Below are 57671 nucleotides of genomic sequence, written 5' to 3' on the forward strand. Positions count from 1 at the left end.
AAAAATTATGTGTCGCTGAACTTGAATCATTCCTCAATTGCTATCGTGATTTTTCTTAACTTATTCAGCAAGCCCTAGATAAAAGACTGTGTAAAGATAGGTTTCTTTTTCGCGGTCTTTTGGGTCTAGTTCAACATCTTTGATTTGAAAGTTCAGCTTTCTTCCCTGCTGGTCAACTGCGTTAAACTGTGCGCCTTTTAAGTCTTTGCCTTTAATAATTTCTGTCTTCTGGGCAGTTGCGCTGGTGTCAGGTTCGGTTTTATAACTGCTTTTTTGATTCTTTGCAAACACTCCACAGCTAACAAGCAACACCGGAAAAACAAGAAGAAAACTGTATATAAATGTCTTTTTCATAGTTTCAATTTCTGCCAGGGGTTCAGATACCCGGCTTCTTTGAGAAGTCGGGTATCTGGCTTTCAGTGATCTTTAGCCCACATTCCGCACCCCCAACTGGCACATAGGCGGATTGAGGGGTTAAAAGTGAATTATCCGAGACCGAGCGTGAGTAAAAACACCCAAAAATCTGTGCAATGATCGCATCACCCAGTTAGGAATCCCTAAAAATTGACGTGAGGACATGAATTAAATCTTCTTAACCCATAAAACGTTAAAACTTAGACCATTAATAACTATTAATTCACAGCATATATCGCCAGCATTATGATATTAATACATCACTGCTCTATCTACAATCACTTAAATGTAAGTCTGTTTTACCAACCAATAATCGACTTTATTTCACAATAAGAAATAATAAGACCGACAGGTGACTGGAAACAAATTTAATATGGACAACCGTTCGGCTGTCAAATTAGAAACTTGCTGAATTCCTTGAATACAAACGGCATGAATCGATTGAAAACTTTGGAATATCCAGCGTAAAGTAGGTCGATTAGTTCCTTTGCCCAACTGATTTTTTACTGTCGAATTTGTGAGTTGCAAGTTTTGCCGCAGTAACCTTTGACCCAAAGTATAAACCAACAAACATAAACCCATTACCAAAGTTAAAGCCTCGATTCTTTCCGGCGACTTCAGAAACACGCTATCCGTAAAAAAGAGCGGGTCTTTCAGGAACCCAAACCCTCTCTCTGCCGACTGCTGTTCCTTATATTTGACAATCATTTCATCAGGATTTAATTGTGATGCATCCAGCACATTAGTAGCTAAGATAAATCTGCCACTAGCTTTCTTTTCTTTAGCAATCACACTAGCATCTAATTCCAGTTTTGCTTGAACTTTAAATATCAAGCTAGAGCTAGATTTGTTATGAGAAATGGTCGAATTAGTAGTTGGTTTTGCTGTCGCTTGTCTGCTAGTAACTTGGGTTAAATTATGATATTTTAGTTGTTTGGATAAACGACTTGCTGCTGCGGAAGCATCGGCGTCACAAGCAAATTCAATATTTGATAACTCTCGCAACTTTTTTTGACCCTCAACTTCAGCTTTTTTGAGGTTTTTTTCTAACTTACGTTGGTCAGCATCACGGCGCAAACTGCTCTCTACTACTAACCATCTTTGTTCAATTCCACCATAATTACTTTTGTGTTCTGACCAACTATATCCCGTCACTGAACTTTGATGAAATTCCGATTCCTGCAAGCTGAGATACCAGTTGCTGCGCTTGTTTGAGGCTCAGCGGTACACGAGTCAACCATCTTAAATTGGTTAACATTTCGCTCGTTGGGAGCACTATATAATGCACTGTCAGCTACCATTAAACTGTCGAGATTTAATTGTTTTTTAAAGTCTTGACAAATTGAGGCGAATATGGAACTATCTGATTCGTTTCCTGAAGCTACTCGTAAAAATAGTGGTACATCTCCATCTCCACTACAAATTAGGTTTAAAATGAATTGTTTCAAGTCGGGACGATGGTCGCGAGAGTAGCCGTAGGTAATCTGAATTGGTATTGGGGATGTTTGATGGTTGATTGATGAATTATCTAACTGATTGCTATCTGTTTCTATGCTAGAACAAGATACTGATGGCAATTCTTGTTCATATTTGCCATGTAGATGAAATGAACTTGAGTCCAGGTGAGATGTGTCGGTATTTATCTCGAATTTTTGAGCTGCTTCTAGGGCAATGGTTGTGAATATTTCCGTAATTCCTGCTAAATATAATTTATCTAATACTCTTCCTAAACGGTCATCATTTAAATGTGATGCTTCAATTCCTGAGCCAAGTAAATGTTCTATTGCTTTCCCTTCAAAAAATTTAGAGAATAAGTATAGTGGGGCGGAAACCATCCCTAATCCATTGATAATCATGGCTTTGACTACCAAGCCGGGACTGACTATTTCGCCCGGTTGTTCGCCTATTAACTCATTGATTTTTTGGACAATTCCTATTTCATCAATTAGATCGGCTATCAAGCCCAGATGATCTAGGTTTTCTACTTTCATCTCAGATGCTTTCTGCATGGGCTGCTGAATCCTGATTTGAGCGTTCATCGCGAGCGTAAGTGTACACTATTTTTGGTGATGATTGGTTACTGCTGGCGATCGCAATTAACGCATTTTAGAGGCTGCGATCGGGTTACTATGAGGTCATAAACTTGGTTTATTAGCGATCGCAATTTTAACTGGTATCAGATTCTAGGTGATGGGAGCATGACCGAAATTATTGAGTATTTTTACTCAGGCTCGGTCTCGGATAATTCACTTTTATCCCCTCAAGCAGCGTATGTGCCAGTTGGGGGTGCGGAATGTGGGTTGAATACTTGGGTCTAATAGCACAAAGCCGTTAGACGTTGATTCACCCATCTTGCCACCGATCGCAGCAACCCACATGGGATAGTTGGTAGCAGCATCCTCAAGCTTCTTCCATATTTTGGGTTTAACACTAACGGACACTACCCGACCGTCACAGTCAAAGTGCGAAGCTGTGGCACTGAGTTGTGCCAAGAATTACTTGAGTCAGTTTCCCGCAGGCAGAATCTGAATCTAAAACTCACTAATCTAACACAACGACCTCAAAAGTTTTTTTTGAAGTCGTTGTGTTAGATTTCGAGATTAAAAGCTTGATTTCTTCAAGTTACTGGCGGTTCAAATACAAGGATGCTTGTATTGGAGAGGTTATCGGGAGAACCCACAATTGTGGCAAACAGACCACCCCCTGTCCCAAAGCCTGCCATATTATTGTTCGCGTTGTAGAACAAATTACCAGTCACACGGTTGTAAACAATCTCATCCGAGCTGGTTGCTGCGGCGATTTGTTCTGCTAGGGCAGGAGTATTGATTACCGCAAAGTCTGTAGCTAGTAAAAGATTAGGCGAAGTAAAAGAACCCCCAGCCGTTTCGAGTTCACCGAAGCTATACTTCTGTTCCAAGATTATTTTGTCCCTTCCAACCACAAAGTCAGTGATTTTATCCACACCAGCCCCAGCAGGAAGAACCTGACCGAAGAAGAAGCGGTCATTACCACCTCCGCCAGTAAGAGTGTCATTACCATCAAGGCCGGAGATGTTATTGTTCGCACTGTTACCTGTGATTTGGTTGTTAAGGGTGTTACCCCTACCATCAATATCGGTAACGCCGGTGAGGACTAGGTTTTCCACGTTATCATCTAGGGTATAGCCGACAAGAGACCGGACAGCATCGATACCCTGATTGGGACCTTCAAACACACTGTCAGTAGAGCGGGTGACCAGGTAAAGGTCGTTACCAAATCCACCGAAGAGCTGGTCATTACCTTCTTCAGTTGCATTAAGGGTGTCGTCGCCTTCCCCACCATACATGAAGTCTAGACCTGAGCCACCAATTAGCGAGTCATTTCCCGAATCGCCATAGATATTGTCGTTACCACCCCTTCCATTGAGCGTGTCATTTCCACCAGCGCCAAAGATAGTGTCCGCTGCTCCACTTCCAATAAAGTTGGTAGCACCGTTGCCTCCGTATAAAACTGCCATGATAAATACCCCTAAAAAAACTCAGTACATAAAACGAGAATTGCCGAGTCACCATAGGCTGTGATTAAGTTGACTTCCAAGGCCAACGGAAACTCGCGAGCCAGTATGGAAATTCTCATCTCTACAAATCAATCAAAACACCCATCTGACTGAGATCGAGACTGAGAACGTACTGACTTGTGACCGACTTTCGAGTAACTTGCTAAAATCTGCACAACTTTCGAGGAAATAGGGTATGTCACGATCGCTCAAAGTTCGCAGTGACTGCATTCAGATCGCCAAATTAGCCCTCAAGCGCAATGGCTTTCCCAGCCAAAGAGCCCTTGCTGAAGAATTAGGACTTGCTTTATCCACTCTCAGCAGGTTCCTCACAGGAAAAACCGTTGATTATGCGACTTTTGTGGAAATTTGTGGAAAATTGGCGCTCGATTGGCGATCGATCTCTGACGTGGGCGATCGGGTTCTATCCCAGTCTGTAGACGTGAAATCCTCTCCAGCAATTGCCAACAGACACCAAGATTGGGGCGAGGCACCGGATGTCTCGGTTTTCTATGGTCGCAGTAGCGAATTGACAACTCTAGAACAATGGATTGTGCAGGATAATTGCCGTTTAGTAGTGTTGCTGGGGATGGGAGGGATTGGTAAAACAGCTTTGGCTGCCAAGCTTGCCCAACAACTACACTCAGGATTTGAATTTGTGATTTGGCGAAGTCTCCGCAATGCCCCTCCCGTAGAAGAGATACTGGCAGAACTGATTCAATTTCTCTCCAACCAAGACCCCCCCTTAGTAAGGGGGGGCGAAGGGGGGGTCTTGCCAACTAACAAAGACGGCAGAATTTTGCGGTTGATCAATTATTTACGCTCATCGCGCTGTCTGCTAGTTTTGGATAATGCTGAATCGGTTTTGCAAGCAGGCGATGAAGTGCGGCATAGCTTTGCTTCACGCACGGGACACTATCGAGAAGGATATGAAGGTTACGGTGAGTTACTCAAATGTGTTGGGGAAACAAATCACCACAGCAGCTTGATACTAGCCAGTCGCGAGAAACCACAAGGATTAGCCGCCTTAGAGGGCGAAACACTACCCGTTCGCTGCTTGCAAGTGACAGGTTTACCCTCCGTTCAAGGACGAAAAATTTTCTCTGCGAAGGGGTCTTTTACTGGGTCAGAAGATGAATGGACAAGCCTGATTTCACGCTATGGCGGGAATCCCTTAGCTTTAAAGATAGTAGCTTCAGGGGTAACAGAGTTTTTTGATAGCAGTATTTCTCGCTTTTTAGAGTTTTTAAACCAATGTTCGTTTATTTTTGATGATATCCGCGATTTGTTAGAGCGGCAGTTTCAGCGACTGAGCGATATAGAACAAGAGATTATGTACTGGTTAGCCCTCAATCGCGAACCAGTGTTGTTAGAGGAATTGCAAGAGGATTTTGTCTCCCCCATATCAGCTAGCGAACTCCTACAGGCGATCGTTTCTTTGCAACGCCGCTCATTGATTGAAAAAATCGCCGATGGTTTTACACAACAACCTGTCGTTATGGAGTACGTGACAGAACGAATAATCGAGCAGGTATGTGAGGAAGTTTCTACTGAAGACGTTAAATTATTGATGAGCCATGCTCTCATTAAAGCTACTGCCAAGGATTATATCAGAGAAAGTCAGATTCGCGTTATTTTAGAGCCGATTTCCGAGAGATTGTCCCTCATCTTTAGTTCTAAGGAAGATGTGGAAAATAAATTTAATCAAATCCTCTTAAAAATTCAGAAAAACCAGATTTCTACTGCCTATGGTGGTGGAAATCTGATTAACTTATTGAATCACCTCCAGATTAATTTATCTAACTATAACTTTTCTCATCTGACTATTTGGCAAGCCGACTTACGGCGAGTGAATTTGCATCATGTCAATTTTCAGAACGCTGACCTAGCTAAGTCCGTTTTTGCGGAACTTTTGGGTAGTGTTTATTCTGTAGCAATTAGTTCGGATGGCAAACTTTTGGCTACGGGTGATGTTGATGGTAATATTCGCCTGTGGCAAATGCAAACAGGTCAACAGCTTCTTACCTTGAGAGGACACAATGCTTGGGTACGGTCAGTCGCTTTCACTCCTCAAGGCGATATTCTTGCCAGTGGCGGTGCCGACCATCTGGTGAAACTCTGGAATGTTAGTGACAGTAAGTGCTTCAGAACTTACACCGGACATACTAATGGGGTCTACTCAGTCACCTTTAGTCCTGATGGTCAAACCGTAGCAAGTGGTAGTCAAGATGGCACTATCAAGCTGTGGGATATTGATACGGGTGAGTCTCTCAAAACGTTGCAGGGACACACCAACTGGGTCTTGTCAGTAGCCTTTAGTCCCCAAGGTAAGACCCTGGTCAGCGGCAGTGCCGACCAAACTGTGAGGCTATGGGATTGTCGCACGGGCAGGTCGTTAAGAACGTTGCACGGACATACTGATGGGGTATCTTCGGTCGCCTTGACTCCGGATGGTAAAACCTTAGCTAGTGGTAGTGCCGACCAAACGGTAAGGTTTTGGGATGTCAGTAGCGGCTGCGAGTTAAAAACTTGCATTGGACACAGTAAGGGGGTATTGTCAGTCGCTTTTAGTCCGGATGGTCAAACTTTAGCCAGTAGCAGTGCCGACCAAACTATCAGGCTATGGGATGTCCTTGATGGTAAATGCTTGAAAACTTTAGCCAAACATACCAATCATGTCAGTTCAGTTGCCTTGACGCCGGATGGTCAAACTTTAGTCAGCGGCAGTTTTGACCAAACGGTACGCTGTTGGGATGTTAGCATCGGCAACTGCTTAAGAACGTTGCACGGACATGGTAGTTCGATATCGTCAGTCGCCTTCACGCCAGATGGTCAAACTCTTGCAAGTAGTTGCATCGATCGCACGGTGAGATTATGGGATATTAGCATCGGCAAAGAATTCAGAACGTTGCACGGACATAGTAGTTGGGTATTCTCAGTCGCCTTCACGCCGGATGGTCAGACTCTAGTCAGTGGCAGTTTTGACCACACAGTACGCTGCTGGGATGTTAGCACTGGCAACTGCCTAAAAACCTTGCACGGACATACTCATCGAGTCTTATCAGTCGCCTTGACGCCGGATGGTAAGACCTTGGCTAGTGGCAGTTTAGACCAAACGGTACGCTGTTGGGATATTGGTGAGGGTAAGTGCTTAAAAACTTGCACCGGACATAGCAAAGGAGTCTGTTCGGTGACCTTTAGTCCGGATGGTCAAATCTTGGCAAGTGGCAGTTTAGACCAAACGGTAAAGCTGTGGGATGTCTGCACTGGTAACTGCCTCAGAACGTTCGCCGGACATACGAATGAAGTCTGTTCGGTTGCCTTTAGTCCCGATGGTCAAACTCTAGTCAGTGCCAGTACCGACCAAACGCTAAGGCTGTGGAATGTCAATACTGGCAACTGTATAAGAACTTTCACTGGACATACCAATTGGGTATGGTCAGTCACCTTCAGTCCTGACGGAAAAACCTTGGTTAGCGGTAGTTACGATCGCACCGTGAAGCTGTGGGATATCAGCACTGGCAGATGCGTCAGAACGTTCGCCGGACATAGCCGTGAGGTCTATTCAGTTGCTTTCAGTCCGGATGGTCAAACTCTGGCAAGTAGCAGTGCCGACGAAACTGTGAGGCTGTGGGATGTCAAGACAGGTGAGTGCCTAAAAATGCTGAAACCTGCCAAACTCTACGAAGGCATGAACATCACTGGGGTTACAGGTTTAACTGAAGCACAGAAAGCGACGCTGATAGCTCTCGGCGCGATCGATCATGGGGAATGAATGGGGTCGATCGCTCGATTTGAAAGATGCTGCTTCTGGCGCTCAAATCTGGGGCGATTTGTGGCTGTTGCTGGCGGTTCAAGGTTTGCCCGTGCCGATTGTATTGTGCTATTTGCTGTTTGGTTCGCTGCCACCACTTGCTGTATTTGGGCAATTTTGGCTGTGGGGATTGAATGTATTTTTGGTTGCAGTGCGATCGGCTTTATGTTTTGCGATCGCTCCTTCTTACGATCGAACTCAGGCATCGGGTAAATGGCTATTTTGGCTTTCTCCTTTGGCCGATCCTTTGGCGTTTTTGCGGATTCTAATTTCTGCTTTTAATCAGCCGACTCAGTGGCGCGGCCGCAAGTATAATATCTAGTCCGGTGAATTACCCATAATAAAAAGTTATATGACCGGACATGATATAGAACCCATTTGAGATCTTCAGGACTTACGCAGGCACACGATACGATCAAACTATCTTGACATCACAGTCGATCGCCTCACAGCAGTATATCCTCGTCTATAAGACCAGTAAAGCCATATCCTCCTAAATATAAGAATACAAATATCAGAGTTATAGTACCGGATAATAAGAGAGAGAATCTAAAGTAGGTAGTTTGCGAGTGCATTTTGCGATCTCCTTGATAGTTTACAGTTGAGATAACTTGACAAAAAAACAGTTGGATTTTCCCGATCGCTCTTCGAGGAATAGCCTCTGGATATCGGTTCCCCGGCAGAGCCTGGGAACCAGTTCTCCGAGAGATAGAATTAGAGGAATGACAGGGTTAAATCTGCAACCATTGTGTCTGCTACTACGGCAATCATGTCATCTTTATAAAAGATTTTTGTGTCTTGAATCAACTTATTGCCATAACCGTCACCTGACACAAATTCGTAATCTTGTTTTTTGCCCACCGGCAAAATTGCATCTCCGTCTGCTTTCTTAAAGTCCCGAATAATCGCATAGGATTGCTCGCCTAACCCATCTAAGTAAGGAATTTCAAACTCTGGGCCTTTCTCGAAAATTGCGAATGTATCTGCTCCTAAACCGCCAATAAGGGTGTCAATTTCGTCAGGGTAGCCCCCCGGCCCGCCATTTTTATTACCATTAAGGTAATCATTGCCACTGCCGCCTTCGAGCAAGTCATAACCACCGTTGCCATATAGCACGTTATTGTTAGTGCCGCCAATCAAATAATCGTCTTTGTCAACATTTCTGTCGCGGTCAATCAAATCGACAGTTCCAGAATCATCGCTGTTGTCGTCAATCAAATCGACAGTTCCAGAATCATCGCTGTTGTCGTCAATCAAATCGACAGTTTTCGCACTCAAATTAGAGTGAAGCCTTAACATCGTTATCAACAAATTGAAACACCGAACTATTTAGGTTTAAACCAACTATATTCTGCACGATACCAATCAAATCATTGGTGCCGTTAGCCCCCTTCTTGAGAATTCCCGTACCCTGAACATTTCCTCCCAATTCAGGAACAAATGCAGCTTGATTCTGCACCACGTAATCGCTTGATTTGCCGTTAAGCACGATCGTATCTAGTGCTTTTAAATCGGTAATTAACGTGAGTTCGACGGCCGGAGCGCGAGATCGGAAACCCGGTTTCTTGAAGAAACCGGGCTTCTATTTCACTGCTCTATAACTACTGCGGGACAATCACTGTAACAAGGAAGTCTGTACGTGAGACGGTATCGGGAGAACCCACAATTGTGGCAAACTTACCACCACCTACCCCAAAGCCTGCCGTAGCATTGTTCGCGTTGTAGAACAAACTGCCAGTCTGACGGTTGTAAACAATCTCATTTGGGTTGTTTTGTGCTGTGGAGACTTCTGATCCGGCAGCCACATTGATTGACGCAAAGTCTGAAGCCAGCAAAATAGCACCAGCTTCCGTTCCGATAGTTTCGAGAGCTAAGAAAACTGTCGATTTGTTCAGGACAATTTTGTCGCTGCCAACAATCAGGTCATTGATTGTATCTACACCAGCCGCAGGAAGAGCGTTATCGAACAGGAATCGGTCTACATTAGCACCGCCATTAAGGATGTCATTGCCCTCGTCACCATTAAGGGTGTCATTGCCACCTAAACCACTAAGGATGTCATCGCCACCTGAACCACCGAGGTAATTGTTGCCACTGTTACCCGTGATTTGGTTGGTGAGGTTGTTACCAAAACCGTTGATATTGGTAACTCCCGTGAGGACTAGGTTTTCCACGTTAGGATCTAGGGTATAGCTGGCGGAAGACTGGACAATATCAATGCCCTGATTGAGACCCTCAACCAGATTGTCGGTGATCCTGTTGACGATGTAAACGTCGCTACCAATTCCACCGAAGAGGTCGTCATTACCCGCTCCAGTTGCATTAAGGGTGTCATCGCCGTCCCCACCGTACAGAAAGTCCAGACCTGCGCCAGCAATTAGCGAGTCATTTCCAGACTCGCCAAAGATTTTGTCGTTACCACCAGCCCCATTGAGGATGTCATTTCCACCAGCGCCAAAGATATCGTCCGCTGCTGCACCTCCAACAAGGTTGTTAGCAAGATCGTCTCCGAATATAGCCATGATAGTTTCCTCTGAAAAAATTTGTACACACGTTTCTTACGTTCGATCGACAACCCGCATCGGACTTCTCATCTCTACTAAATCCATCAAAACACGCAGATGACCGAGATCGAGACTGAGAAGGTACTGACTTATTACCGACTTTCGAGTAACTTGCTAAAATCTGCATAACTTTCGAGGAAATAGGGTATGTCACGATCGCTCAAAGTTCGCAGTGACTGCATTCAGATCGCCAAATTAGCCCTCAAGCGCAATGGCTTTCCCAGCCAAAGAGCCTTTGCTGAAGAATTAGGACTCGCTTTATCCACTCTCAGCAGGTTCCTCACAGGAAAAACCGTTGATTATGCGACTTTTGTGGAAATTTGTGGAAAATTGGCGCTCGATTGGCGATCGATCTCTGACTTGGGCGATCGGGTTCTATCCGAGTCTGTAGACGTGGAATCCTCCCTCTTGATTGCCAACAGACACCAAGATTGGGGCGAGGCACCGGATGTCTCGGCTTTCTACGGTCGTAGTGACGAACTGACGACTTTAGAGCAATGGATTGTGCAGGACAATTGCCGTTTGGTGGTGCTGCTGGGGATGGGAGGGATTGGCAAAACCGCTTTGGCTGCCAAGCTTGCCCAAATGCTGCAATCAGGATTTGAGTATGTCATTTGGCGAAGTCTTCGCAATGCCCCCCCTGTAGAAGAGATATTGGCAGAACTGATCCAATTTCTCTCTAACCAACAAGAAACAAATCTGCCAACTAACCTGGACGGCAGAATCTTGCGGTCGATCGATTATTTACGCTCCTCGCGCTGTCTGCTAGTTTTGGATAATGCTGAATCGGTTTTGCAAGCAGGCGATGAAGTGCGGCATAGCTTTGCTTCACGCACGGGACGCTTTCGAGAAGGATATGAAGGTTACGGTGAGTTACTCAAATGTGTTGGGGAAACACACCACAACAGCAGCTTGATACTAACCAGTCGCGAGAAACCACAAGGAATAACCGCTTTAGAGGGCGGAACCCTACCCGTTCGCTGCTTGCAACTAACAGGTTTACCCTCCGTTCAAGGACGAAAAATTTTCTCTGCGAAGGGGTCTTTTACTGGGTCAGAAGATGAATGGACAAGCCTGATTTCACGCTATGGCGGGAATCCCTTAGCTTTAAAGATAGTAGCTTCAGGGGTAACAGAGTTTTTTGATAGCAGTATTTCTCGCTTTTTAGAATTTTTAAAGCAAGGTTTGTTTATTTTTGATGATATCCGCGATTTGTTAGAGCGGCAGTTTCAGCGACTGAGCGATATAGAACAAGAGATTATGTACTGGTTAGCCATCAATCGCGAACCAGTGTTGTTAGAGGAATTGCAAGAGGATTTTGTCTCCCCGATATTAACTAGCGAACTTCTACAGGCACTAGGCTCATTGCAACATCGGTCATTGATTGAAAAAAACAACGCTCGATTTACCCAACAACCTGTAGTCATGGAGTACGTGATTACTCGATTAATTGAGCAGATTTGTAAAGAAATTATTGGGTTAAAAGTTGAAGGTTATCAGGTTGGAATTTCTAATAAACTTGCTAACTTTAAACCTGATAACCTTCAACTCTTTAGAAGTTACGCTCTGGTTAAAGCTCAAGCAAAAGAATATGTAATTGAGACTCAAATCCGCCTCATTCTTCAACCAGTGATTGATGGATTAATTACGAGTTTTAGCGACTCAAAAACTCTAGAAAATTCTCTAGCTCAAATTCTTGAGATGCTACGAGGGAAACCGCCCCTAAAGACCGGATATGTAAGTGGAAATATTATCAATCTACTTCGCCAATTACAGGTATATCTAAGCGGTTATGACTTTTCAAATCTAACGGTTTGGCAAGCTAACCTCCAGGCGATAAACTTGCACAATGTCAATTTCGCCAATTCTGACCTGTGTCAATCGGTTTTTTCTGACATATTCGGTAATATTACGTCACTAGCACTGACACCAGATGGCAAATGTGTGGCGACGGCCGGTCTAGATAATAATATTCACCTGTGGGACGTGCAAAAAGGCAAACAACTTTTGACCTTTCAGGGACACACCTACTGGGTAAAATCAGTGGCTTGGAGTCCAGATAGTCAAACCCTAGCGAGTAGTAGTTATGACCACACGGTGAAGCTTTGGGATGTTCGTACTGGCATCTGTCTAAAAACTTATACCGGACATAGTAATATAGTCTACTCAGTCGCCTTCAGTCCGGATGGTCAAATTTTAGCGAGTGCTAGTGCCGATCGCACAGTAAATTTGTGGAATGTCACGACTGATAGTTGCGTTATAACGTTCACCGGACATACGAATGAAATCTATTCAGTCGCCTTTAGTCGGGATGGTCAAATTTTAGCGAGTGCTAGTACCGACAACACAGTCAAGCTTTGGGATGTTCGCAAAGGCAAGTGCTTTAAGACGTTGTACGAACATACGAATTCGGTCTATGCCGTCGCCTTCAGTCCGGATGGTCAAACCCTAGCGAGTGGCAGTGCTGACTGCACAGTCAGGCTTTGGGATATCCGTGATGGTAAGTGCGTTAAAATTTGCACGGGACATAGCAGTGTAGTCACATCAGTCGCTTTTAGTCCCGATGGTCAAACCGTAGTGAGTGGTAGTTATGACAAAACGGTGAAGTTGTGGGATGTTAGCACGGGTAGCTGTGCAAGAACCTTCATCGGACATAGCGATCGCGTAGAGTCCGTTACCTATGCGCTACGCGCAGGCTACGCCAACAGTCCAGATGGTCAAATAGTAGTGAGTGGTAGTTTTGACCGTACAATTCGGTTTTGGGATTGTCAAACAGGCAAATGTTTCAAAACTCACACCGGATATAACAGTTGTGTATTAGCAGTTCCTTTTAGTCCCTGCGGTAAGCTCTTAGCTAGTGGCAACGTTGACACTACACTGAGGCTGTGGGATGTCAATACTGGCAGTTGCGTGAGAACGTTCACGGGACATACTAAATCAGTCATAGGAGTCGCTTTTAGTCCCGATGGTAAAACAATCGCTAGTGGGGGTGCTGACAAAACGCTGAAGTTATGGAATGTCAATACGGGCAAGTGCATAAAAACGTTCGCGGGACATACTGATTGGGTATATGGAGTTGCCTTTAGTCCAGATGGCAAAACTTTAGCCAGTAGCGGTTTTGACCAGAGCATCAGGTTCTGGGATTGTCAAACGGGTCAATGTTTCCGAACTTGTACCGAACCTAGCAATTCCATATTTTTCCTCTCCACATTTTTCGTCACTTTCAGTCCCAGCAGTAAAACCCTAGCCAGTAGCAGTTTTGACTGTGTAAAACTATGGGATGTCAGCACTGGCAGTTGCTTAAAAACCTTCACTGGACATACAAATCAAGTATGTTGGGTTGCCTTTAGTCCGGATGGTCAAATCGTAGCTAGTGCTAGTGCCGATCGAACGTTGAAGTTGTGGGATGTCAATACGGGTAACTGCATCAAAACATTGACTGGGCATACCAATTGGGTATGGTCAGTTGCCTTTAGCCCAGACGGAAAAACCTTGGTTAGTGGTAGTTGCGATGGAACGGTGAGGCTATGGGATGTCAGCACTGGAAGATGTATCAGAACTCTCACCGGACATACCCGTGAAATCTACGCAGTCAGTTTTAGTCCGAATGGTCAAACTGTAGCAAGTGGCTGTGCTGATGAAACGGCAAGGCTGTGGGATGTCAATACGGGTGAGTGCCTAAAAATACTGAAACCACCCCGACTCTACGAAGGCATGAATATCACTGGGGTTACAGGTTTAACTGAAGCACAGAAAGCGACGCTAAAAGCTCTCGGCGCGATCGCTCATGGGGAATGAATGGGCGCGATCGCTCGATTTGAAAGATGCTGCTTCAAGCGGTCAAATTTGGGGCGATTTGTTGCTGTTGCTGGCGGTTCAAGGTTTGCCGATGCCGATTGTGTTGTGCTATTTGCTGTTTGGTTCGCTGCCGCCGATTGGTGTATTTGGGCACTTTTGGCTGTTGGGATTGAATGTATTTTTGGTTGCGGTGCGATCGGCTTTGTGTTTGGCGATCGCACCTTCCTACGATACAACTGGGGCATGGGGTAAATGGCTGTTTTGGCTGTCACCTTTGGCCGATCCGCTGGCGTTTTTGCGAATTCTAATTTCTGCGTTGAATCAGCCTACTCAGTGGCGCGGCAGGAAGTATGAATAATCATTAATACTAAGTTACCCGACTTTTTTAATAAGTCGCGTATCAGAGGGCGCCAGCAAGAGCCTTTGATGTTTCTTTCGTGGGATGGGCAGGAAGCCCACCCCCGATACAGCCATGAATTTTACTCAACAATCGCCCCATTTAACGAAGTTTTTCTTAAGTCTACTCTAGCTAAATTTACACCTCTTAAATCAGTACCTGTTAAACAAGTATTGCTTAAATCTGCATAACTAAGATCGGCACCTCTGAGATTAGCCTCAGATAAATTTGCTCCTGATAAGTTCGCCCTCACAAGTTGCGATCCACTCAAATTGCTGCGACTCAAATTTGCCGATTGCATTTGGGCTGCCATTAAGTTGGCTTTGCTTAAGTTAGTGTCGCTGAGGTTAGCCCAATTTAATTTAGCATAACTCAAATCAATGTTTTCTAAGCAAAGTTCGCTCAATTGCACGCATCGCAAGTTAGCATTAATAAAAAACCTGTCTCCAATCGCATAACGGCGCAAAAATTCATCAACTTCCAGCCGAATTAAAACGGGTTCGCAAGTATTTTGGTAGCACCACGATGTCTCCAGCAAACGGGCGGCTGCTTCAATTGCTACCTTGTCGCATTTAGGGAGCACCAAACTATTGCACCCATCCCACTCACCGTTGAGCATGAATGCCATCTCAGAAGCTGCTGCACTTGAGTCGCATAACAAAACAGTTTCTGGTTTGGGTTGCAGCCAGTTCATTAAACCGATCGAGCTGTTGTTTTTCATTGTAGATTCAGGATTTGTGCGTCTTTCTTAATTATAGGTAAAAATATTGAAAACAGTATGCACAAATTCGCTGCGGCTTCAGAGAATGAATTAATTGTGTTTGGTGCAGCCAGACCAGGATACCGCAATGCAGAAATTGCTGGGTGGATTGAATTTATGCAGGGGCATAATATCAAGCAAGTTTGCTGCTTGCTTGCTCAGACGCAACTCATCCGCTACACTGATTTACTGGGAACATATCGGAAAATATTTGGGTGCGATCGAGTTTGCTGGGCGCCGATTGCAGACTTTGAATTGGTCGATCGCGATATTTTAATCGATCGAATATTGCCGTTCTTGGAATCGGCAAATAGCAAAGGCGAACGGGTGGTAGTTCACTGTTCTGGGGGGATCGGACGTACAGGACAGGTTTTGGCTGCTTGGTTGGTCAGCGGGCGGGGATTGTCTAACAAACAGGCGATCGCAGCGGTAAAAAAAACTGGCAGAAATCCCTATGAAGCAGCGATCGTAGCTTGTTTGAAAGGTCGAAACCCCTGGGTAGTCGTTGAAGAACTTAATGCTCTCTTAGATGATTGTCGCCTTGCTGCGAGAAATGATACATAGCACTATACCAACTGTATATATAGCAATCCTCGCATCATTTGTGAATTTCTTACTCCCTCCCCTTGGTAAGGGGAGGGTTGGGGTGGGGTAAAAAGTTTACGACTCCTGCAAGGATTGCTATATGTGCCAATTGCGTAAGTTTTAAAACATTTAAAAGACTCGGCTTGCTGCGAGCGAACTCAGGTATCCAATAAATGGCTGTTTTGGCTGTCACCGTGAGCCGATACGCTGGCGTTTTTGCGAATATTACAGAACAAATAACGCACTTACAGCAGCGCAATATCCTTTAAGCAACGGCGCGTTAACTCAATTCTTGCAGGTGCGTCATTGTTGTTGCGGATGTCAATGTTTGTAGCAAAAAAGTAAACATTTTTATTCTTTTCTAAATAACCTACATACCAGCCAATTTGAGGCTTTGTTTGTTCTCCAAAGTTTGCCCAGCCTGTTTTTGCCCTAATTGTGTAATCGGGAGTTTGTTCAACAATTATGATGTCTTTAACCAGAGACAGCGAGCGCTCAGAAAAGGGTAAGTCATTTTTGTATAGACGGCGGAGAAATTGAATTTGCTCGTTGGGTGTGATTCGCAGTTCTCCCTCTAACCAGAATTTGTCAATATCGTCTTTGTTACCGATTTTTTGGTTGCCATAACCGACTTTAGCTACCCATTTTTGCATTTGCTCGTGTCCGACTCGGCGGGCGAGAACTTGGTAAAACCAAACGGCGGAAAGTTTCATGGCTTCTCTCATATTCAAGTCTCGATTCCATGCGGGAATTTGCCTTTGAGTTCCATCCCAAGTTAGAATGGCAATCTCATCTGAAATCACTTTTGTTTCTAAGGAAATCAGAGAGTTGAGAATCTTAAATGTAGATGCAGGTAAAAAAGCTGTGGCGTTACGTTGCGGGTTGTGTTGATAAAGCCGATCGCTATTTAAATCGTAAATCGCGATCGATCCTTCAACTCCTAGCTCTTGAAAGTGCCGTCCAAAATTAATTGTCTGAGCAACATCTCCTCCGCGTCGTGGAGATTCTTGCACAGGAGGTGGCACGGTTAAGGCTGATTGCGGTGGCTGAACTAAAACAGAAGTAATGCAGCCTAATACAATTAAAATAACAGCGATCGCACGAGATATTCTGTTCATAAACTTCAATAAATTACCCAAATCACAGGCACTAATGTCACATCGACTTGTAAGGTGCGTCTGACTTACGCTGTATACGAAACAATTAGGATTTGCCCCTGACGCACCCTACTATATATAACTGTCAATTGCGTAATTACTTAACTAGAAAACTGCCATAATAGTTAAGGCGACCAAACAGCTTAACTGAATTACTAAGCTGAACAACCGAAACTTTGGATCGAGGCCAGCGATGTGAATCGCTGAATGTACAAGCCGAAATAGGATGTACACAACAATCAGCAAATCTACTGCTGTTCCTGAAACACGCCTAACTGTTAGAAGAAAAACAACTCCCAAATACAAAGGCAGGTTTTCTATCAAGTTGGATTGTACTCGAAATAGTCGCCAAAGCAAGCTGTCGTCGTTTTGTGTGCCGAAATCTTTTACTGATCCGCCCGCAGATAGATGTCGAATTCTGACTGCTAGTAACAAGATAACGACTGCGATCGTCCACAAAATGAAAATTGTTAAACCCCAGAGAGGGAAAGTCATATTTGTCGGTTCAATTTGCATCATCTTTCTACCTTGCGAAACTGCGGCTAAGACTTTAGAAAAGTTAGCTCAAATCCGTTAGCATCGTTCTGGTCAAATCTCACCCACAGTCAACAATCACCGACGATGCAACCGGAATTGATCTAATTCATCGGCGTTAATCTGTGTTAATCTGTCCTCATCTGCGGTTAAAAAAAGAGAATGTATTAACCGCAGATGACAATGGATTGACGCTGATTCACGCAGATGAAGATCGGAGAGATATGAATAATTCGGATATTCTGAGTGTTTTCCGAAATGGATTGATCGCCCACCAAGCTCAAAGCAGCATCTAACCCACAAGCTGACGCTAACTAGAGTGCGATCGCATCTCCTGAGTGTCAATTCCAGCCGCTAGCAACCGAGCCTTTACAGATGGTTTTCGGCTTGACGATCGCACCATTGTATCGAGCAAGTGTTCGATCGCACCCGGTAGATTCTGGCAAAAACCAGTGTGTACCCGCGATGTCTGAACGATCGTGCTGCGGGGTGCTACAAGCCAGTGAAAGCGCTCTCTGTGGGGAAGTTGACCGATCGCCCCAGATTCCTTGCCGCCTGCACAAATGATGGGAATGACTGCTAGGTGATTGCGAATCATTTCCAGATCCAACGTTGAGTCGATCGCCATCAAGCGCTGTTCATCAATTTCGATACGGGCTTCGAGGAATTTTTTCATACCGCAGGAAACGATCGCCCCGACGTTGATAAACTCCTCGCGCTCGACTTTGGGAACGACGCGGATAATGGCGTAATCATACAGAAATCGATCGGGCACTAATCGCCTCCTCCAAAAAAATATGTGGTGATTCTAGCCGATTTAGCAGGTACTCGATATAAGCATCCCGATGTTGGTTGCTATCGCTGAAAGGAGAATCTCCCACCAGCCAAGTATCAGGAATTAGTTTAACGATGTTGCGAATGATTTCCGGCGTTAGCCTTTGAGTCATCTTTGAATTTGCCGCTTCCAGCGTACTGGCAAAACGCAGCAGAACGTGGTCTTTGATTGGCGGAAAACGATCGCGGCTGCGCGAGAGATAATCTTTCCAGGTGTGGTGGAAGTAGAGGGCTGCACCGTGATCGATCAGCCAAAGTCGGCGGTGCCATACCAGCATATTTGCATTGCGCGACGTGCGATCGATGTTGGTCACAAAAGCATCGAACCAGACGATTTCTGAGGCCAAATCCGCATCGGACTTCCCCGCTATCGGGTCAAATGTGATCGAGCCGGGGAGATAGTCGAGGGCGAGGTTGAGGCCAGCACTTGCTCGGATCAAATCTTGAATTTCCGGGTCAGGCTCAGTCCGAGCCAGTTCGGGATCTAGTTCAACAAAGACGAGTTCGGGGATTGGGAGCCCGGAGGCGCGAGCAATCTCTCCCGCCACTAGCTCGGCGATCAGAGATTTGGCTCCCTGGCCCGCACCGCGAAATTTGAGCACGTACATACCATCATCATCTGCTTCGACGATCGCGGGTAGCGACCCGCCCTCGCGTAAGGGAGTGACATATCTGGTAGCAGTGACTGTTCGCAAGCTGATACTCATGCTATTTTCGATTTGAGATTTGAGATTTTAGATAAAAAATCACTGATTTTATGAGGGTTGGGAGTACGGGCTTACAGACAGTTGGATTCTTTCTTTTAACTGGGACTGATGTTAAGTAGTCTGTTTACTAAACTGATGACTAAAAGGACACAACAATGTTGTGTCCCTACGGAATTTTGCCAAATCTTGCTTTGAGACAGTCATTAGTCATCAGTTATTAATCAACTAATAACTCATGACTAACCACTAATCAGTTGTACTAACGTGGTCGATTCTCTCTAATTGCCAGAGAATTTGGTTGCCTTCGCGCCGCACCCGCGAAACTACCCAATTCCGCCAAACCCAGTTGTCTCCCCGGCTGGTGACAGCGCTGGCATTTACATCCATCAAATCAGCCAGTTCAGAACTGGTAATCAAGTAGCCTTTCGTAGCAACCTCGTCGGCGATGTGCAACGTTTCGATCAGATTGCGGAGGTCTTGAACCCTCACCTCGCGGGGCAAGTTCTCCAGGGTATCGGCAGTTGAGTCCATCATGGTAGAGTTGGAGATCGGAAGGTCAGAAGTTATGACATAGGATTCTATCGTTTTGTTACCAGTTGTGTCCGTTCCTTCCGAAACAATTGTGTTTTCCGAACCTAGAGGCGGTGCGGCCGCGCTGACCAAAGTTCCCGCCTGAGTCTCACCTGCAGTTGGTTTCTGCTGTTGCAGTTCCGGAGTGAGATTGTGGGAGAAGCTGCGGGCGATTTCATCGCATCTGTCGTTGTAGAAGTCGCCGGAGTGGCCGCGGACGTGTTCCCACTTGATTTGCCGGGAATTGAGCTTGTCTAGCCGGTGCCAGAGGTCTTGGTTGACAACATCTTTACCGGTTGAGGTTTTCCAGCCTTTATTTTTCCAGCCTTGAATCCATTTAGTGATGCCGTTCTTAACGTATTCGCTGTCGGTGTAAACAGTGACGGGTTCGGTTTGACCGGAATTGGCAAAAAATTCCAGCGCAGCGACTGCAGCCTGCATTTCCATGCGGTTGTTAGTAGTTTGGGGGTCTCCACCCCCGAGCTCGTGACAGTTGCCGTCGGCGAAGCAAACTACTGCACCCCAGCCACCTGGGCCTGGGTTGCCGGAACAAGCGCCGTCTGTGTAGAGGCTTTTGATTTTGGGAGTTGTCATGAGCGAATTAATTTGTTATTTAGAGGTAACTTGTTTGCAAGTGCGATAATTAAGGCAATTGAGATAGTTTTACTTGCTGCTATGAAAAATGCCAGCTTAAAGATTAAAAAGGTCGGGCTATTTATTTGTCCCTTTTCTTTGTTAATTTTTAATACTTTCGCGCAAGCACAGCCCATAGTGCCTGCGGCTGACGGTACGGGTACTGTTGTCACCCCCAGCGGCAACCGCTATGATATCAACGGTGGCAGTTTGTCGGGAGACGGCGCGAATCTTTTTCACAGTTTTGGGCAGTTTGGCTTGAATGAAGGTCAAATTGCTAATTTTCTGACTAATTCGGCTATTCAGAATATATTAGCTCGAATTGCGGGCGGGGACGCTTCGCTAATTAACGGTTTAATTACTGTCACGGGCGGCAATTCTAATCTTTTTCTAATTAATCCTGCGGGGATTGTTTTTGGCCCGAACGCGAGTTTGAATGTGCCGGCGGCTTTTACTGCAACTACTGCGAATGGTGTCGGTTTTGGTTCAAATTGGTTTAATGCTGCGGGTACAAATAATTTTAGCGCCTTGGTGGGTACGCCAAATGCTTTTTATTTTGGTGCGGGTGTACCGGGAAGTATTGTTAATGCTGGCAATTTAGCGGTGACTCCGGGGCAAAATTTGGCTTTGGTTGGCGGTACGGTTGTTAGTACCGGGCAGTTGTCGGCCCCGGGCGGACAAATTACTGTTGCTGCTGTTGGGGGCGGAAATGTTCTCCGCATTAGTCAACCGGGGCATTTGTTGAGTTTGGAAATAGCAACGGGCGGAAATGTTGGTAATTCTCCACAGACTTTGAATCCTGTTTCTTTGCCGCAGTTGCTGACAGGTACTGGGCAAAATCAGGCGGCGGGTGTTGCGGTTGCGGATGACGGTTCTGTGCGGCTTGTGGGTTCTGGTTTGCAGGTGAATTCTGGGGATGTGGCGATTGCTGCTAATGTGTCTGGGCTGCCGCAGTTGAATGCGGGAAGTGCGAATTTATGGGCTGCGGAAAATCTCACGTTAGCAGGCGCTAGGCTGCAAACTACGGGGGATTTGAGTTTGCTGGGTGGGGATGCGGTGCGGGTCAGGGACAGCGCCCAGAATCCTTTTTTGGCGCAGGCTGGGGGGAATTTATACATTCAGGGATCTCGCACTATTGATATTCTCACTCAAAATGCGATCGGCGGCTTATCTCTTCCCCCGCAATTCCAAAGCGGCGGCAATTTGAGTTTGGTTAGCAACGGCATTATTTCGGGGGATTCCCACTTTGTTTCTGGTGGCAATTTTTCGATTCGCAATTTGTCGGGAATGTCGGGAAATTTCGTGAGTTTATTTGACCCGATTATCAGTTCGGAAGGAGATGTTTTCTTTGGAGATTATACTGGTGTTTCGCTGAAAGTCGAGGCGAAGGGGAGCATTGTTGCCGAGGATATTACAATTACCGGCCCCGATAGTGCATTGGGTAGGGAAAATGGGAATCCCGACGATCCAGATGTTGCTATTTTAACCAGCAGTCCGGCCTTGATTCTGCGGGCGGGAGTGCAAAATCTGGCAAATTTTCCTAATGTTCCTAATTCTCCTACGGATACTCCGGGTGATAATGAACAACCTAATCCTTTAGGTGACGATGCAATATTTACTCCTGCGTCTATTTTGTCGAATAATTTGATTTATGTTGAAAATATTTCGGCGGGCGGGCCGGTGATTTTGTCAGCGCAGGGAAGTATCGCAACTAGAGATATTAATGGCGGTCAAATTAATCTGGAAAGCAGGGAATCCGCAGTGATTGTTGGGGGCAGATTAACGTCTAGTTCGACAATTAATATTCGAGCTAATGACAATATTATCTTGACAAGTGACATTTCTCGTGCTGATATCAACGGCAGTATTAGTCTGAATACGGTTCGGGGTAATATCGTCACAGGAGCGATCGATACTGGGACTTCCGGGGCGATCGAACTCAGAGCTTTTGGCAATGTGAATTTTGGAACTTTGCAGGGTTCTCAAGTTAATATTACCAGTAACTCCGGGGGTCTGGGAGTTTTGACTGATGCCAATACCATTGTTCCTAATACAACACCAGTCAATATTACAGCAACTGAGAATATCAATTTGACAGCTTTTAGGGACTTAACGGTAGGCAATCTCACCGCTGCGACTGTCAATGCTAGCAGCAGCAATGGGAGTGTTAATACGGGGGCGATCGCTACTTCTGGAGATGTCAGAATTATAGCGGGACAGGAAATCAACACAGGGGCAATAACTGTTAATCCTGTGACCACAAATCCAGTTAATCCCCTCATTTCTACAGTAAATTTGGATGCACAAACTAATATGAATGTTGCATCGATTAACGCTGGCACTGCCACGATTAATTTGAGATCGTCCAGCGATTTAAATGCAGGGAGTTTGCAAGGTGGAGACGTTGAAGTCAATAGCGGTCAGGGAAATATTGCGATCGGTAATACTACATCTATTGGGAATATTAATATAATAGGTTCGGGAAATGTAAATTCCGGGGATGTGCGGGGAGTTGGAGTTAATATAAATAGCAATACCGGAAGTATTAATATTGACACCGCTACAGCAACAGAAAATACTGTCAATTTAACAGCGCTGCTAAATGTAAATTCCCGCGATGTGCGGGGAGTTGGAGTTAATGCAAACAGCAATGCGGGAAGTATTAATATTGGCAATATCGACGCCACAACAGGAAATGTCAATTTGACAAGTTCTGGCAATGTAAATTCCGGGAATTTGCGGGGAGTTGGAGTTAATGTAACTAGCAATACGGGAAGTATTAATATTGGCAATACGGACGCTACAACAGGAAATGTGAATTTAACCGCGCCGCTTGATGTAAATTCACGAGACTTGCAGGGAGTTGCAGTTGATGTCACTAGCAGCAGGGGAACAGTCAGCACTGGCAATATAAGTGCTGCCGAAAGTGTCGGAATTTTAGCGGGGAACGAAATCGCAAGTGGGCGAATAAATGTTAATCCTGTTGTTAGTGCCGAGCGCACTTCTACAGTAAATCTTAACGCTCAAAATGATATCAGTGTTGCATCGATCAATGCTCCGGGCGGTAATGTTGAGCTCACAACTCCGGGTTTAGTTCGAGTGACGGGTACTTTTGACCAAAACGGCACTCCTGTTAGCATCTCGACTCTTGGCGACACTCAACCCGGTACAGTTACGATCCGCCACGGCGGCGGCAATGTCAATCCGCCGACGCCTTTTGCGGTGGGAGATGCGACGACTAACGGTACTGCTGGGGCGATCGCCAGCAATGCTGTGGGTACGATTACTCAGGGGCGATCTTTTATCAATTCTTACACTCAAGGCAATAGTGCGATCGTCACTACCAATCAACCAACTAATCCCGACATTCCAACTAATCCCGACATTCCAACTGATCCCGACATTCCAACTAATCCCGACATTCCAACTAATCCCGACATTCCAACTAATCCCGACATTCCAACTAATCCCAATAGCCCTAATAATCCCAATAATCCCAATAGCCCTAATAATCCCAATAATCCCAATAACCCCAATTCGCCCCCCATATCACCAAGGGATAGATTGCCATTTGATAGAGGGCGATCGCTTTTCCCCGAGCCGAACCAACCCTTTAGTCGGGAACAGCTGCAGAACCAAAACAGAATATCGCGAGATATAGGAAAACCGGGAGAAAGGATGCCGCCCGAAAGAATGCAATCTCCCAGAGGACTGAGAAATTTCATCAATTCAAATATCAGAGATTCAGTTATTCAGTCAGCATTTCGCGGCGATATCGGCAGGAATTTGGAAATCGGCAATATATCGGCCGCTTTGTCTCTACTAGACCAATCTTTCACCCAAGAATTCCGGGAATATTTGGGCATCAACATCAGCGACGAGTTGGTATCCCCAGAGGAAACCCAAAAAAAGTTAGCATCCCTGGGCGCAGAAACGGGCACGAAACCCAGCTTAATTTATCTGTTCTCGCAGCCCGAAGAGTTAAATTTAATGCTAATAAATTCTTGCGGTGAAGTGGTTCACAAAAGTGTGCCGGCTGCGAACCGGGCAGAACTGCTGAAAGTTGTAACTCAGTTCAGGGATGAGATTACCAAACCGGGAGTGCGGACTACTACGAGTTATCTACCATCTTCCCAACAGCTTTATAAGTGGATGATTGCGCCTTTAGAGGACAGTTTGAAAAAGTGCGAAACCGATACTATTTCCTTTGTGGTCGATCGGGGTTTGAGAGGTATGCCCTTTGCTGCTTTGCACGACGGAAAGCAATTTTTGGTGGAAAAGTACAATCTCAGCCTGATGCCCAGCATTAATTTAACAGATACTCGCTACGTCGATCTCAGAAATTCTCAAGTTTTAGCAATGGGTGCCTCAGAATTTTCAGAGTTGAATCCTTTGCCTGCAGTTCCTGCTGAAATAGCGGCTATTTCCCGAGAGTGGCCGGGAGTTAGTTTTCTGAATGAGGGTTTCACTTTGGAGAATTTGAAGCGACAGCATCAAAGCCGACCTTTTGGGGTTATTCACTTAGCTACTCACGGCGAATTTCGACCTGGAGTACCGAATAATTCTTTTATTCAGTTTTGGAATAGTCGGCTGCGACTGGATCAATTGCGGGATTTGAGATTGAATGATCCGCAGGTGAATATGTTAGTTTTAAGTGCTTGTCGGACTGCGGTGGGAGATGCACAGGCGGAGTTGGGTTTCGGGGGTTTGGCGCTGCAAGCGGGGGTGCAAACGGCTTTGGGAAGTTTGTGGTACGTGAGTGATGAAGGTACTTTGGGATTGATGAGTGAGTTTTACCAGCAGTTGAAGACGGCGCGAATTAAGGGGGCCGCCCTGCGACAAGCGCAAATTGCTATGTTGCGGGGAGATGTGCGTTTGGAGGGTGGCCGATTGCGGGGTTTGAGTCGGGGTGAGGGGGTGGAGTTGCCGGCTTCGCTGCAAGGGTTTGCGGATTTAAAGTTGTCGCATCCTTATTATTGGTCGGCTTTTGTGATGATTGGGAGTCCTTGGTGATGGGTGATTAGTGATTAGTGATTTGCTATTGGTTGGATATCAATGATTTTTCGGGAAAAGTCTATCGCCCGCAAGCAAGGAAGTTCCCAGTGCGATCGCCTTTTCTATGAGTTAATAAACCTGTGAATAATCCCCTATCTTTTTCGTAGTTCAGCAGCCTTAATGCTCTTATAATCAAAGTTTCAGAGGCATTCTCACCCCCTCAGTGCGTTTCGTAAAGCTGAGTTTTGCTAAGATGTAATAAATAAGCTAAAAAGCAAGCAGGTAGCCATGACAGCCACCCTGATTCAAACCCCACAACCGGGAGTTGTGCTGAAAAATATTAGTTGGCAGACTTACGAATCTTTGGTAAACGAGTTAGCCCAACAGCGGGGAATTCGTTTAACTTACGATCGAGGTACTTTAGAAATTATGACTCCATCAGCACCCCATGAGGGGAACAAACAAATCTTAGGACGCTTTGTAGAAACAGTAACAGAAGAGTTAAATGTAGAAATTCGCAGCTTAGGTTCTCTGACTTGCAGGCGCCAGGATTTAGAACGCGGATTAGAACCGGATCAGTGCTACTACATCGAGAATGAGGAAATTGTCCGCAGCCTCAATCAAATCAATTTGAATCAAGAGCCGCCACCGGATTTAGTAATCGAGATTGACATCACTAGCAGTTCTATTAACCGGATGGAATTGTATGCGAGTTTCGGCGTGCCAGAGGTTTGGTGTTATGACGGTTTGCGTTTAATATTCTATCAGTTAGAAGGTCAGGAATATGTAGAACGGGACGTTTCTCCTCACTTCGCTTTTTTGTCGCCATCTCAGATTATGGGATTTTTGGAAACGCAAAAAGATGTGGGGAAAACGTCGATGATTCGAGGGTTTAGGCAGTGGGTGAGGAGTCAAATTCAGTGAGATCCCAAGCTTCCCGTTCTTCAAGTTCTTCTTGCCAAGCTTCTGGGCTATCGCGTAAGGCAAGATAAGCTTGGTTGGCTGCTGCTAAAAACTGTTGTCTTCGGTATTGTTCTATTGCTTGTTCGAGAACTGTTTCGATTGGTTTTCCTGAGAGTGCAGAGATTTCTGCGAGGGTTTGATAAGATGTATTACTAATTGTAACTGTAGAAGTTTGATCCATGTTACTTTTTTACTTATCTCGACTTTACGCAACTATTATAGCTTAAAAGCTTGGGGTCGCACAGGCGGGACGCCCGTGCCACGAAAAAAAACGCCTATATATCACAGTTAATCGACATCTAAATGCAGTTTGAGAACAGCATTTACCAACTGCATGATTTCCTCACTCAAACTTCCCACTGCATCGCTGCTAATTCGCTGTTTAGAAATTGTCCGTACTTGCTGTGCTTGTACTTTAGAAGGTTTGGATAAACCGCTATCCTCTGGATTTAGCAACACCTCGTGCATGGTAGACACGGGTTACATTAGAGGTAATTGGTAGAATTGTAACTGTATTGGCTGCACGGTTATTAGCGTCATTGCTCACTACCAATACTGGACGATGTTTATCTATCTCAGAACCAACCGTAGGACTTAGATTAGCGTAGTAAATTTCACCACGTTTCATCTGTCAATCCATCGGCAACTGTTAGCTCCCAAGCGGAGTCTACTTCACTGGATGCTTGTCGGTAAGCAGATTCTAGTTCTTGATTCCGCAGCAATTCCAAAGCGACTTCTATTACTTGGGATGGCGAGTTGCATCCTTTAGCAATTTTGTAGCTTTCAATAAACTGTAGTAGCGATTGTGATAGGGAAATTGATATTTTTTCAGCTTGCATTATCTTAGCAATTGATAATTACAAAAATTTTTACTCAATTATAGCAAAAATAGTAAATTTTCGTCTCAAATCCTGTAATCAGAAAAAAGGGTGTAAGCATTTAGCGCTACACCCTGTCACAAGTTTCCAGTCTTGGTAAAGATACTATTTGTTACGCAGAAGCAAGTTAAACAAACTGAAAGTCGCGACGGGAAGACGTGACGTTGAAGCTCAGGTCAGGCACGTTTTTGACAATAGCCAGCGTGTCTCCGCCCGTAGTTTGTATGAGCTTGTCATTGCCCTGATTGATGAGGCGATACTGACTGGCATTACCGCGCAACTGGATGTAGTCATCGCGGAAGTTGTAGTCACTAATCGTAGCTTGGCCGTTTCCTTGGTAGAACATCCCCTGACGGGTATTTCCCAGAACGAAGGTATCAGCCCCAGTCCCTCCTTCTAAGGTATCGAAATCGGCTCTGTTGAAGCTGGCATAGCCATCGAGGTAGTCATTACCTGCACCACCGTTCAGGTAGTCGTTACCTGCTTCACCGTAGAGGGTGTCGTTGCCATCTTGTCCGTATATCTTGTCATTACCTCCAAGACCAGTTAAGTTGTTGCTAGCAGAATTACCAGTAATGATGTCATCTCCTTGCGTTGGTGGCTTCGGATTGCTACCGCCTCCGTTATTCAACTGCGAAAAAGCTTGGAGCGGACTCATTGTTTGCTGCTTCAAGAGAGCAATACTAGCAGGATTCCCGCTGTTTTGGAAGAAGCCGGTTTTTGGGGCATTGAAATCGGTGTGAACTTCCAGGTGAAGGTGTGAGCTGATGCCTAGATTGAAAACTTTGCCAACCTCTTCACCAGCCTCAATGGTGTCTCGATTAGCTACTAATCCACGTGAGTTACTTAGATGACCATAAATCCAACGCTTTCCGTCCCTGCCACGAACAGCAATGAAGGAACCACCAGCTTGATTGGAGACGTTTTCAATGGTGCCTGAAACAACGGCTTTAATGGAAGTTCCCGCACCTGCGGAGAAATCTATTCCTGCATGGGGGCCTTTGTATGCACGAGACTGTTCATAGATATAGCCTCCTGAAAGTCCTAAGAAATCGTTTATAGGAACCCCCAGCTTTTGGCTGAGGTTACGGGCAACATCCTTCAATTGAGGTGACGCATCCTGATTTGGTGACCAGGTAGGTGTTGCAGGGTTGTTGTCAAAATAATCCCTACTGCCACTTTTCAAGTCCCAGTCATTATCAGTTGTTGGTAAGGACATTGTAGTTACTCCAGTTGTAATGTTTGGTTGTGTATTTGCATTGGGCAATCGAATTCAGAGTTATGCGTTTCACATAGCCCGGTTCGCACTCAATTAATGTGTGCTTCAAGGGTTAGATAAATTCATAACTGAACTCTAAATAATCAAAATCTGGTAAGCGCGATCGCACTTATTGTCTAAGCAGGAGAGCGAGCATTGCCTACCCTCCTACTGTGGGAGAAGATTAGCTATCGCTAAAATTTAGCTGGCCGCCACAACAGCCATCGCAGGAAATAGCAGAAACATTCTGAAAGACCAGCCGTCCAAAGTGCTTTTGCTGAGCCTCAATTAATTTTTTTCGAGCACGCTCAATCGTTTGAGGATCGTTCTTCTTTGCATCAGAAAAAGGATTATGATGGATGAACTGACCAGCCACTGCATTGCAGAACTCTGCGTAGTCCTTGGTATGGAGTATGTGACTATGCCATATCTTGTCGATTTCCGGGGATGGCACACTTAAGGTACTACTAAATACACCACAGAGGTAGATGAAGCAGCGATACTGCTTCACTAACTCATCAATTCCTTCGTTTAACTCTGGATGATTTTTGAGCACGTAGGTAACAACAGAATCAAGATTAAAGTCAGAATCGACGACTTCTCCGTTTCGCTGTTCTATTTGTTCTGTGCGATCGTATCCTTTATATTGTTCATGCATTGAAAAATTACCTCGATTAGTTTTTGAAGTTGTATTCTTTGAACTCGGTATCAAATTTGATTTCATGGGGTGAGCTAACCCATGACTAGAGTGTATTCAGAAGTTAAGTTTAATAGGGACACTAAAAGATACTTTTAAAGCCAACTTTAAGCCAAATTATAAAAAAGCCAACTTTAAGCCAACTTCGCTGCTAAAATCACTGAAACACCTAAAAGTACAGTCCGCATTAGCGCCATTCCTCCATGAGCCTAGCCAATGTCTCGGTGAATGTATGTCCAGACCTGCAAGGAAGCTTACTGACCGAGTTTGAGAAAAGATATAAAAAACCCGGAAATAGCCGCGCCCGCACAGGTGAACTTATCGTCCACTGGCAAAACCGAATAGATCCTGACCGCTGCCCCTCAGACCAAGCTGTATTAAATTTACTGAAAGGAAAACGAAATACCTCTGAACTTTGGCTGGTCGATGGCTTGTGTCGCTTGCTGCTGGGCTGTTCCTATGCTGAATGGGGCAACCAATTTGCTCAGAAGCAATATGACAATACTTTGGTCAAAATTCATACGTCAAATCCCAACTCGGATTTTCTAGAGGTTGAGGGATCGATCGCGCATCCCTCAATACCAAACCACAATTTTGTGGGACGCGAAGGGGCGATCTCAGACCTCAACACCCATATCAACCAAGGCGCAAAAATTATTGTCATCCAAGCTCCGGGCGGTGTGGGTAAAAGTCGTTTTGCCCAGAAATATCTCAACTCTCAGGGTTTTGAGTTAGTGCTAGACCTCCAGATGGCCAAGGAGACGGAGAATATTACTCCCGTCGAAAACGTGATGAAAGAATGGCTGAAGCGAGACTTTGGGGAAGAACCGGATCGGGAATTTGGAGTGATGCTTGGCAGGTTCAAACGGCAACTTCAAACGCACAAAGTAGGAGTGTTGATTGATAACTTAGAACCCGCACTGGATGGACAAGGCAGATTTATTGAACCCCATCGTCGCTATGTTGAATTGTTGCGAGTTTTGGCTGACTATTCGGTACAGTCAGTAACGCTCATTACCAGTCGCGAACCTTTGGCTGAATGTATGGGTGTCATCAACTATCGCCTGCCTAGCCTCGATGAACAAGCGTGGCAAGATTTTTTTAGGCTCCGCGATATAGATATAGATGAGATAACTCTAAATGAAATGCACAAAGCTTATGGTGGAAATGCCTTGGCGATGAATATCCTATGCGAGCCCATACAGAGAGATGGAGGTATGGTAGCCTATTGGCAAGAACATAAAGTCGAAGCTGACTTATTGGTGGAGTTAGCTGTAAAAAACCTGATCGAAGAGCAGTTTAACCGTCTCAAAGAAACTTATCCCGAAGCCTATCGACTCCTCTACCGTTTGGGATGCTATCGCTATCAAGATGTGCCTAGAGTCCCCACTGAGGGACTCTTGTGCTTAGTGTGGGATATGCCAGAAGCACAGCGCAGACGGGTTATTAAATCCTTGCGAAGTCTGTCTTTAGTAGAGTGGTACAAAGGAGAATATTGGTTGCATCCAGTAATTCGGGCAGAGGCGATCGCGCGGCTGAGAGCAAGTGAAGATTGGGAAGAAGCGAATCGCAAAGCAGCAGAGTTTTGGACGGATAGTGTTAAGATAGTTGAAACTGTAGAAGATGCACTTAGGGCTTTTGAAGCTTACTATCACTATGTAGATATTAATAACTTTGAACAAGCTGGTTATGTAATTGTGAGCAGGAGAAATGATAGTCGGAGAAACGGAGAACCTTTGGGAGTTGCGTTTTATAGGTTGGGTTTGTTACAGCAAATGGTTTACTCAATTAACTCAATTATTAGCGAAGTTAAAAATAATCAGCTCCTCACTAGATTGTATAATATTTTAGGGGATTTATCCTGGCTAACGGGAGGTATAAACGCAGCAATAGAATTTCACAATTTATCATTCAAAGCAGCGGAACGAACACTTTTATCTATTAATTTAGTTCCTTCAATAAATTTTGAGGCAAAAAGGTGGAAAACTTGGTCTTTAATTAATACAGGGCTTTGTAAAATCGATTTATGGGAACTTGAAGAAGCTGTTAATCTTTTTGAAAACATAGAATTTATTTGTAATCATAACTATTCAGAAACTGGTTTATATGAAAATGAGAAAGACTATTTATATTGTTTGGCCTTTTTGAACTCATGTTTGGGCTTTACAGATATCGCCATGAGTTATGCACAACAAGGCGAAGTAGTGATTCAGAAAATAGATAATAGTTATTGGAGTCAAGGATATAGTTTATTGTTTATGGGTCTAACATATAACAATTTAGGAGAAGTTGAAAAATCTTTTGAAATGTTCCGCCAAGCTATCGCATTTGCAGAAAAAAGTCACTACACTCAGGTTAAGGCTAAAGCTTTAAGTGGTATGGCAGAGCTTTATCGAGAACAGGCAGAATTTGCAACAGCGCTTTCCCATCATTCAGAATCGATCGCACTTCTAGACAAAATCGGCGCAAAATGCGATCTAGCTGAGGCTCATTATCAATTTGCCTTAACTCACCAAAAGATGGGTGATGCCGAAAAGAGTCAGACTGCGTTTCAAGAGGCGATTCGACTCTTCAATGAAATGGAAGCACCGAAGCAAGTTGAGAAAGTGCGAAAGGCAATAGGTAAGAGCGATGAAGTTTAGTTTTGGATATACAGCAGATTGCAGGTTTATGAAGTATACCCAACATCGATCGCCCTAGGGACACCGCACCGTGTCCATTTGTGTCAACTTAAATCGTCAGTCCGCCAGTCCTCCCGCCCGCCCGCCAGTCCGCCAGGGAATGAATTCCCTGGCTAATAGCTAAAGTCCTCTGAAGAGGACTAATGAGTTGAAAAATTCTTCTTCTCAGTCCTCTTAAGAGGACTTTAGCTTTGAGGCAGGGGTTTCAACCCCTGCCGGACTGCCGGACTACTCACCCAAAGCCTGCCGCTGAGCCTCCAACAATTCCTGAATCCCCGTTTCTGCCAAATCCAAAATTTGATTTAACTGACTCCGACTGAAACTTCCCTCTTCCGCAGTTCCCTGAATTTCGATGATATTCAAATCTCCATTCATTACCACATTACAATCAATTTCAGCCGCCACATCTTCAAGATAATTCAAATCTAAAAACGCCTCGCCTTCCAAAAGCCCCACAGACACCGCCGCCACTTGACGAATAATGGGCGATCGCACTAAATCACCTTTTTGTACCAACTTATTCAAAGCGTCAGCCACAGCCACAAACCCGCCAGTAATTGAAGTCGTGCGAGTCCCCGCGTCCGCTTGCAAAACATCGGCATCGACAAGTATGGTGCGTTCTCCCAATAGTTGCATATCCAAGCACGATCGCAAACTGCGCCCAATCAACCGCTGAATCTCTTGAGTCCGTCCCGATAATTTCATAAATTCCCGCTCTTGTCGCTGCGGCGTAGATCCCGGCAACATTCGGTATTCCGCTGTCAGCCAACCTTGTCCGGTATTCTCCAGAAATCTCGGCACTCCCGGCTTGATTGTAACGCTGCAAAGTACCTGAGTATCGCCACTTTTTGCTAGCACGGAACCGCTAGCAAATTTGGTAAACTGTCGATCGAAACTAATCGGACGAAGTTGATTTGGTCGTCTGCCATCTGGACGCTGGAAAGACATAATATTTAGGTGATTGGTAATGGGTAATTGGGCATTAAACAGTTAAAATAGGATATGAATATTCCGGCTTTTTTTGATTGGGTAAATATGCAGTCATTCAATCTAAAATCTAAAATCTAAAATCTAAAATGCTATGACGATTGACCTTTAGCCTCGATCAATTGGAGAATATCCTGCTGGACTTGTTCAGGCGATCGATCGCCATCAATAGTTAACAATTTGTTGCGGTGTTCGTAATACTCTAAAAGAGGAATAGTGCGTTCGTGGAACAAATCGAGGCGACGCTGTAAAATTTCAGGGTGGTCATCCGATCGATCGCGCTCGATCGACCTGCTCAGCAAAACCTCGATCGGCACTTTCAGCCAAACTGCCCAATCTAGCTCCTGCGCCAACTCCTCTAATAAAAAATCCAACTCCTCAGCTTGAAAAGCAGTTCGCGGATAGCCCTCCAATACCCAGCCATTAAAGACATCCCACAGCAGCAGTCGGCGGCGAAAGAATTCAATCATAGTTGCGTCGGGAACTAATTCCCCTCTTTCGACATAAGACACCGCCCGCTTGCCTAAATCTGTGTCTTCTGCGATCGCCTCCCGTAGAATGTCCCCCACAGCCAGCAAAGGAAGGCTCAAATTGCTGCACAGTAGTTCAGCCTGAGTTCCCTTTCCCGCTCCTGGCCCTCCCAGAATCACCACTCTCACAGTCCCTGCTCCTAGTGCCGCGACATTCAAAATTTTACGCGATGTGTGTACCTTTTCTTAAAAGCCCTGGACGCAGCAAGACTCTCATCACCTTGGTTTTTCACCCTATAACTGTATAAATGTCAAGCTCCACGCCGTATTTTGGTAAAAAATCCCGTTTCTGCCTAAGTGCTAATTGAGTTCAAAAATCGAACAAACGACTGCGAATGCCACTGCAGCGAGCTTTTGACAACTTGTATATCTAGTGTTTGATCCGATGTGCACTCGGCCCCGTACACTATATATTGTCAAGCAGGCTTCAGCCACGCCAAGGTCGGAGCTGCACTCAAGACTTAGTTGCTGATTAAATATTGCCCTATGGTTGCTCAGTTACAAACCCCTAAACTCAATTTAACCCACAGCTTGCCCTACACAGTTCAAGGGCTGGTGCAAGTTTTTACAGGTCCGCACCGCTGCTTTTTTACCAGTGTCATGGCTCAGGCCCTCAGAATTGCAGGACAGGGAGCTCCCGTGCTAGCGGTGCAGTTCCTCAAAGGGGGAATTAATCAAGGGCATCAGCATCCGGTGCGGCTGGGGCAAAATTTAGATTGGGTGCGCTGCGATTTGTCACGCTGCATTGAGAATGCCGATTTAGATGAGCTAGAGACGCGATCGATCGAACAATTGTGGCAGTATGTTCAAAATGCGGTGCGCGAAGGTCGTTATGCCTTAGTTATTCTCGATGAATTGAGTTTAGCGGTTAATTTGGGCTTGATTCCCGAAGCCGAAGTGGTGGCATTGATTGACAACAAGCCGCATCATTTGGATATGATTTTTACCGGGCCATCCATGCCGCAAAGAATTTTGGATGTTGCCGACCAAATTACTGAAATTCGCCGCAGTTAAGGACAATGATTCAATTTGCGATCGCCATTTTAGCGGTCGCATTTTTTATGTAAAAAAACAGTATCTAAAAAAAGAGGCGATCGCTTAGCTCAAAGAGCGATCGCACGCTGATCAATTTACCAGCGACGTTACGCTTGAACTACCGGATCGAACACAACACTCAATCGATCCGCCGGTACCATCCGCTTGAGAATTTTCAAGTGACCGTCTGCATCAGACCAACTGCGAAACTCACCCACAACCACCTTTTCCACATTTGGAAGCGATCGAACTATAGTCCACGGCTTGAGACGTTTTTCTTGCAACATACTAGATAAATCTCCTTGGTAAATTGGAGCAAAAGCCAGTCCCCATGGTTGGCCACCGCCGAGGACTGGCTTTTGACTTTGCAAACTTGCCCTTCTCTAAGAACATAGCACAAAAAAAAGGGTTTGGGATTATATCTTATTTTTCGCTTTTTTTAGAGCTATTTTCTACATAACAGATGATTAAACTCAACACTTGTTAACTCTTTAATTCTCAACTCAAAACTCTTTCATGACTAACACTTCGACTTCGCTTGGGGTGCAGCCTGAGTAAAAAATTCTGCCTTCTACCTTCTACCTTCACTCTACAAATCCCGCCGCGACAGCAGAAACCAGATCCCACCCAAACCCAAAACACCGCACAAAACCCCGCCTTCCCACCCAAAAACAGTCCCCCCCGGCAAATGTCCAGGCTTTGCCTTAGAAGTAAAATTCAGCTCCGAATAGTATACCCACTGGCTGTTAACCCGCCAGCCCACTCGATCGCCAAACTTCTCCCAAACTGTAGCATCATAAACACCAGCCTTTCCCCCCGACTTTACCCACAAACCCTTTTGCACAGAAAAACCAAATCTGCGGTGACTGTGCCGCACCCAAAGTTGATCGATAGTCTGCAAATCCTTAGCTGGAAACTTCCTAATATCTTCCTCGCTCAAATAACCCCGTGAAATTTGCTGCATCACCTCCAGCATTTTCACAGAAGTTTCTTCATCAGCACCACGCCAATTTTTAGCAGCCAGCAGCCTTGCCAAGTGAGAATAATCAATACCTTTTTCGGACTCTAAATTCACAGAAATTAGCGGAGAATCAGTCACAGGTTGAGTCGGTACAGAAGGACTAACAACAGTTGCCTGCTGCGACTTTTCCAGCACGGGGACAACAACAACCGATGGTTTTAAAGCATCCAAAACTTCCACAGCCGATTTGTAGCGATCTTTAACATATTCCTGAATCAACTTATCCAAAACCTGACCTAAATCCTCGCTAATTTGTGTTCCTTTTGGCAAAGCCTCCCTCCAAAGCCAGCGGCCTTCAAGCGGATCGTAAAGGTCATCGTGAATGTCGCCGTAGATATCCAGATAAGGCATAACAGAAGTCAGCAAGCGAATGCAAGTCACCCCCAAACTATAAAGGTCGCTAGCAGGAACAGCCCTACCGTGACGCTGTTCTAGAGCCGCGTAGCCGGGAGTTCCCAACTTAGTTCCTGTTTTGGTCGGAGCAGCAGCTACTACCTGTTTAGAAACCCCAAAATCTATCAGCACTAACTTACGATCGCGAGATCTGCGGATCACATTCTCAGGCTTAATATCGCGGTGAATTACATTTCTGTCATGAACAAACTTCAATAAGGGCAACAAATCTAACAGCAGTTCGCAAGTTTTAATCTCGCTATAAGCACCGTACTTGTCTAACTCATCCTTTAAATTATTGCCATCAATAAACTCTTGTACTAAATACAAGCGCCCATCTTCCTCAAAATAAGAAATCAACTGAGGAATTTGCGGGTGCTTCAGTTCGTATAACCGCCTTGCCTCTTGTTCAAACAGTCGAACATATTTTTTAAAATGACCGGGCTTCCGCTGAAACTCTTGAGGAGGTGACAACTGTTTGATTACGCACAATTCCTCAAATTTTCCATGATTAACAGCTCGGAAAGTCCTGCCAAATCCTCCGTCTCGCAGCGGTTCAGTTGCTGCATAAAGGTCTTTTAGCAGCAGCTTTGAACCACAATTAAGACAATACTTTGTGCCTGGTGGGTTCTGACGCTTGTCTCTTGGGCAATCGAGATTAAGGCAGTATGTCATATATTAAAAAAAATGCGAACAAAATTATACTCAGGGTTTTATATTATTCAAGAGTCCGATCGCGAGCTGGTTTTTGTAGAGGCGAAACCTCGAACCTTACGGAGGCGGCAGCCACCTTCGCCATCAGAGGAGGCGCTCTCGCCAGACTGCCCCTGAGCAAGTATAACTCTCTTGAGGGTTTGACCTCAAACTCGAAGTCCAAATCTAACCTTAGACTCCGATCCGTGCAATAAATTTGATTTAGCGGTCAAATAGCCAGTAGATCAAACCGAAATAGTAATTTATTACCAGCCCAGTTAGCTGTGCAACAAAAAAAAAACTTAGGATTCTCCCTGAGATATAATTTTATTGCCAGAGAGAAGCAGACTAACGGGAGGCACAGCTTCCCTCAAGTTCGATCAAGTTTAATATTTTACCAGTATATTTTTTACCTAACCAGGCCAGAGCAAAAATCCAAAACTCCCCAACAAACGCACGTTAAAATAAATACTAGCTTGCTCGATCGCCATCCGAGCTCGCTCAGACAATTAGCCAGTTTTCCCTGTTTCCCTTTTTCGGCTATTACCAGTTACATCTATTTCGATCGGTCTACTTAATTAGGAACCGCTAGTGACACCAAAACTACTGCCCTCTCCAACTCCCAACTCCCGCAAAAAATCACCAAAAGTACCTTGGTTCGAGCGGTTCATGGCACTGGTCGCCCTAGGAAATTTAAGCCTAGTAATATTTGACATAACTTACGTGCCCGGACGAGATTTCTACTTCCGGCAACTGCCAGTTCTCACTCAAGTATACGACCCATTTAAAGGAATTAAACCCCACCGAGACACCCAGCAATATCTGGAAACCTTAGAAGAATTAAAAATTCAAGTAGTGCAAACAGGGTTGCCCTCTCCCCAAGTAGCAGCCAAATTGCAGGAAATAAACAATCTGAGCGCGAAAATGATCGACGAAGATCCCTTTCGAGTAGCATCAAAAAGCGGCACCCTAGAAAAAATAAAAGACCGGATGCGCGATCGCGTCCCAAATCCACAAGACTCCGCGAAACAATCATTCCAAAGATTTTGGAGCCAAGACTATTTAAACAAACAAGACTGGCAAAAAGAAATCAAGTGGTTTGACGCCAAAATCAAGCCATTAATCGCCACCAACTATTACCGCGAGATCGGAGAAAACGGCGAATTCACCGATAACTTCTGGCTAATCGACCTGCCATTTATTGCCATATTCGCGATCGAATTTCTAGCCCGTACCTACTGGATCACCCGCCGGCACCGCAGCGTCACTTGGCGAGCAGCCATGCTCTGGCGATGGTACGACATCTTCCTGCTGCTCCCATTCTGGCGCCTGTTGCGAGTATTACCCGTCACAATTCGCATCCACCAAGCCAAAATGCCGGATCTCCAACCCATACGCAGCCAAATCAGCCGAGGTTTCGTCGCCAACTTCGCCCAAGAATTGACCGAAGTAGTAGTAATTCAACTCATCAACCAGATGCAACAATCAATTACCACAGGCGAACTAGCTCGTCAACTATTTCAATCTAAAAAACAGCGCTATCTAGACATCAACAATATCAATGAAATAGAAGCGATCGCCACCCATCTCGTGCAAATAACCGTCTACAAAGTCCTCCCCCAACTCCAGCCAGACCTAGAAGCCCTCCTCCGGTACAATATTGAAAGCTTCCTCAAACAATCCCCCCTCTATCAAGGATGGAAGCAAGTACCCGGCCTGGGAAACCTGCCCGAACAGCTAGCACAGCAATTAGTTGCAGAACTCTCCAAATTAGTCACCCTCGGCCCCCAAGATGCCTACGAAGCCTTCAAAATCGCCAGCGAAGACCCCATAAGCATCAAACTCTCAAGCCAGCTAGTCCAACATTTCGGGCAAGCTTTAGGAACCGAACTGCAACAGCAGCAAACCTGGCAAGAAATACAACTGCTGCTGTGCGACTTCCTAGAAGAGTTCAAAATCAATTACATTCAGCGGTTGAGCGAAGAAGACTTCGAGAAAATTTTAGAACAAGCCAAAGAACTGCAACGGATAGCCCCGCGTTAGGGCGTGTCATCACTCGGAAGTCCCCAAACCGTTCGGGCAAGTCTCCCACGGGATGCCCGCTGGGTAGCGGTACAACACCGCTTCCACGAACAACCGATTGTAGGCAGACTGTCCCACCCACATAACCTTCACATCCGCGCAACAAATCTTCGATCCTTTGCCACTGTTCATCCCGTAGGGCATAACGGCGGCTTGTCATGCCGATCGAATCCTTCTAGTCGGCTGTATCTCTCCTTTACCTTCCTTTACCTCAACTGATGACAAACCCTAGCCTCTCGGATTTGAAGAACCTTAAAATCCTTGGCAGCCCTCTGTTCACCTCTAGTACCAAATTCACTATTAAGCTGAGATAGTTTCCCAGAATTAAAAGAATAGCCCTAACCCTCTTCTGTGTCATAATCCCCTCTGCTCCACCGCTCTACTTATTTTTTTCTTCCCCAATTAGCAATTAGCAATTACCCTGCTGTAACTCCTGCAAATGAAACTTCCTGGAATTGTAAAGTTTCCTGTGCGATCGGCATTCTCTACCAGAGTCATCTGCAGAGTTGTGCATCAAATCTTCAGCGCGGTAGCGAGTTAGACCGCCGTTACGGTTCTCAGCGGCCTAGCGTGTCATTTTTTTAGCGCGAAGGGTCACTTTTTTTAGACGTATATTATATCAATTTATATTTAAGTTTGATGATTTTATACTTTTTATTACCACTGTGTAAAGTAAAGTTAAAAACTACTACACATATCTCTAAACGAGGTAATCTATTAGATATGATTTCTAAATGCTTTGCTAAGCAATAAAAAATTACAACGGCTAGAAAAAAAAGAAGGCGCGTCAGCATTTTTAGTCAGCTATAATTATAAAGCTTTCAGGGAAAATACCTAAGTAGCAATGCTTGTTCAAGTAAATTACTTTCTAAAAATTTACACTAACTATTATAGATTGCTTTTCAATATATATTTCCTCAGCCTCATTTCACTAAATCCCCTGAGATTTTTCAGCCAACTCGTTACCCCAGGAGTAACACCAATCAATGTCACAGACCTCTCCAACCACTTTTCTGTCAAACCGTTCTCAAAAAAAGCTGTCACTTCGCCTGATTTTAGTATTGCCATTCGTCGTGCAAATCTTTGCTGCCGTCGGGCTCACAGGCTGGCTATCCTTACGCAACGGGCAAAAAGCAGTCAACGAAGTTGCCAGCCAGTTGCGGAGTGAAATTACGGCCCGCATCCAGCAGCAGCTCAACACTTACCTAGACACAGCCCCTCGCGTCAATCAACTGAATGCCAATGCCTTTCGCCTAGGATACTTCAATCCCGACGAATTGGAGAGTACGGAGCGCTATTTGTGGGAGCAAATTCAAGCCTTTCCTTCTCTGCCCAATATGGGTTTTGCGACTAAAACTGGAGAATTCATTGCCATTGAACGCCAAGAGAATGGCAAAGTAGTTTTTAAAATAGCAGACAAAGAGCATCGGAATGAACTTCATATTTATGAATCTGATAGCAAAGGCAATCAAACGAAGCTCTTAAAAGTCTCCCGCAACTACGATATACTCAGCCGTTCATGGTATAAAGACAGTGTACGCTTAGGCCGGCCCACATGGAGCGAAATTTTTTCGCTTATAGGTCAGAAAACGCTCTCGCTTCCTACCGGACATCCAGTTTATGACGAAAGTGGCGAACTGCGCGGGGTATTCGTTGCTAATTTTCTGATCTCTTTCCTCAGTGACTTCCTGCACAGCTTAAACATCGGTCGATCGGGACAGACATTCATTATGGAACGTTCTGGACTCCTAGTAGCCAGTTCAACTCTCAAAGAAGCATTTATCACCAACAATGACCAGCTCGATCGCCTGAATGCTTTAGATAGCACAGATGATTTAATTCGGCTGACAACAGCGCATTTAAAAGAACACTTTGGCGACCTGATTAAAATTAACAGATCTCAGCAATTGGATTTTACGATCGCCGGCCAGCGGCAATTCCTCCAAGTTATGCCGTTTCAGGATAGCCGAGGATTGGACTGGCTGATCGTCGTCGTAGTTCCTGAAAGCGATTTCATGGATCAAATTAACGCCAATACCCAGACTACCATTTTATTGTGTTTGGGAGCCTTAACGCTGGCTACCGTTTTGGGAATCCTAACCGCACGCTGGATTACCAGCCCGATTCTCCGTTTGAGCGCAGCTTCTAGGGCGATCGCCAGTGGCGACTTAGAGAAAAATGTGCAGATAAAAGGCGTAGAAGAACTAGAAATTCTGGGTCAGTCTTTCAACCTTATGGCACAACAGTTGCGGGAATCCTTTGAGGCGCTAGCCAAGACCAATTCCGAGCTAGAAATCCGAGTAGAAGAACGCACCGCTGAACTCACGGAAGCCAAACAAATCGCTGATAGTGCCAACCAAGCTAAAAGTGAATTTTTAGCGAATATGAGTCACGAATTGAGAACACCACTCAATGGAATTTTAGGATACGCTCAAATCCTAGAACGCTCAACAACGATGGCTCCGAAGGAACTCCAAGGCATCAGTATTATTCACCAGTGTGGTTCCCACCTGTTAACCCTGATCAATGACATCTTAGACCTCGCTAAAATTGAAGCTCAGAAATTGGAACTGTACGCGAAAGATTTCCATTTTCCTTCTTTTTTGCAGGGAGTCGCGGAAATCTGCCGCATCCGAGCCGAACAAAAAGGAATGGCTTTTGTTTATCAACCCAGTTCGGAAATTCCTGCTGGCATCTACGCTGACGAGAAACGCTTGCGACAGGTACTAATTAACTTACTGAGCAATGCAATTAAGTTTACCGACGGTGGAGGCGTGACTTTTAAGATAGAACATCTGGAAAAGGGGACAGGTGAAAAGGTACAAAGCAATGACCACAAGCCAGCCTCACCAATTCACAAAATTCGGTTTCAAATAGAAGATACTGGCGTTGGTATGACACCAGAACAATTAAAAAAAATATTTTTGCCTTTTGAACAGGTAGGAGACAGCAAGCGTCAGGCGGAAGGAACCGGACTCGGTTTAACAATTAGCCAGAAAATTGTTGAAATGATGGGTAGTACAATCCAAGTAAAAAGTCAGTCAGGAGTCGGCAGTGTTTTTTGGGTAGATTTGGATTTACCGGAAGCGGCAGACTGGGCAAATACAGCCACGATTGCCAAACAAAGAAAGCTGGTTGGCTACCAAGGTAGAAAGCAGAAAGTTTTGGTTGTGGATGACAAATGGGAAAACCTCTCGGTCATTGTCAATCTCCTAGAACCCCTCGGCTTTGAAGTCACCGAAGCTAAAAACGGTCAAGAAGGTTTAGAAAAAGTAGAAGATTTTCAGTTCGATTTGATTATCACTGACTTGGTGATGCCAGTGTTAGATGGCTTTGAGATGATGCGCCGTATCCGAAATTTGCCACACTATAAAGGCGTGGCAATCATTGCTTCATCTGCCAGTGTATTTGCTACCGATCAACATAAAAGTTTGGAGGGGGGAGCCAACGATTTTGTCGGTAAGCCAGTGCAGGCAGAAGAGCTATTTGAGATATTGCAAAAGTATTTAAAAATTGAATGGATATATGAGAAACCAAAAAATGAAAAAATCAGCACTATTCCTTTTTCATCAGATGCTCAATCACTTTCTGAATCGAAATCTGTAGTGGCTCCCCCGCCAGGAGAAATGGAACTTTTATTTGAACTGGCGATGAGAGGCAACGTGAAAGGAATTGTGAAGCGCAGTGAGCACCTAGAGAAGTTAGATCAGCAATTTGTGCCCTTTGCTGTTGAGCTGCGCCAGTTAGCCCAAGGCTATCAGGTCAAAAAAATCAAAGAGTTTATTACATCCCACAGCATACAAAAAGAATGAAGGCAACAAATATGGAAACAAGTAGCATCTTAATCGTCGATGATAATCCTAGCAATCTGGACGTGCTTTCTGAAGCTTTAGCGGGTTTTGGATGGGAGATATTGGTAGCAACTGATGGCGAAACTGCCATCGAACAGGCTGAATATAGTCAGCCTGATTTGATTCTGTTAGATGTAATGATGCCAGGAATTGACGGGTTTGAAACCTGCCATCGCCTGAAGGCAAGTCCGTTGACAAACGAAATTTCCGTAATTTTTATGACGGCTCTGTCTGATATAGGAGATAAGATCAAAGGCTTTAATCTAGGGGCTGTGGATTACATTACTAAGCCCTTTGAACAAAAGGAGGTGTTAGCTCGCGTCAACCTCCATTTAAAACTGCGTTCTTTGACTAAAACTCTGGCAGACCAAAATCTGCTTCTCAAACGGGAAATTGAAGACAGGCTCGCAGCAGAAGCAGCGTTGCATCAGCTCGCGCAGGAGTTAGAAAAACGGGTGGAAGAACGAACCGCTGAACTTTCTCAAGCTTTGGATAATCTTAAAAAAGCTCAAGTGCAAATCGTTCAAAGTGAAAAGATGGCTTGCCTCGGTCAACTTGTAGCTGGGGTAGCTCACGAAATTAACAACCCAGTTAGTTTTATCTCCAATAATATCCCTATTGCCAAGGAATATATTACCGATTTGATCGAGATGACTCGGCTTTGTCACCACAACGTTACTTCGATATCAGAATTTGAGGATAAGTTCGAGGAGAGTGAGTTAGATTTTATTGTTGAAGATCTGCCCAAAATTCTTGATTCAATGGCGGTCGGAACAGAGCGACTTTACAATCTTTCTATGTCACTGCGTAATTTTTCTCGCTTGGATACATCGGCACTAACGCCAGTGAATATTCACGATGGGCTAGATAGTACCTTATTAATTTTAGGGCATCGACTGAAATCTAAAGGGAGTTTTCCAGGAATTGCAGTGATTAAAGAGTATGGGGAATTGCCGCTAGTAGAGTGTTATCCGGGGCAACTTAATCAGGTGTTTATGAATATATTGGCGAATGGAATTGATGCTTTAGAAGAGTCTACGATTAGTTGTCCGCTGTGCGGGGAAAAGAAACAGAGCAATGACACTCCACAGATTCGGATCTGCACTGAAATGCTTCAGGCTGACAGAGTAGTGATTCGGATTGCTGATAATGGGGTTGGCATAACTCAGGAAGTAATGCAGCATTTATTCACGCCGATGTTTACTACTAAATCAGTAGGTAAAGGGACAGGTTTAGGTTTGTCTATTAGCCGCGAGATCGTAGAACGAAAACATGGTGGTAAGTTGAGTTGCATTGCCTCGCCCGAATGGGGGGTAGAGTTTGTAATTGAGCTTCCCATTCAGCATTAGTAATGGGAATTTTTTAGGGTGAATCTTAGTTTGGCTGTTTTGTCAATATACCGTTAATTTGGCGATCGCCCATGTCGAATCTACCAATCACCCTCACTGTCAAGCTCTTGGCAACCTATCAAGAAGCAGAGGGCTTGTCCGAACTAAATGAAAATTTCCCACAGAAACTCCCGTATCGCAAGTCCTAGAAGGCCTGAGTGACCATTGCCAACAGTTTTAGGGACGATCGCACCGGCTTTGGTATCAACCAGGAATTTGCCCTCGCCCCACCCCGCTGCAAAACGGTGATCGAGTCGTCCTTATTTCCCCTGTCAGCTCTCCCCTTCTGCCCTCGGACAGTCCGCCGATGCCGGTTCGGTTTGTCACCGGGCGGGCGATCGAGCTAAACTGAGAACTGAGGCCTCCCTTCGATCAGAAGAAGTCCTCAAACTTCTTGGAAGAAATTGTTTTACCTAGGAGTGGGTCAAGCCCACTTTTTTTGTTGCATTAGTCGCAGGAAAAGAGCTCAGGGCGTCTGACTTGCAAGTTGAGGACTGATTTAGTAGGGGTACACCCCCGCTTGAGATCCCCTGCTGGGATGTTGGGTAAGTCCCAAAGTTGAAGACGAAAGTCGCAGCCACCTAATCAAACCACCTCAAAGCCAAGCAATCTCAACACCAAATTTTTCCTTGCCCGTGTCCGAGTTTAGGAGTTTTAACTGAAGTATTCGATATGACTCATCCCCTAATCCCACAAATCATAGACTTAGCTACCCCCGTTGCGGAAACACTGGGATTGGAAGTAGTGGGAGCAGTGTTTCACACCAACCAAAATCCTCCCGTCTTGCGGGTAGACATCCGCAACCTCCAACAAGACACTGGTTTAGCCGACTGCGAGCGCATGAGCACAGCCCTCGATGCTGAGTTAGAGGCAGCCGACATCATACCCGATGCCTACGTGCTAGAGATTTCCAGTCCCGGAATATCCCGATTGCTCAGCAGCGATCGAGAATTCATTACCTTTAAAGGTTTCCCCGTGACAGCCACAACCACCGAACCGGACTCGCGAATCAAAGAGTGGAAAGGACTACTCCTGGGCCGGGATGAAACAGCGGTTTATCTCAATCAAAAAGGGCGACAGGTTAAAATTCCCCGCCCTCAGATTGTCAAAGTTGAACTAGACGAAGGAAAAAAGATGTAAAGGGAAATTTTGAGTTTTGAGTTTTGAGTTTTGAGTTTTGAGTTTTGAGTTTTGAGATTGCCTCGCAGCAAGCTGAAAACGCTTGGCTGCGAGTTAATTTTTAACAATCATATCTGTAGCAGCGGGTTGAATAGGAATAACAAATAAATTGTTAGAGCACCGAGTTCCCCTAATCCTATCCAGTAACTCATCACTCCTCTGTCATCACTTCTGCTTGAAAATTTCCCATTACCAATTACCGATTACCAGTTACTTATTACCACAGCAAAAAAGGAGTGTTTTATATGTCAATGGTTCCCCTGCCCGGACTAAAAGAAATGGTCGAAGGTATTAGCAAAGAACGCAATTTACCCAAACACGCCGTCCAAGCAGCCTTGCGAGAAGCCCTGCTCAAAGGATACGAACGCTACCGCCGTACCCAAAAACTCGATCACTTCAGCGAAGAATACTTCGACAACTTTGATGTAGAACTCGACGCAGAACAAGAAGGTTTCCGCGTTTTAGCCAACAAAACTATTGTCGAAGAAGTCATCAATCCCGATCACGAAATCTCACTTTCTGAAGTGCAAGAAGTAGCCACGGAAGCTCAACCGGGCAGCATCGTGCTCGTAGACGTAACACCAAATCAAAAAGAATTTGGTCGCATGGCCGCGATCCAGACCAAACAAGTTCTCGCTCAAAAACTGCGCGACCAACAGCGCAAAATGATTCAAGAAGAGTTTAAAGATTTAGAAGAAACTGTTCTTCAAGCAAGAGTGCTCAGGTTTGAGAGGCAGTCGGTAATTTTAGCAGTTACCAGCAGCTTCGGTCAGCCAGAAGTAGATGCCGAACTCCCTAAGCGCGAACAGTTGCCCAACGACAATTATCGGGCCAACGCTACATTCAAGGTTTATCTCAAAAAGGTAGGCGAAGGCTCTACTAGAGGGCCGCAGTTACTTGTTTCTAGAGCCGACGCAGGTTTGGTGGTTTACCTGTTTGCTAACGAAGTACCAGAAATAGAAGACGGGGTGGTGAGGATTGTCGCCGTAGCCCGGGAGGCAAATCCGCCATCCCGGCACGTCGGCCCCCGGACTAAAATAGCAGTTGATACTCTCGATCGCGACGTAGACCCCGTAGGAGCCTGCATCGGAGCGCGGGGATCGCGGATTCAGGTAGTAGTCAACGAATTGCGCGGCGAAAAAATCGACGTGATCCGCTGGTCTCCAGACCCCGCAACTTATATTGCCAACGCTCTGAGTCCCGCTAGAGTAGATGAAGTGCGTTTAGTTGCTCCAGAAGGCAGGAGAGCTCACATTTTGGTCGCTGAAGACCAACTCAGTCTTGCCATTGGCAAAGAAGGTCAGAACGTCCGCCTCGCAGCCCGCCTGACAGGTTGGAAAATCGATATCAAAGATATTGCTAAGTACGATCGCGCCGCCGAAGACAGCAAATTGGCTGCAGAAGCAACTAGGCTCGAAGAACTAGCAGGCGACTACGACGCAGACGAAGCAGGCGACTACGACGAGGAAACCGCAGAATTTGAGGAAGAGGAGGCAGCCGCCACGGAGGAAACCGAAGCTGCAGTCTAAAAACTGTGACATTTACCGAAGAAGAATTCAGAATTCAGAATCCAGAAGGGGTTCTGTGCGACAGGATGGAGAATCGAGGTTGAAAGCGCCCGCTTTTAATCGTGGATCACAAAAAATTTTTTCCGTGACCCTTACCCCTGACTTGGGGCATGGCGTATTTTGAATTCTGAATTCTGTCTTCTGACTCCTTGTCATAAGATTTTCTCTCTTCGGGAGACCAAGAGGACTTGTCCCCTACTCTCCCCTCTCCCCCTACTCCCCCTCTCACAAGAAATGAAACCGAACTACCGGTGCTGTGCAAGTTGTCGAAAAATAGCTCCTAAGGAAGCTTTTTGGCGAGTAGTCAGGCTCTATCCTTCTCATCAGGTACAATTAGATCGTGGCATGGGCCGTTCTGCTTACCTTTGTCGGGAAGCAGAATGCCTCAAAGCAGCTCAGAAAAAAAATCGACTTGGGCGATCGCTCAAAGCGCCTGTGTCTGACGAACTGTACCAAACACTTTGGCAGCGTTTAGCCACATCTGACTGTACATCTTACTCTGGCCGGGCCGGACGAAAAACCGACAGTAGTTCGGTATCGACTGTATAAACCCTCTTGGCAGCCCTACCAGTAATTACCGGTAGCGCCAGCTATAAAACCCCAATCCGATCTGCCCACCAGTCTGGAAAGATTTGTGTCAGATTAGATAAGGGTAGGGTACTAGCAGAGGTATCCTCAAGGTGGAAAGGCAAACTTTGAAGCTTGAGAGAGTGGGTTTTGCCAAAACTCAGACTTCGGAGTTCCAAGTTCCCAAACAGACTTGAGAATTCTTCAACCGCAGACTTCAGCGAGTTGCATCTTTTAGATAAAATTGCTGAGCGAGTACCAAAACCCCGATTCCTGACACTGAATCAATCACAGCGAATGATGTCGTCATTAGAACAAAAAATCACAATGTAAAAACTGGTTGGCACAAAAGAGGGCAGAGTGGATGAACAACGGCAAAGTAAGAATTTACGAATTATCACGGGAACTAAATTTGGATAATAAAGACATCTTGGCAGTATGCGAGCGGCTCAATATTTCAGTCAAGAGCCACAGCAGCACAATTACAGAATCCGAAGCAGAGCGCATTCGCAAAACGGCGGAAAAATACGTAGCCAGTAGCCACTCTTCCCCCGGCAAGCCAGCTCCACCCGAAAGAGCAGCAGCGCCATCTAGAGAATCTGGCCCTCACCCTAACGACCAACAAAAAAAGCAGCAAATTTTAGAAATACGCAGTCCAAAAGTACGGCCGGCTGGTGCCAACTCCCAGCCTGCAGGCAACGAGGAGAACAAAGACCAGCCCGCGGCAACCGTGGCAACTCCTCCCAAGTCGCCTGCAGCTCAACAACTCCAGCCTCCAGCTAAACCGAATATCAATAGACCTGTACTGTCGAAGCCAAATGTCGCTGTCCCGGCGGCTCCGTCAGAAACAGTGTCAGAAACAGTGTCAGAAACAGTTTCGGAAACTGTAGGTGCGATCGCCCCGGAAACAACCGCCCAGGCTCAGGCACCTACAGCACCTCAACCGCCGTCGGAAAAGGCTCCAGAACGCACCAAGCAACCGCCGATCGCCCCCCCTGCGCCGTCGGCCAAACTCACGTCGCCGCCAGTCAGAGCGGCGTCCGAGTCGGCTAGCCGTACCCCACAAAATCTGGGGAACAAGCCGGTACTCAAACTTGCAAGAACCGAGCAAGAGCAATCAGAACAGTCAGAAACTCTGGAAGCGCCGGCTAAACCGAGCCGCCCCAGCAGACCTACACCGGGAGGTAGCGAATCCCGCGACGCGCAAAGACCGCGCCGGGAAGGCGCTGGTGGCCCAGTCAAAACTCCACTTGCCGATCGACCCCAGCCCGGTGGCCCGCGCCGGAGCCTGGCCCCCGCAACGTCAGCTACCGGGCTGCGTAGCCGCGGCGGTGACACCGGAGCCATAGGGGATGACACTGATGACAATGAAGAAGATAATACGCCGTTGCTGGAGATTCCTCTCCTCGAAAGGCCCTCCCTCCCTCGTCCTGCCAAAAAGACATCGGTCATTTGGGAAGAAGATGATGACGAAAACTCAGATGCTGCCAAAGCTGCCAAGGCAGTTAAGGCAAAACGTTCTCGCCTCAAACCCATAGACGAGGATGACGAGGACTTAGAAAACGGCTTGGATCTGCCAGCACCAGTCACGGTCAGCCTGTCCCTAGCCCGCCCAGCTAAAGCGAAGGGACAAGCAGCACCCAAGTCAACACCAACTCCGGGCGCACCTGGAAGCAGCGGAAAAAATAAGAGACCAGGCCCTTCTCACGATAAAAGTTCTTCTTCAGGTTCCAGCGGGGGACGCGGCAACCGGGGCAAAACAGCCGAAGCTAAGGTAGAACGTCCAGAAAAGCTCCTGCTGAGCAGGCCGATGACCGTTCAAGAACTAGCAATTACTCTGGCTGTTCCCGAAACCGAAATTATTAAGCGGCTGTTCTCTAAAGGAATTGCGGTCAATATTACCGAAACCCTGGACATTCCAGCGGTGAGGATGGTAGCCGAAGAAATGGGCGTAGAGGTGGAAACCCCAGAAAAAGTAGCGCCAGCTATCAAAGTGATCGAGATGCTGGACGCAGCGGATTTGGAATACCTCGAACGCCGTCCGCCAGTAGTAACGATTATGGGTCACGTGGATCACGGCAAAACTACCTTGCTCGACTCGATCCGCAAAACCAAGGTGGCTCAGGGAGAAGCTGGGGGCATTACCCAGCACATCGGTGCTTACCACGTGGATGTGGTACACGAAGGCAAGAGCCAGCAGGTGGTATTTTTGGATACGCCGGGTCACGAAGCCTTTACAGCGATGCGGGCTCGGGGAACACGGGTTACGGACATCGCCATCTTGGTGGTGGCGGCGGACGACGGCGTGCGACCCCAGACAATTGAAGCGATCAGCCACGCGAAAGCGGCGAAAGTGCCAATTGTCGTGGCTATCAATAAAGTTGACAAGGAGGGTGCTCAGCCGGAACGGGTGAAGCAAGAGCTTACTGAGTACGGCTTGGTCGCAGATGACTGGGGCGGCGATATCACGATGGTTCCAGTCAGCGCGATCCGCGGCGAAAACCTAGATACGCTGTTGGAAATGATTCTGACAGTGGCGGAAATGGAAGACCTCAACGCCAACCCGCACCGACCGGCTAAGGGTACTGTGATTGAAGCTCACCTCGACAAGGCAAGGGGGCCTGTGGCAACTCTGCTGGTGCAGAACGGCACTCTACGAGTGGGCGATATTGTGGTCGCAGGCTCGGCTCTGGGCAAGGTGCGCGCAATGATCGATGACCGGGGCGAGCGCGTAGACCAAGCAACTCCATCCTTCGCGGTGGAAGTCCTGGGGCTGCGGGAAGTTCCTCGCGCCGGAGACGAGTTTGATGTCTTCGCAAACGAAAAAGAAGCTGCGGCGATCGCCACTGGAAGAGCTACCTCCCAACGAGATTCCCGCCTGCTGCAAGGCGGCAGGATCAGCCTCAGCGGCTTCTCTCAACAAGCTAAGGAAGGCGTTCTCAAGGAACTCAACTTGATCTTGAAGGCAGATGTTCAAGGCTCCCTCGAAGCAATTGTCGGCGCTCTGACTCAACTTCCTCAAAAAGAAGTTCAACTCCGACTGCTGCTATCTGCTCCTGGGGAAATTACAGAAACGGATATTGACCTCGCTGCAGCCAGTAATGCTGTAATTATCGGGTTCAATACTACTCTGGCAACCGACGCTCGCCTCGCGGCTGACCAAGCGGGGGTAGACGTGCGGGAATACAGCATCATCTACAACCTCTTGGATGATATTCAAGGGGCGATGGAAGGCCTGCTGGAACCCGAATTGGTGGAAGAACCTTTGGGTCAAGTCGAAGTCCGCGCTGTCTTTGCGATCGGTCGCGGGGCTGTGGCTGGATGTATGGTACTCTCTGGCAAAGTCATCCGTAACTGTAAGGTGCGGGTGCGCCGGGGCAACAATGTCGTTTACGAAGGTGTCCTCGACTCCCTAAAACGGATGAAGGAAGATGCCAAGGAAGTCAATGCTGGCTTTGAATGCGGCATTTCCTTGAGCGGCTTTAGCGACTGGGCGGATGGCGATATGATTGAAGCCTACCGGATGGTTACTAAGCGCCGGACTCTCTCTCAATAGTTTTGAGTTGTGAGTGTTGAGTTGGAAGAGAAGTTTTGAGTGATCGCAACCAAATTGCCGATCGCTCGCAACTCTTCTCTTCACTCAATACTCCCACCCTCATCACTCGCAACTTGGGTTTTTAACTTATACCAGAAGGAAGAAGGTTTTAGTTATCTAGGAGAGAAGGAAGAAGCAATAAAAGCAAAGATGTTAGCAATTAACAACGTCCTAATCGTCTTGGCTGTTGCTGAAAATTCAAAACTTAAAACTAAAATAAGACTTACGCAAATCAACAGAGTTTCCTCCCAAAATGCTCGGTTTGACCGCTAGAAATGTACTCTTCGCACCGGGTTTCTGGGTCAAAAGTGCGTCCCAGACTCTCAAAATTCAAAACTCATAACTCATAACTCATAATTATTTAAAGTGCGTTCTTTTTGGTCAGATCCTTTTTTGTGGATTCACCTTTCTGGGGCGGCTACATTGCCGATATTCCTGGGGCTGTGCTTGTTGGGACTCGCAGTGGGTTCTCCCCAGCTCCCTGTCTGGTTAGAAATATTTTTAGTAGCTGTAGCAGGTATTGTTCCTGTGCTGTGGATGCAGTGGTTGCGCCCTTTTTACATTTTTAGTATTTTAGTTGTGGCGGTGAAACCGCAGAATTTAACTTCTTTGCAGCACCGACTTCTGACTCGGTTTAAAACTAAGTTAAATCAAGGAATCGCTCTTTGTGTGGCTGTTTTCCTGGCAGTAATTTTGTGGCAACTCTACCGATTCGCTCCCCTCGCGGCTTCGGTGGCTCCCTTTCCTCCTTCCTGGCGGTGGGCTGGATTGTTGTTGGCAGCTTCTGGTTTTTTAGCTAGCAATTTGTTTTTGCAGGTGTCTGCTAGTGTTATGGCGGTTTTGCTGACGCCGGAATCAGAATTTGCAGCGACAAAGCCTCATGTTTTAGAAAAAATTCGGCAGGATTTTACGATCGCGCCTTGGCAAGTCGATCGACTTTTGCCGGCTTTGGCAGCCGAGACAACTACCGCTGTGGCTGCACCCGTAGAGTCAATTGGGCCAGCATCCGGCATAGGGAATTCGTCAGCCGGCAGTCTTGTCAACCCAAAACCTGCTGACACCAATGGCGTTACATCTCTACCCGAAGAGTCGATCGAAAAAAAGTGAAATTAAAAATTAAGAGGGGGACAATTGTAGTTTAAGCTACTTTAATTTGTACAGATGTATGCTTTGAAAAAATAGGTAAGGCCCCTCTTCGGATAGAGATTATTAATAGTCTTAATATTTAATTTTTAATCGCAGATTGTGGATATTTTATATTGGCTATCTGGAGAGAAGAATCTATAATAGAGAGTGTCAAGGTCAGCTTTCAATCCTTACAGGGGATTAAAACAGAGGTATAACAATATGGCGAATTATCTACCGATCGCAGAAGAACCTCAAGGCGCAGAGGCGATGGAGCTGTGCAAAGATTCTGAAATCTGGGGCAGTCTCAAATCCGCGATCGGCGCAAGTTCAGGATTTCAACGCTGGCAGCTAGAACTCAATTTTGAGCGTCAGGAGCAAAATGCCACCATCGATCAGCAGGTTCGTTCCTATCTGCGGGAAACTTTAGAAACTTTGGCTTATTGAGTACCCTAAAACCAAATATTGTCACGGTTTGTGAATTTTACAGACCAATTCTGCTGGCATCCCCTCCAATATGCTGCGTGAGTGCCGACAGTTAGTGTCGAGAGTGAGTGTCGATCGGAACTTCGGGCATCAAATTGCAGGGGGCAGTATTTCTGCTTACGGAGTGTGGATTAATTTCGGCAGCCTACTGGCAACAAACTCTCAGAGAATTCAAGAGAAAATTAGCCTGAAACCCCGCAGAGAAAGCGACTGCGGCCGCTATCTATTGACGTGCCTGTTGCCGAAACTCTTGATCATAAGGCTGAAGCAAAATAAAATTAACAGTTCTAGAGTGGCAGTCCATGAAACCGTCCACATCAACCTGATTACAAACGCCTGAGCACACTCTTCAATAAGTTGTGACGGCGAGCAATCTCGCAAAGGGCATCCATATCCCAGGGACGACCGGCGAAGTGAATCGGCAAAATGCTTTAGTTATTGAAGTTATTTTAGCTTCGACTTGAGCCTGGTCAATCTTCATGGCCACCGCATCTACATCCGTCAGTATCGGTAGTGCGCCTGCGTGAATAATCGCATTAACTGTGGCACAAAAAGTCATCGGAGAGTAATGACTTCATCCCCCGGTTGTAACGAAGCAGGGAGGAGGCTCAAGCGCAGCGTTGCGGTACAGGAATTGACTGCAATCGCCTACTGGGAACCCTTGTAAGCTTTGAAGTCATTTTCAAAACTCATGACTTTCGGGCCTGTACCCAACCAACCTGTTTTCATGGTTGACACCACTTCTTGAATTTCAGCATCTTCGATCGCCGGAGCGCCGAAAACCAAGAAACGGTCTTTGCAACGAATAGGATTGTTGTTCATGTTGCTAGTGTTACCCAGTAAATAGAGTCGAGCGAGTGCAAGTTTTAATTAATGCAACCTCTTGCCCGCATTTTTTGGTTCAAATACTTTCCTGACTAAAAAAAGGCTACTCCCTCTAAAGTTTTTGTAAACTGTCCAACATCTATCCCGAGATAGATTTTACAGGTAAGTTATAGGATTTTAGATTTTAAAATTGGGAATGACTGATTCCCGTCAGGTTTGGAGCTTGCCTGCTGTTAGATTCTTTTTTTAAACTGGTGTTAAAATTCAACAAATTTTGCACAAATAAAATGTGACTCCCCTGTAATTGATGCAGATTCAGCAACATTCTGCGATCGCTCGCACGCATCCACCCTCCTTGACACCATCTGCTACAGTCTAGGCAGGCGAATCTTGTTCAAAATGTCTTGCAGCCGTTCTGAAACGCCGCCCAATTGTTCTGACAAAGCGACAAGCTTACCGTAAGCTTCAACTAAGCGATCACCCTCAACATAAACTTCTGGAGTAGGATAATTCTTCATCGCTTCCAGCAGTGTGATCTCGTTATCATTAGTTGCAGACAGCACCATGGCCTCGCGCAAAGCTTCTCGATTTGCATTCCCAGAAGGAGTGCGAATTACCTGACCGACTTCATCGAGAATTATTTCCCCAACCTTGCTGTTAAGCGTCCGATCCAAAAAGCTTTGACTGACTTTTACTGGTCTCGTCAGACTGTTGCGAACCGCTTCCGGGTCTTTTTTTGCCTTTCCCAGCAGCATTTCTAACGCGGGCGACATTTGCCCAGTTTCTGCAAAAATTTCTAATTCGCTGACGGGTAAAGTCATTCGGATCGCACTGTATTTGAGCACTACCTTTTCGGCAGCCGCCGCAGCATTGCTGTAAAATACAATTCCCGCGCCTGCTGCCAAAAACAATGTCCACCGCCCTTTGAAAAATGATCGACCCATAGTAAAATCTCCCAACATCTTTTTCTACTTCGACTTTGACACATCTCATTAATTACTGCACAGGCTAAAGTCTTTGGGAAATACCAAATTATTTGAGCGCCCAAGCACTTATACCATTTGAGATTTTAGAGAGATTTTAGATTTTAGATTTGCACGTGACTGATGATTATCCGGGTTTTGAACGCGGGTCTACAGTTGCATGATTTCGGGAACTGGTATTACCTATATCGGATGCTAGGCAAAAAACTCGGTTCAGGGCGCTTGTACTGGCATCCCTGTGCGGGGTGTGCACCCTACTAATTCTCTCTCCCAATCTCCCGATCCTAGCAAAATGCCGAACGCCAGCTCTTCTATCAGTGAAGGCTGGCGCTGGGCTTAAATTTATTTTATATATTTAGGGTCTTTATGAAAGCTGACCCCAATTGAACGAATTACAAGCGGTTTATGATTAGGGCCTTTAAATTTGCTGACCCCAATTGAAGCCACATCATTAGTATTACAGGGATCGCTGGCAAACCTGGATTTCATAATAATTTCTTTATATTTCTAACTTTTCCTTGCCTCAGATAGATTTTTGTCTCGATTTGTAAATTTTTGTTACTTCGACTTCGGGGATCGGCCCTCGGCGCGCTGCTCCCAGCGAAACAGGAACACCATCAGGGCCACAACTCCGACTTGGAGGGCAAAATTAGGCAAAGCAGAACTAATTTCCCGGCCAGAGGCAATTTTAGCGAGGAAAACCAAGCCGCCGATAAAGCCCGAAGCGCCACAAGCTACGTAAACAAACTGTCGCAGAGGCCGGTAGGGAGTGGCCATTTCTGCGGTTAAACGCTCGTATTGTTGGCGGCTGAGGTTACGCGGGTTTTTTGGGATATTTGTGCGATCGTCCGAATTTGGGGCTGGCATAGATTTAGGAAATAGGTAAATTAAGATTGGGCCACAAAAACCCGGTTTCTACCAAACACCCTCTGGCTGAGGTGGCAACTACTGCCGAAAAACCGCGTTTTTGGTACTGGGTGCGCCAGAGAGAGTGAATATTAGACTACAACAAATATCTCACAACTGCCGAAATAAATCATCGCTGAATCCAAACCACAACTGTCTGCAAACAGCCGACAAAAACACCCAAAATCCCTCCTAAATTTACAATTCCCTGCAACTCGCTTTGAACAATTCCCTGAATTGCTAACTCCAACTCTTCAGGAGAAGTACCTTTTACTCGATCGACAATCACTTGGTCGATATTCAAAATCGGGATAGCCTGAGCTACAATATTTTCTAAATCTCTTTCTAAATAGCGCTCTAAAACCAAAGCCAGTTCTTGGCTGACAATTCCGAGGGAAGCGCTCATCACCGCTGAAGTTTGCAATCGATTGAGAAGCAACCGCGAAATATTTTCCCAGTCAATAGATTTGCTCAACCCCTCAAGTACGTCTGTACCCCGCTGTTGAACGTAGCTGCGAACGCTGTCGCGCATAGTTTTTCGCAACTGTCTCACAGTCGAAACCGGTAAATTTTGCATCGACAAATTTTGCAGCCACTCCTGAATTCGCCCGCGAATCCCCAAAGAAATAGTTAACTCTGCTAAGCGCTGATTTGTCGCTTCTCTGTCATCAAGACAAAAAGTCCGCAGCCGAGTTAAAGTGTTCCGCAAACCAAACAAATTTGCTACTACCCAATAAGTGCCGCTGGTTTTTTCTCGAAACCCTTCATCGATGATCGAAATATTGCGATCCGTCAAAAAGTCAATTAAAGCCTGCCGCAGCACTTCCGGCGGTATTACTACCTGCAACAACCACTCAGCAAGCTGAGCCGCCTGAGATTCCGTTAGCTGAATCTCCAGCAAAACTTGATCGAAAATTTGATTAAGCTGAACTTCTAAAAAATCTTCCCGGCGCGCCAAAACTTTGAGAATTCGCGGCATAGATTCCCCCAGCAAATCTCGCAGAATGTTTGCGAGAATTTTAGCGGTTTTTTGCTCGGCGTCGGCTTTTACCTGATCCAGCGCCAACTGCAACAGCCAGAGAATTATCGACTGCATCCGCTCAGTTTGCAGGAGGCGGCGCGCCAAGTTTTGCAGTTCCTGTGGCGTCAGCAGGGAACCCATAATTGTGTCGGAAATTCGCTTTGCTAAACGCTCTTGGTTGCGGGGGATCAAACCTGGAGTGAAAGGCAACTGCCGCCCTTTGATGTAAATAGCTCGATAGGGGCGGAACAGCATTTTGATAGCTATATCGTTAGTGAAATAGCCAATAATTCCTCCCACTACAGGTGGGGCCAACAACAGCCAAATTTCAGACGGATTCATAAATGATTAAAAATAGGGTAAGGTGCACACGGATCGGTACACCCTATAGTTAGATAGCCGATCTAGACTGCAAGCATTTTTAATTTTAAATTGCTTTGCCCAGTACCAATACTCCCATCATAGCTCCAGCAATGGGGTAGTGGGTGGCGGCGGCAAATCCGGCTTTGTTGGCGATCGCGACTTGCTCCTGGCCGATCGGGAATTTTTCTAAACTAGGATTAATGTAAGCATATTCTTGAGTCATGCCAAATTGCTGAGCAATGGGCACTACGAGACTGTCTAAATAAAACTGCTGAAAGCTCCGCATTAGGGAATTGCTGGGGCGGTGGAGGTCGAGAATAGCTGCTTTGGCACCGGGTTTGAGCACGCGGTGCAATTCCTGAAGACTGCGGGGGATGTCAGTCACGTTACGCAAGCCGTAACCCATGGTGGCGCAGTCGAAGTAATTGTCAGCAAAAGGCAAGTCTAGGGCGTCAGCTTCTACCCAGGAAATGGGACTTATAGGGGTGAGAAAAGGTCGATCGCGCCTTGCAGCCACGGCCAATTGTTCGGCGGAAAAATCTACTCCAAATACGCAACCGGTCGGCCCTGCTTGTTTAGCCAGCAACAAAGCTAGATCCCCGCTACCGCAGCACAAATCTAAACAAGTATTTCCCGGGCCCGCACTGCTCCATTTCACCGCCATTTGCTTCCAAATCCGGTGTTGCCCAAAGCTCAACCAGTCGTTCAATTGGTTGTAAACTGGTGCAATTCGATTAAATATAGTTTTAATTTGTTCGGCGTTATTAGTCATCGGTCATTTGTCATTGGTGATTGATAATTTGTAATTAGTCAGCCGGAAAAAATAATTAATCCGTGCATTCATGTCATGCTGTCGCCAGTCATTAATGCTTTTTTATTTGTTAGCGAGCGCTGAGCTTTTGTCGAAACTCATTGGTTTGCTATCATTTTAAACTCAAGACTTAGAGGCAACTAAGGACTAAGGACTAATGACTGATGACTCATGACTGATGACTAATGACCCTGAAAACTCGTCAATACCAAAGCAACTTCTTGAGCGGCGAGGTGAACTGTTGTGAGTTCGTCTGGGCGCAAGGAACAAGGCTGCTTCCACTGCATGGAAATCAGGGCGATCGATCGACCTTTGTGAATCACCGGGATGGTCAGGTGAGCTTGAATGCCGGATTTCTGATAGTGCGGCAGGCTCGCTAAGGCTGTGTCGTTCCCAATATTCACAGCACCCTGAATAGTTTGAGAGGTAATTGCTTCTCGAACCAGAGGGTCATCTGCCAGCCAATTTTCCACCGTTGAACCAGTGGT

The 57671-nt window shown here is 45.9% G+C and carries 48 protein-coding genes and 3 pseudogenes (1 of these 51 running past the window's edge); 20 read left to right on the forward strand and 31 right to left on the reverse strand.

What is annotated here, in order from left to right; translation table 11 throughout:
- Positions 1 to 60: 60 nt before the first annotated feature.
- The 4 genes and pseudogenes from QUB14_RS13010 to QUB14_RS13025 form a co-directional block, all read right to left on the reverse strand.
- Positions 61 to 354, reverse strand: coding sequence for a hypothetical protein (locus tag QUB14_RS13010; RefSeq protein WP_333217468.1), 294 nt, complete (start codon positions 352 to 354; stop codon positions 61 to 63).
- Between the two features lie 384 nt (positions 355 to 738).
- A pseudogene (locus tag QUB14_RS13015) lies at positions 739 to 2423 on the reverse strand (IS1634 family transposase).
- Positions 2424 to 2666: 243 nt separating this feature from the next.
- A complete protein-coding gene (locus tag QUB14_RS13020) occupies positions 2667 to 2906 on the reverse strand; it encodes a hypothetical protein (protein ID WP_333217467.1) in 240 nt (79 codons plus the stop codon).
- Between the two features lie 125 nt (positions 2907 to 3031).
- Positions 3032 to 3910 carry a calcium-binding protein gene (locus QUB14_RS13025; protein WP_333217466.1) on the reverse strand — a complete coding sequence of 293 codons (879 nt, stop codon included), beginning with the start codon at positions 3908 to 3910 and terminating at the stop codon, positions 3032 to 3034.
- 235 nt (positions 3911 to 4145) lie between these two features.
- Here QUB14_RS13025 and QUB14_RS13030 point away from each other — a divergent pair, with 235 nt between their 5' ends.
- Positions 4146 to 7724, forward strand: coding sequence for a WD40 domain-containing protein (locus QUB14_RS13030; protein WP_333217465.1), 3579 nt, complete (start codon positions 4146 to 4148; stop codon positions 7722 to 7724).
- On the forward strand, positions 7714 to 8085 hold the full coding sequence (locus QUB14_RS13035; protein ID WP_333217464.1) for a hypothetical protein: 372 nt from the start codon (positions 7714 to 7716) through the stop codon (positions 8083 to 8085). The genes QUB14_RS13030 and QUB14_RS13035 overlap by 11 nt, the downstream gene beginning before the upstream one ends.
- Before the next feature lie 392 nt (positions 8086 to 8477).
- On the opposite strand, the gene QUB14_RS13040 is transcribed toward QUB14_RS13035, so the two are convergent.
- From QUB14_RS13040 to QUB14_RS13050, 3 genes are all read right to left on the reverse strand, one after another.
- The gene (locus QUB14_RS13040) at positions 8478 to 9062 is read right to left on the reverse strand and encodes a hypothetical protein (protein ID WP_333217463.1); all 585 of its coding nucleotides are present in this window, start codon (positions 9060 to 9062) and stop codon (positions 8478 to 8480) included.
- On the reverse strand, positions 9043 to 9252 hold the full coding sequence (locus tag QUB14_RS13045; protein WP_333217462.1) for a hypothetical protein: 210 nt from the start codon (positions 9250 to 9252) through the stop codon (positions 9043 to 9045). Before QUB14_RS13045 ends, QUB14_RS13040 begins: the two co-directional genes overlap by 20 nt.
- A gap of 112 nt (positions 9253 to 9364) precedes the next feature.
- The gene (locus QUB14_RS13050) at positions 9365 to 10285 is read right to left on the reverse strand and encodes a calcium-binding protein (RefSeq protein ID WP_333217461.1); all 921 of its coding nucleotides are present in this window, start codon (positions 10283 to 10285) and stop codon (positions 9365 to 9367) included.
- A 189-nt stretch (positions 10286 to 10474) separates the two neighbouring features.
- Between QUB14_RS13050 and QUB14_RS13055 the strand changes: the two genes are divergently transcribed.
- Positions 10475 to 14125: a WD40 domain-containing protein gene (locus QUB14_RS13055; RefSeq protein ID WP_333217460.1), complete on the forward strand. Its 3651-nt coding sequence runs from the start codon at positions 10475 to 10477 to the stop codon at positions 14123 to 14125.
- Positions 14115 to 14483: a hypothetical protein gene (locus QUB14_RS13060; RefSeq protein ID WP_333217459.1), complete on the forward strand. Its 369-nt coding sequence runs from the start codon at positions 14115 to 14117 to the stop codon at positions 14481 to 14483. The genes QUB14_RS13055 and QUB14_RS13060 overlap by 11 nt, the downstream gene beginning before the upstream one ends.
- Before the next feature lie 121 nt (positions 14484 to 14604).
- Here QUB14_RS13060 and QUB14_RS13065 read toward each other — a convergent pair whose 3' ends face one another.
- Entirely contained in the window at positions 14605 to 15243 is a 639-nt protein-coding gene (locus QUB14_RS13065) for a pentapeptide repeat-containing protein (protein WP_333217458.1), read from the reverse strand.
- Positions 15244 to 15300: 57 nt separating this feature from the next.
- On the opposite strand from QUB14_RS13065, the gene QUB14_RS13070 reads away from it, so the two are divergent.
- Positions 15301 to 15846 carry a phosphatase domain-containing putative toxin gene (locus QUB14_RS13070; protein ID WP_333217457.1) on the forward strand — a complete coding sequence of 182 codons (546 nt, stop codon included), beginning with the start codon at positions 15301 to 15303 and terminating at the stop codon, positions 15844 to 15846.
- A 266-nt stretch (positions 15847 to 16112) separates the two neighbouring features.
- On the opposite strand, the gene blaOXA is transcribed toward QUB14_RS13070, so the two are convergent.
- The 5 genes from blaOXA to rnhA all read right to left on the reverse strand — a co-directional run bounded on the left by blaOXA (position 16113) and on the right by rnhA (position 20263).
- Positions 16113 to 16985, reverse strand: a complete 873-nt coding sequence (gene blaOXA / locus QUB14_RS13075) for a class D beta-lactamase (protein ID WP_333217456.1) — start codon at positions 16983 to 16985, stop codon at positions 16113 to 16115.
- Between the two features lie 144 nt (positions 16986 to 17129).
- Positions 17130 to 17543 (reverse strand): MAPEG family protein, encoded by a 414-nt coding sequence (locus tag QUB14_RS13080; protein WP_333217455.1) that lies wholly within the window; start codon positions 17541 to 17543, stop codon positions 17130 to 17132.
- Positions 17544 to 17868: 325 nt separating this feature from the next.
- Positions 17869 to 18333, reverse strand: coding sequence for a DUF3037 domain-containing protein (locus QUB14_RS13085; protein WP_333217454.1), 465 nt, complete (start codon positions 18331 to 18333; stop codon positions 17869 to 17871).
- The gene (locus tag QUB14_RS13090; protein ID WP_333217453.1) at positions 18311 to 19099 is read right to left on the reverse strand and encodes a HipA family kinase; all 789 of its coding nucleotides are present in this window, start codon (positions 19097 to 19099) and stop codon (positions 18311 to 18313) included. The genes QUB14_RS13085 and QUB14_RS13090 overlap by 23 nt, the downstream gene beginning before the upstream one ends.
- Positions 19100 to 19345: 246 nt before the next feature.
- Positions 19346 to 20263, reverse strand: a complete 918-nt coding sequence (gene rnhA, locus QUB14_RS13095; RefSeq protein ID WP_333217452.1) for a ribonuclease HI — start codon at positions 20261 to 20263, stop codon at positions 19346 to 19348.
- Between the two features lie 81 nt (positions 20264 to 20344).
- Between rnhA and QUB14_RS13100 the strand changes: the two genes are divergently transcribed.
- Both QUB14_RS13100 and QUB14_RS13105 read left to right on the forward strand, forming a co-directional pair.
- Entirely contained in the window at positions 20345 to 25315 is a 4971-nt protein-coding gene (locus QUB14_RS13100) for a CHAT domain-containing protein (RefSeq protein ID WP_333297205.1), read from the forward strand.
- Positions 25316 to 25585: 270 nt separating this feature from the next.
- The gene (locus QUB14_RS13105) at positions 25586 to 26221 is read left to right on the forward strand and encodes a Uma2 family endonuclease (RefSeq protein WP_333217450.1); all 636 of its coding nucleotides are present in this window, start codon (positions 25586 to 25588) and stop codon (positions 26219 to 26221) included.
- Here QUB14_RS13105 and QUB14_RS13110 read toward each other — a convergent pair.
- The 6 genes from QUB14_RS13110 to QUB14_RS13135 form a co-directional block, all read right to left on the reverse strand.
- Positions 26190 to 26441 carry a hypothetical protein gene (locus QUB14_RS13110; RefSeq protein ID WP_333217449.1) on the reverse strand — a complete coding sequence of 84 codons (252 nt, stop codon included), beginning with the start codon at positions 26439 to 26441 and terminating at the stop codon, positions 26190 to 26192. The two genes, QUB14_RS13105 and QUB14_RS13110, sit on opposite strands and share 32 nt — an antisense overlap.
- 107 nt (positions 26442 to 26548) lie before the next feature.
- The gene (locus tag QUB14_RS13115) at positions 26549 to 26728 is read right to left on the reverse strand and encodes a type II toxin-antitoxin system PemK/MazF family toxin (RefSeq protein ID WP_333217471.1); all 180 of its coding nucleotides are present in this window, start codon (positions 26726 to 26728) and stop codon (positions 26549 to 26551) included.
- Positions 26697 to 26888, reverse strand: coding sequence for a type II toxin-antitoxin system PemK/MazF family toxin (locus QUB14_RS13120; RefSeq protein ID WP_333217448.1), 192 nt, complete (start codon positions 26886 to 26888; stop codon positions 26697 to 26699). Before QUB14_RS13120 ends, QUB14_RS13115 begins: the two co-directional genes overlap by 32 nt.
- Positions 26875 to 27099, reverse strand: coding sequence for a CopG family transcriptional regulator (locus QUB14_RS13125; RefSeq protein WP_333217447.1), 225 nt, complete (start codon positions 27097 to 27099; stop codon positions 26875 to 26877). The genes QUB14_RS13120 and QUB14_RS13125 overlap by 14 nt, the downstream gene beginning before the upstream one ends.
- A 166-nt stretch (positions 27100 to 27265) precedes the next feature.
- The gene (locus QUB14_RS13130) at positions 27266 to 28357 is read right to left on the reverse strand and encodes a peptidoglycan DD-metalloendopeptidase family protein (RefSeq protein ID WP_333217446.1); all 1092 of its coding nucleotides are present in this window, start codon (positions 28355 to 28357) and stop codon (positions 27266 to 27268) included.
- 223 nt (positions 28358 to 28580) lie between these two features.
- On the reverse strand, positions 28581 to 29120 hold the full coding sequence (locus QUB14_RS13135; RefSeq protein ID WP_333297207.1) for a hypothetical protein: 540 nt from the start codon (positions 29118 to 29120) through the stop codon (positions 28581 to 28583).
- Between the two features lie 176 nt (positions 29121 to 29296).
- On the opposite strand from QUB14_RS13135, the gene QUB14_RS13140 reads away from it, so the two are divergent.
- On the forward strand, positions 29297 to 31735 hold the full coding sequence (locus QUB14_RS13140) for a tetratricopeptide repeat protein (RefSeq protein WP_333217444.1): 2439 nt from the start codon (positions 29297 to 29299) through the stop codon (positions 31733 to 31735).
- A gap of 267 nt (positions 31736 to 32002) precedes the next feature.
- Here QUB14_RS13140 and rph read toward each other — a convergent pair whose 3' ends face one another.
- Positions 32003 to 32722: a ribonuclease PH gene (rph, locus tag QUB14_RS13145; protein ID WP_333217443.1), complete on the reverse strand. Its 720-nt coding sequence runs from the start codon at positions 32720 to 32722 to the stop codon at positions 32003 to 32005.
- Between the two features lie 131 nt (positions 32723 to 32853).
- Positions 32854 to 33420 carry a nucleoside monophosphate kinase gene (locus QUB14_RS13150; protein WP_333217470.1) on the reverse strand — a complete coding sequence of 189 codons (567 nt, stop codon included), beginning with the start codon at positions 33418 to 33420 and terminating at the stop codon, positions 32854 to 32856.
- 357 nt (positions 33421 to 33777) lie between these two features.
- Here QUB14_RS13150 and QUB14_RS13155 point away from each other — a divergent pair, with 357 nt between their 5' ends.
- Positions 33778 to 34305: a P-loop NTPase family protein gene (locus tag QUB14_RS13155; RefSeq protein ID WP_333175972.1), complete on the forward strand. Its 528-nt coding sequence runs from the start codon at positions 33778 to 33780 to the stop codon at positions 34303 to 34305.
- 128 nt (positions 34306 to 34433) lie between these two features.
- On the opposite strand, the gene QUB14_RS13160 is transcribed toward QUB14_RS13155, so the two are convergent.
- Both QUB14_RS13160 and QUB14_RS13165 read right to left on the reverse strand, forming a co-directional pair.
- Positions 34434 to 34697 carry a hypothetical protein gene (locus QUB14_RS13160; RefSeq protein WP_333217442.1) on the reverse strand — a complete coding sequence of 88 codons (264 nt, stop codon included), beginning with the start codon at positions 34695 to 34697 and terminating at the stop codon, positions 34434 to 34436.
- A gap of 218 nt (positions 34698 to 34915) precedes the next feature.
- On the reverse strand, positions 34916 to 36415 hold the full coding sequence (locus QUB14_RS13165; protein WP_333217441.1) for a GUN4 domain-containing protein: 1500 nt from the start codon (positions 36413 to 36415) through the stop codon (positions 34916 to 34918).
- Positions 36416 to 37024: 609 nt separating this feature from the next.
- Between QUB14_RS13165 and QUB14_RS13170 the strand changes: the two genes are divergently transcribed.
- Positions 37025 to 38476 (forward strand): hypothetical protein, encoded by a 1452-nt coding sequence (locus tag QUB14_RS13170; RefSeq protein WP_333217440.1) that lies wholly within the window; start codon positions 37025 to 37027, stop codon positions 38474 to 38476.
- 13 nt (positions 38477 to 38489) lie between these two features.
- On the opposite strand, the pseudogene QUB14_RS13175 reads toward QUB14_RS13170, so the two are convergent.
- A pseudogene (locus QUB14_RS13175) lies at positions 38490 to 38675 on the reverse strand (transposase); the annotation flags it as partial.
- A gap of 826 nt (positions 38676 to 39501) precedes the next feature.
- On the opposite strand from QUB14_RS13175, the gene QUB14_RS13180 reads away from it, so the two are divergent.
- The 10 genes from QUB14_RS13180 (at position 39502) to QUB14_RS13225 (ending at position 52235) form a co-directional block, all read left to right on the forward strand.
- Positions 39502 to 42327 (forward strand): ATP-binding protein, encoded by a 2826-nt coding sequence (locus tag QUB14_RS13180; RefSeq protein ID WP_333217439.1) that lies wholly within the window; start codon positions 39502 to 39504, stop codon positions 42325 to 42327.
- Complete coding sequence (locus QUB14_RS13185; RefSeq protein ID WP_333217438.1) at positions 42324 to 43715, forward strand: response regulator; 1392 nt, start codon at positions 42324 to 42326, stop codon at positions 43713 to 43715. The genes QUB14_RS13180 and QUB14_RS13185 overlap by 4 nt, the downstream gene beginning before the upstream one ends.
- A 197-nt stretch (positions 43716 to 43912) precedes the next feature.
- On the forward strand, positions 43913 to 44101 hold the full coding sequence (locus tag QUB14_RS13190; protein ID WP_333217437.1) for a hypothetical protein: 189 nt from the start codon (positions 43913 to 43915) through the stop codon (positions 44099 to 44101).
- A gap of 325 nt (positions 44102 to 44426) precedes the next feature.
- Entirely contained in the window at positions 44427 to 44894 is a 468-nt protein-coding gene (gene rimP, locus QUB14_RS13195; protein ID WP_006633025.1) for a ribosome maturation factor RimP, read from the forward strand.
- A 284-nt stretch (positions 44895 to 45178) separates the two neighbouring features.
- The gene (gene nusA / locus QUB14_RS13200; RefSeq protein ID WP_333152296.1) at positions 45179 to 46462 is read left to right on the forward strand and encodes a transcription termination factor NusA; all 1284 of its coding nucleotides are present in this window, start codon (positions 45179 to 45181) and stop codon (positions 46460 to 46462) included.
- A 273-nt stretch (positions 46463 to 46735) separates the two neighbouring features.
- Positions 46736 to 47050: a YlxR family protein gene (locus QUB14_RS13205; protein ID WP_190738806.1), complete on the forward strand. Its 315-nt coding sequence runs from the start codon at positions 46736 to 46738 to the stop codon at positions 47048 to 47050.
- A 382-nt stretch (positions 47051 to 47432) separates the two neighbouring features.
- On the forward strand, positions 47433 to 50624 hold the full coding sequence (infB, locus tag QUB14_RS13210) for a translation initiation factor IF-2 (RefSeq protein WP_333217436.1): 3192 nt from the start codon (positions 47433 to 47435) through the stop codon (positions 50622 to 50624).
- 39 nt (positions 50625 to 50663) lie between these two features.
- Positions 50664 to 50936: a hypothetical protein gene (locus QUB14_RS13215; RefSeq protein WP_333297209.1), complete on the forward strand. Its 273-nt coding sequence runs from the start codon at positions 50664 to 50666 to the stop codon at positions 50934 to 50936.
- 120 nt (positions 50937 to 51056) lie between these two features.
- On the forward strand, positions 51057 to 51770 hold the full coding sequence (locus QUB14_RS13220; protein WP_333217435.1) for a low-complexity tail membrane protein: 714 nt from the start codon (positions 51057 to 51059) through the stop codon (positions 51768 to 51770).
- 240 nt (positions 51771 to 52010) lie between these two features.
- Positions 52011 to 52235 carry a hypothetical protein gene (locus QUB14_RS13225; protein WP_333217434.1) on the forward strand — a complete coding sequence of 75 codons (225 nt, stop codon included), beginning with the start codon at positions 52011 to 52013 and terminating at the stop codon, positions 52233 to 52235.
- Between the two features lie 388 nt (positions 52236 to 52623).
- On the opposite strand, the pseudogene QUB14_RS13230 reads toward QUB14_RS13225, so the two are convergent.
- The 7 genes and pseudogenes from QUB14_RS13230 to QUB14_RS13260 all read right to left on the reverse strand — a co-directional run.
- A pseudogene (locus QUB14_RS13230) lies at positions 52624 to 52886 on the reverse strand (DegT/DnrJ/EryC1/StrS family aminotransferase).
- A 36-nt stretch (positions 52887 to 52922) separates the two neighbouring features.
- Positions 52923 to 53096, reverse strand: coding sequence for a DegT/DnrJ/EryC1/StrS family aminotransferase (locus QUB14_RS13235; RefSeq protein WP_333217433.1), 174 nt, complete (start codon positions 53094 to 53096; stop codon positions 52923 to 52925).
- Positions 53097 to 53467: 371 nt separating this feature from the next.
- Positions 53468 to 54043, reverse strand: a complete 576-nt coding sequence (locus QUB14_RS13240) for an alpha/beta hydrolase (protein WP_333217432.1) — start codon at positions 54041 to 54043, stop codon at positions 53468 to 53470.
- 597 nt (positions 54044 to 54640) lie between these two features.
- Positions 54641 to 54949, reverse strand: a complete 309-nt coding sequence (locus QUB14_RS13245; RefSeq protein ID WP_333217431.1) for a DUF3493 domain-containing protein — start codon at positions 54947 to 54949, stop codon at positions 54641 to 54643.
- A 169-nt stretch (positions 54950 to 55118) separates the two neighbouring features.
- On the reverse strand, positions 55119 to 56351 hold the full coding sequence (locus QUB14_RS13250; protein ID WP_190738668.1) for a DUF445 family protein: 1233 nt from the start codon (positions 56349 to 56351) through the stop codon (positions 55119 to 55121).
- 85 nt (positions 56352 to 56436) lie between these two features.
- Positions 56437 to 57144 carry a bifunctional demethylmenaquinone methyltransferase/2-methoxy-6-polyprenyl-1,4-benzoquinol methylase UbiE gene (ubiE, locus tag QUB14_RS13255; protein WP_333217430.1) on the reverse strand — a complete coding sequence of 236 codons (708 nt, stop codon included), beginning with the start codon at positions 57142 to 57144 and terminating at the stop codon, positions 56437 to 56439.
- Between the two features lie 221 nt (positions 57145 to 57365).
- A protein-coding gene (locus QUB14_RS13260; protein WP_333217429.1) for a response regulator crosses the window boundary here: on the reverse strand, positions 57366 to 57671 show its 3' end. 639 nt of this gene lie beyond the right edge of the window; 306 of the gene's 945 nt are visible here — the last part of the coding sequence; the start codon falls outside the window, past its right edge; its stop codon occupies positions 57366 to 57368.

Source organism: Microcoleus sp. B3-D2 (genome assembly GCF_036705345.1).
GTDB lineage: Bacteria > Cyanobacteriota > Cyanobacteriia > Cyanobacteriales > Microcoleaceae > Microcoleus.

Coding starts and splice junctions, on each gene's coding strand:
- QUB14_RS13010 (WP_333217468.1), bottom strand. CDS start 354: ATGAAAAAGACATTTATATACAGTTTTCTTCTTGTTTTTCCGGTGTTG.
- QUB14_RS13025 (WP_333217466.1), bottom strand. CDS start 3,910: ATGGCAGTTTTATACGGAGGCAACGGTGCTACCAACTTTATTGGAAGT.
- QUB14_RS13030 (WP_333217465.1), top strand. CDS start 4,146: ATGTCACGATCGCTCAAAGTTCGCAGTGACTGCATTCAGATCGCCAAA.
- QUB14_RS13035 (WP_333217464.1), top strand. CDS start 7,714: ATGGGGAATGAATGGGGTCGATCGCTCGATTTGAAAGATGCTGCTTCT.
- QUB14_RS13040 (WP_333217463.1), bottom strand. CDS start 9,062: ATGTTAAGGCTTCACTCTAATTTGAGTGCGAAAACTGTCGATTTGATT.
- QUB14_RS13050 (WP_333217461.1), bottom strand. CDS start 10,285: ATGGCTATATTCGGAGACGATCTTGCTAACAACCTTGTTGGAGGTGCA.
- QUB14_RS13055 (WP_333217460.1), top strand. CDS start 10,475: ATGTCACGATCGCTCAAAGTTCGCAGTGACTGCATTCAGATCGCCAAA.
- QUB14_RS13060 (WP_333217459.1), top strand. CDS start 14,115: ATGGGGAATGAATGGGCGCGATCGCTCGATTTGAAAGATGCTGCTTCA.
- QUB14_RS13065 (WP_333217458.1), bottom strand. CDS start 15,243: ATGAAAAACAACAGCTCGATCGGTTTAATGAACTGGCTGCAACCCAAA.
- QUB14_RS13070 (WP_333217457.1), top strand. CDS start 15,301: ATGCACAAATTCGCTGCGGCTTCAGAGAATGAATTAATTGTGTTTGGT.
- blaOXA (WP_333217456.1), bottom strand. CDS start 16,985: ATGAACAGAATATCTCGTGCGATCGCTGTTATTTTAATTGTATTAGGC.
- QUB14_RS13080 (WP_333217455.1), bottom strand. CDS start 17,543: ATGATGCAAATTGAACCGACAAATATGACTTTCCCTCTCTGGGGTTTA.
- QUB14_RS13090 (WP_333217453.1), bottom strand. CDS start 19,099: ATGAGTATCAGCTTGCGAACAGTCACTGCTACCAGATATGTCACTCCC.
- rnhA (WP_333217452.1), bottom strand. CDS start 20,263: ATGACAACTCCCAAAATCAAAAGCCTCTACACAGACGGCGCTTGTTCC.
- QUB14_RS13100 (WP_333297205.1), top strand. CDS start 20,345: ATGAAAAATGCCAGCTTAAAGATTAAAAAGGTCGGGCTATTTATTTGT.
- QUB14_RS13105 (WP_333217450.1), top strand. CDS start 25,586: ATGACAGCCACCCTGATTCAAACCCCACAACCGGGAGTTGTGCTGAAA.
- QUB14_RS13110 (WP_333217449.1), bottom strand. CDS start 26,441: ATGGATCAAACTTCTACAGTTACAATTAGTAATACATCTTATCAAACC.
- QUB14_RS13115 (WP_333217471.1), bottom strand. CDS start 26,728: ATGCACGAGGTGTTGCTAAATCCAGAGGATAGCGGTTTATCCAAACCT.
- QUB14_RS13120 (WP_333217448.1), bottom strand. CDS start 26,888: ATGAAACGTGGTGAAATTTACTACGCTAATCTAAGTCCTACGGTTGGT.
- QUB14_RS13125 (WP_333217447.1), bottom strand. CDS start 27,099: ATGCAAGCTGAAAAAATATCAATTTCCCTATCACAATCGCTACTACAG.
- QUB14_RS13130 (WP_333217446.1), bottom strand. CDS start 28,357: ATGTCCTTACCAACAACTGATAATGACTGGGACTTGAAAAGTGGCAGT.
- QUB14_RS13135 (WP_333297207.1), bottom strand. CDS start 29,120: ATGAAATCAAATTTGATACCGAGTTCAAAGAATACAACTTCAAAAACT.
- QUB14_RS13140 (WP_333217444.1), top strand. CDS start 29,297: ATGAGCCTAGCCAATGTCTCGGTGAATGTATGTCCAGACCTGCAAGGA.
- rph (WP_333217443.1), bottom strand. CDS start 32,722: ATGTCTTTCCAGCGTCCAGATGGCAGACGACCAAATCAACTTCGTCCG.
- QUB14_RS13155 (WP_333175972.1), top strand. CDS start 33,778: ATGGTTGCTCAGTTACAAACCCCTAAACTCAATTTAACCCACAGCTTG.
- QUB14_RS13165 (WP_333217441.1), bottom strand. CDS start 36,415: ATGACATACTGCCTTAATCTCGATTGCCCAAGAGACAAGCGTCAGAAC.
- QUB14_RS13180 (WP_333217439.1), top strand. CDS start 39,502: ATGTCACAGACCTCTCCAACCACTTTTCTGTCAAACCGTTCTCAAAAA.
- QUB14_RS13185 (WP_333217438.1), top strand. CDS start 42,324: ATGAAGGCAACAAATATGGAAACAAGTAGCATCTTAATCGTCGATGAT.
- rimP (WP_006633025.1), top strand. CDS start 44,427: ATGACTCATCCCCTAATCCCACAAATCATAGACTTAGCTACCCCCGTT.
- nusA (WP_333152296.1), top strand. CDS start 45,179: ATGTCAATGGTTCCCCTGCCCGGACTAAAAGAAATGGTCGAAGGTATT.
- QUB14_RS13205 (WP_190738806.1), top strand. CDS start 46,736: ATGAAACCGAACTACCGGTGCTGTGCAAGTTGTCGAAAAATAGCTCCT.
- infB (WP_333217436.1), top strand. CDS start 47,433: ATGAACAACGGCAAAGTAAGAATTTACGAATTATCACGGGAACTAAAT.
- QUB14_RS13225 (WP_333217434.1), top strand. CDS start 52,011: ATGGCGAATTATCTACCGATCGCAGAAGAACCTCAAGGCGCAGAGGCG.
- QUB14_RS13235 (WP_333217433.1), bottom strand. CDS start 53,096: ATGAACAACAATCCTATTCGTTGCAAAGACCGTTTCTTGGTTTTCGGC.
- QUB14_RS13240 (WP_333217432.1), bottom strand. CDS start 54,043: ATGGGTCGATCATTTTTCAAAGGGCGGTGGACATTGTTTTTGGCAGCA.
- QUB14_RS13245 (WP_333217431.1), bottom strand. CDS start 54,949: ATGCCAGCCCCAAATTCGGACGATCGCACAAATATCCCAAAAAACCCG.
- QUB14_RS13250 (WP_190738668.1), bottom strand. CDS start 56,351: ATGAATCCGTCTGAAATTTGGCTGTTGTTGGCCCCACCTGTAGTGGGA.
- ubiE (WP_333217430.1), bottom strand. CDS start 57,144: ATGACTAATAACGCCGAACAAATTAAAACTATATTTAATCGAATTGCA.